A 53,812-nucleotide genomic window follows, 5' to 3' on the forward strand; every position below is an offset into this window, starting at 1 on the left:
CTTCCAGCCCTCGGGAAGACGGTCGTTTTCGTAGGCTTTCTTAACCTTGTAGAAGTGGCGAAGTGTTTCCTTGAACAGGGATTTGTCGTAGGGCACCTCAAAAACCCTGAAGTTGGGGCCCTTTATCACGGGGAAAGACGAGATGTCCAGCTTGTTGATGATTTTCATCGGTTCTTCGTGTAGCTTTATGTAATAGAGGTAGCCGTATTCAGCCTCCGCCCATCGAAGATAGACGTTGAGCTGGGCAAGGTGGTAGTCGTAGGGCACCTTTGGCAGGCTGGTCTTTCCCTTAATCTCGATTGGAAAGTCTTTAAATGCATCTATCCGCCCGTGTATCTCGAATCCGAGCTTGCTGGAGCGCAGGACAAGGTGCTTTTCGAGTTCAACGCCAAAGCGCTCCTGAAGTATCTGTCCGAGTATCTGGTGGGTGTTGATGCCCTGGTTGAGCCTGACCCTCACGAACTCCGGCCACTTTTGAGGATATCCCTTGAGCCTGAAGTAAATCCTCCTCGGGCAGGTTAGGGCCTCGCTGGCGTAGAACTCGATGAGGCCGTCGCCCTCTTCGTTGCCGTTCATCGCTTCACCTCCATAAGCGGGGCGGATCATCGGCCCGCAAACCTCCCCGCCCCTGCGTCAGCTAATACCGACGTCATCACAGTTCAGACTGGGCAAGGGTCGTCATCCGCGAAGAAAAGTTGAGGGAGGGAAGAATTTAAAGGTTCTGGTTTGAATCAGAGGACAACTCGTCTTTTCCGCTTTATCGAATAGCTCAGCCCGTAGGCCGGCCAGAGGCTCGGGGGGCTTTCATAGTGGTGCAAATTCCTTAAAACCTTCTCGGCGTTCTTCTTATTTCTGGCCTTGACCCTCAGTCTGCCCTCGTCAAGCTCAATATCCGCGTCGGGAAGGTGTACCACGAGCTTCGAGCCCATAACTTCGGGTCTGGCCCTCATCAAAAGCCGGCGGTAGTTTTCGTAGGCCTCCCTGCTGAGGGTCTGCTCCAAAACAGCCTCTTCTTTCTTCTTACCCAAAAGGCCGAAAAACCGACTATTCGGGGGTTCGTCCTCCATACCCTTCATCGACCTCCGGTTCAAACGTTGTCTATTTTTATCTCTCGCCGTTTCATCTTTTAAGCCTTTCTCATCGTTTTTTGACGAAACGACGGAACCCTTTTAAAGCTCATCCCCGTGTTTACTCCGATGCGGACGCAGGTAATCAAGCCTCGAATACGGGAAATACTCTCAAAGGAGCTTCCTCCTGAGCTTGTATCTCTCCTCCCCAAGCACTGGGTTCAGATAGGGGACGTTTTAATTCTCCCGCTAAGACCCGAGCTTGAGCCTTACAAAAGGAGGATAGCCGAAGTTTATGCTCAAGTTATCGGCGCAAAGGCAGTATTGAGAAAAGGCCACATCCACGGCGAAACAAGGAAGCCCGACTACGAGCTCTTGTATGGGAACGACACTATTACGGTTCACGTTGAAAACGGCGTTAAGTACAAGCTGGACGTTGCTAGGATAATGTTTTCACCCGCCAACGTAAAGGAGCGCGTTAGGATGGCAGAGGTAGCCAAGCCTGGCGAGCTTGTAGTTGATATGTTCGCCGGAATCGGTCATCTCAGTCTTCCGATGACCGTCCACAAGGGTGCTAGGGTCATTGCAATCGAAAAAGACCCCTACACCTTCCGCTTTTTGGTTGAGAACATCTGGCTCAACGGCGTTCAGGATTTGATGACGCCGTACAACATGGACAACCGCGACTTTCCCGCAGAAAACATCGCCGACAGGATTCTCATGGGGTATGTTGTCACTACCCATGAGTTCATCCCAAAAGCCCTGAGCATAGCGAAAGATGAGGCAATAATCCACTATCACAACACCGTTCCAGAGAGGCTAAGGCCTGAGGAACCCTTCGCAACCTTCAAGAGAATCGCAAGGGAGCACGGCTACGAGGCTGAGAAGCTGAAGGAGCTGGTGATAAAGCGCTACGCCCCAGGAGTCTGGCACGTTGTTGTCGATATCGGGGTTTACAAGAGGTAGCTACTCCCTTTCTCCCCAGAGAGGCTCCCAGTCGTCGCAGACGAAGTTCATGTGAACGGTTTTCATGTGCTTCCTGCATATCCCGTGGTTCGGCAGGCAGGAATCTATCGGGCCGAACCAGCGGCAGTTCTTGCAGGCTTTTAGGTTCTGATTCATTGGGATCACTGGGGAAGAAGGGGAAATAAAAAGAGGGCTCAAATTCCAGCCCCGATGTCCTCCGCGATGTCCGGGAGGTCGAGGGCGATGAGCTTGGCCTTGGTCGGGATTCCGTCCCTGCTCCAGCCACGGGCCTGGTAGTACTCGTCGAGCATCCTGTCGAGCTCCCACGGCGGGACGTGCAGGCCCTTGCTGACTCCCTCCGGGATCGGCTCCCACATGATCCTGTACGGGAGCGTGTCGTCCTTCCTGCTGAAGCCTTCCCTGACGTTGAAGGCCCTGGCTATGTTCATTATCCTCTCGCCGATGACCATCAGCTCTGCCTCGCCGATGTTCATGCCGGTAACGGCCTCGATGAGCTCAGGGAAGCCCTCGAGGAAGTACATGTGCCTTGAGAACTTGCACGTTCCGGTGGCGTCGTAGATCGCCATGAGGTTCTCGTGGAAGGCTATCTCGAATCCCTTGTTCTCGCCCTTCGTCCTGTCAACGCCGTCGAACTTCCACCACCTGCCGACGAGCTCGGTTCCGTAGGCTCCGGCTGTGAGGTGGTCGGCACCGCGGACGCTGACCGCAAAGGCAAGCGCCATTCCCTTTATGCCGCGGACATCGTAAGCTGGCGGCTCCATGCCCTTGACGTGCATGGCGAACTTCCAGCTCTCCTTTCCAAGCCTCTCGCTGGCCCTCTTGACACCGTCAGCAAGGAGCTTTCCGAGGTTGCCCTCGCGGTAGGCCATCTTTCTGAGGGCCTCAACTGCCGCCTCGCCGTTGCCAAAGGTGAGCTCTATGCCATCGGTGTCCTCTTTGGTGAGGAGACCGCGCTCGTAGGCTTCCATGGCCCATGCGATTGTGACACCCGCGGAGATTGTATCGAGACCGTACTGGTCGGCGAGGTAGTTGAGATAAGCTACTGTCTCAAAGTCGTCTATTTCCAGCACACCGCCAAAGGAGTAGAGGGTCTCGTACTCTGGGCCGTCGACCATGAAGGTGCCCCACTTCTTGCTCTCGACCTTCACGTACTGGCTGCACGGCTTGTTACAGAGCGGGCACGGCCTCCTTCCAGCGCGGTACTTCGGCGCCCAGAAGTAGGGGTCTATGCCGATGTGCTCCCTTCCCTCCTCCTTGGCTTTCTCGTAGGCCTTCTTGAAGAAGCCCATCTGCCAGTTCCTGACCGGGAAGGTTCCCCTCTCGCGGTTCATCCAGTCGAGGAACTCGCCGCTTCCATACTCCATGTCGGCCTTTGTAGCAGGGTGGTCCTTGAAGATGAGCGCCCACTTCTTTATCAGCTCGCGGAGCTTCTCTGGGTCGGCTATCGGGACCTTCTTGCTACCCTTGACGAGGATTCCCTTGAGCTTCTTGCTTCCAAGGACCGCACCGGGGCCGCCCCTGGCCGCCTGCCTCTCGTCGGTCTCAATTATTGAGATGAGGCTGAGCCTCTCACCGGCCGGGCCGATGAAAGCGGTTGCGTAGCCTGGGTACTCCTCCTTGGCCTTGCTCCTCGCCTCACCGGTGGTGAGGCCCCAGTAGGCATCGGCGGGAACTATCTTAACCTCGTCATCGTTGATAACCAGAAGGACGGGCTCTTCGCTCTGGCCCTCGATTATGAGCATGTCGTAGCCGGCCCTCTTGAGCTGGACGCCGAGCTCGGCACCGGCCATTGCCCTACCGTAGCCGCCTGTGAGTGGACTCTTGAAGTTAAAAGCGGTCTTTGAGCCGGTTCCTATACCTGTGTCAACGAAGAGACCGGGTGTTATTATCATCTTGTTCTCGGGCCCGAGCGGGTCGGCTCCTTTTGGAACCTCCTCGTAGAGAACCCTCGTTCCAAAACCGACGCCGCCGAGGTACTTCCTCGGGAACTCCTCGGGAAGGGGCTCGACTTTGACTTCCTTGGTGGTTAGGTTAACTCTCAGAATCTTTCCCCAGTATCCGCCCTTGGCTTCCATACCAGAATCACCTCGAAGGATTTTCGAATCAAAGATTATAAGCTCATCGAAAGAAGTTCTGTTTTATAAAAACCGAAACATTAAGCTGTTGTGTTATCCTCCAGTGTATCTCGTACTCTCTACGGGGCTCAATATTGGATATCGAGGAGAAACAACATACTTCATGGAAATATCAGCGACTAGGGTTCCGCGAATCTAACACTTTATAAGGAAGACCTCTCTAGATTAGGCTTTTCACCAAGTTTTTCCAAAAGCTATACTAAAAGTGTGCCATTCTTCTCGAACTTGCTCTTCGATGAGTGTATGCTCCTATATAAGGCAAGCTCGCATGGGTTTAATATTGAAATTCCCCACTAATTGTGATTTTAACTTTCTTTTTAGTGCCCCTTGGGCACTATACGGTGAGAAAATCCTTTTGAATCAGGCCAATTGAAAGTAAAACCCCTCAAAAGTTAGCTCGTTAGAAACGCATACTCCTCTTCCGCCATCCGTTAAGGACGCTTGAACGACAGTGAAAGCGGCGCTGAAACTTTGCAAGCAAAGTTTCATCAAAGTTTGTGGTTCTTGTTTGACAGGTCTTTCGAGAGGATTTTCTTTTTGAATGCTGTCTTAGGTTGTGAATTCCACTTTTATCCGCTTGTTCTCTGTGAGTTTGCTTTTTAATTGACGCCCGTAGGGCGTCAAGGTGTTAGAAACTCCTTTTCAGCGGGCTGAAACTTAGAGGAATTCACTGATGTTTGGCTTGAGTATTTTGAAAATCCTTATAGTGGAGCAATTCTAAGAAGAACCACGAACTTTGATCAAACTTCGCGAGGAAGCTTTTGTGAAAAGCTTACCAAAAGCTCGAATGTCTTCTTGAAGTTGGCTTGATGTAGCTAGATTCTCTGTGATAGATGAGTAGGGAAGTGCGGGTTTTCTTCTTTTTTAACGCCCTTCGGGCGTTATATTGTGAGTAAACCCTTGAGGATTGCCCAATTTATGGTGAGAATCACTGAAAAGCAGGACACTCAAAAAGGACATTCACTCTTTGATGAAACTTTGCTCTGCAAAGTTTCTATGGTGGGCCCGCGGGGATTCGAACCCCGGACCTCCGCCGTGTGAGGGCAGTCTAAACGACTGTTGGGACACCTACAAAGGCCAGTTTGCCGAATGGCTCTCCCACAGAATAGCCAGAACCACAATGAAAGACTACATCAGCGCGCTCGAACGCTTTTTTGGTCGGCACACAATCAGAGACATCAAGGGGCTGAAAGTCTCGCTCCAGCAAGAGAACTACAACGAGAAGATCGTCAAGGGGCTGAGAAACTTCGTGAACTTCCTCCTCGACGAGGGCCTCATCAACGAGGGCACTGCGGCGCTCTTCAAGAAGCCGCTGACATTCAAGAGGGGAACACCAAGGCAGGTTTTCATCAGCAACGAGGAGCTACGTGAAGCCTACATCGAGCTGACAAAGCACTACGGCAAAGAGGCTGAGGTTCTCTTCAAGCTTCTGGCCTTCACTGGCCTGAGGCTCAAGCACATCGTGAAGATGCTGAATACCTATGACCCTCAAAAGCTCGTCATCGTGAACGAGAAGGTCGCCAGGTACCCGATGGCTGAGCATGGCAAAGGAACGAAGAGGGCATTTTGGGCCTACATGCCGGCGGACTTTGCCAGGAGCCTTGAGCGGATGAGCATAACCTACTTCCAGGCGCAACCGAGGACGACTTACAAGAGGGTATCGGCATCTACAGTGAGGAAGTGGTTCTCAACCTTCCTTGCGCAGAGAAAAGTCTCGATGGAAGTCATCGACTTCATCCAGGGCCGCGCTCCTCGCTCAGTTCTAGAGCGGCACTACCTCAACCTGACGGTTCTCGCCGACGAGGCCTACGCGAAGGTGGTTGATGATCTTAGAAAGGTGTTGGAGGGGCAGACTCATGATTGATCTCATGCCTGCCCTCGACAAAGCTCTCCGCCAAGTCAGTTGGTATACGATCTGCATCACTCTAACTTCCCTTTTCATTCTTGTACTCGCCATGACACTTCTTCTTTTCACGGCCGTCTATTTGAAGAAATGTGGGAGGTGATATATTTTGGATCGGATTCGGATTGTCTCGATAAGGGGAATTGCGAGGAAATACGGCCTTAATCATATGCGCGTGTGGCGCCTGTTCAACCTCTATCACTCCATCTATGGCGATGATCCCCGCTATGTCATCATAGACGCCGATGGCAGGCGAAAACCGACGCAGAAATTCGAGGACTTCGTGAAAAAGCTTCTCTTGTGATTTCTTTTGTTACAATGTATTTTAGCTTTCTTTTTTGTGAGTAACACGTTGAGAAGTCTCTTTCGCTCAAATCACTTCTCTCAAATTCATAGCAAGGCCGAGCCGGCAGGGCGGCCACGCCCGCGGCGATGAGGCCGCCGAGCAACCCTCCGGAGGGATGTGGATGTGAGGTTTCGGAAAGCACTTGGGGTATTGGTAGTGGCTCTCTTTCTCGCGGCCCTGGCGGGCACGGCAAGCGCCGCAGAAACACATGTTCCTAAAATCGACTTGCCAAAGTGGGTCATCGTTCCAGAGGACTCAAGCTTCAGCGACGTGACGCTGTTCTGCGGGCTGGACGCGTACGATGCGAGCACGAACACGACACCTTGCTACTACAGCGGGACGCTGACGAATGCGACGATAGTGTTCAACACGACGACAGGATATCCGAAACTGGTGACGGGCAAAATCGGGAATGCGTTTGAGTTCAAAACAGGAGCAGGAGTTTCCGGTTCAGCAACTCTTTCGTCGCAACAAATCACGATTGCATTGTGGTTCAAAGTCATAGACGACAGTGATCGCAACTACATCAGACTTTTTGATATAGGAGATTTGGCGATTGTATGGAGAAGTTCAGATAACAAAATATACGCACAATGGATTTCTGAGAGTGGTGAAGGTAAGGCGTTTATTTCGCAGAGCTCGCTTGAACTTGGCAAGTGGTACTTTGCAACGTTTGTTTTGAGTTTTGATACAGGAGAGTCATATATCTACATAGATGCAGATGTAGATGCTAGTACATCAATCACAGGGGGTTACACGCTGACGTCATCGACTTTCAAAATACATCCTGATACGAATGGAGGGGATGTCATCGTTGACGAAGTGCGGGTTTACGACGGGAAAGCACTTTCACAGGACGAAGTCAACCTCCTCTACCTCGCCGGCCGCAAGAAGCTCTCCGAGCCCGCTTCATTCAGACAGATCTTCAGCCCGCTCATCGACCTCACTCGCGACCGTGCGACCTTCTACGCGGGGCTTGAGGTCAGCACGACCGACCCGAGCGGCTACGTGCCCGTTCCTGAGAGCGCGGTCAACATGAGCATCACGAGCGCCGAGAAGCTCAAGAGCGACTACACCAACGCCGACTTTTACTATCAGGGTCACTACTGGTACCGCGCCGACAAGATCCAGTTCAACTTGCCAATTCAGTTCGAGACCATCCGCACAAATGGCGACTTTGATGACGTCATAATCCTTGACGAGGATCAAAAGACATACGTCTATGAGCGCGAGTTCAAAGTCACAAACCCAACCGGTGCAAAGCTGAACATCGTGTACTCCCTCGATCCAACTGCGCTCGGTTTCTCCGTGCTCCAGTACCCACAGTTTGAACTTGACGGCGTCCGCATGGTTTCCTGGAGGCCTGATGAGAACTCAAGTCAGCTCTACCTCATCCGCACCGACACGCTTGAGCCCGGTGAGATCAGTACTCACTGGATCAGAAGTATCTGGACGCTCTCGAAAGAAGAGCTGAACTTCCCGGCGAAGCTCGAAGACTTTAGAAACATCCTCGACTGGCAGACTGCGCAGAAGATGGCCGAGAACGCCGTGAAAGGAAAAGCCGACACGTGGGTCAAGGTCATCAAGGTCTCAAGCAACGCTGACGTGAGCAACGTCACTATTTACGTGCCGCTCAAGGATGTCGAAGACACTAACGACGTCATTGAGGCCGTCGCCTTGACAGGCTCAAGAGAGACCCTGCAGGTCGAAGAGCTTGAGGACGGCACCATTGCGGTCAAGGTTCCAGCCGATGCATTTGTTTCTGGAGAAGCGGAAATCAAAGTCTTCTACAACAAGGAAACCTCGTGGTGGAAGAGCATTCTGGACAGGATTATGGGCATGGTCAAGATGATCAAGAGCTTTTTCGGCTTTGGAGGTGGCTGACTTGGTTGTTTGCGCCACCCGGAAAACTCACACGAATGGAGGTTGATAGAAAATGGTTGGGTGGAAAAAGCCCCTCGGGCTGTTTGTAGCCCTTGTAGTTGTGTTTTCCGTCTTTGCCGTAGTGAGGGCAGCGACCATCACCGAGACGGAGTGGGGGAACGCAATAACCGATCCTGGCATTGAGCTGATCCCTGGCTATCCGGCGACTATGAACGTCACAATACTAACCAGCTCTGGCGAACCCTTCGCGCTGAGCAGCTACACGAACGCCGACACGCTTGAGGTTACCGCAAAGTTCGTCGATGAATATGGAAATGCTCTCGACATGAACGGAGACAGCGTTGCTGACGTCTACACCTTCACGAACACCTCAACGCCTGGCCTTTGGACCGCTACAATAAACGTCTCGAACGTCACTCCGGGTGCGTACACTCTCAAGATCGAGGCCCTTGCAAAGAACAGCACAAGTGGCGAAATAGTTGACAACGCAACCCTTGAGCTCTCCGTTTGGATCGCCGGTGGCCCGTATTGGGTTGCCGTTGCTGACATCAAGGACGGCGATACTGTCGAAATCGGAAGTCTTGAGTTTACCATCCGCGGGCTTTCCGACCTTGGAGCGATTCTAGACCTCGGAAACCTGAGCACCACCACGATCACGGACGATGACCGTGATGGCATCTTTACCTGGAAGAACGACGTCACGAGCGATGGAGTTGACGACTGGATTGTCTTCGCAAAGAGCGACGACGACAGCGACAGATACGTCATGATGGTCTACTCCAGCGATGCAAACCTCCTCGACGACTTCAACCTTGAGGACAAGTTCGAGGTTAGGAGTGACGATGGAAGGGTCAAGTTCACGAACAAGGTTTTCAAAGAGTACAACAACTACAAGGCATACGTGGTTTGGGATGAGAGTCTTCTTGCAAAGCTCGGCATCAAGGCTGTTGATTACTACATCATACCCCTAAAGGGTAGAGAGCACTGGAAAGAGGGCTTCGGAAATGTTGACAGAACCGACGTCAAAGTCATAAAGAGAACAACATACCTTTGGGGCTTGTTTGGTAACGAAGAGGAGGTTTACAGCGGCAACATATTCAATAAGAACGTGAACATCGACGACATAATAACAGTTTTCGGAAAGTGGGTCGGCAATTGGGCGAGATTTGCGTGGGGACAATGGGAGATCACAAAGGGGCTTGGTGACATCACAATTCCAAACAGCTACAGCTTAAGAGAAAGGTCACTAAATGAGCTTAGCGTTTCAAGCGAGGACTTTAGAGGATTCAATCCCATACTACAGCCAAGTGGGCGCGGCCTCTTCAAGCCTTCACTCGACTGGAAGTCCATCCTCGGCCTTGACGAGGACGAGGACTCTACAAGCTCTTGAAAGGGGGCCTGATTAAATGAGGGCCCTTCCAGTGATTTCCATTATTTTCATTATGCTTCTTTCAACCCTCAGCGTTGCAGTAGCTGACAGCAGCTCCAACGAGACCATCAGCACGCCTGCTCTCGAAATGCCATCACTCACAATCTCAGACTATGTGAACAAGGCCCTTATCGCCTTCAAAGCCTGGCGCTTCGACTCAAAAGGCCTTATCAAGACAAACACAGGCATCTATGTCGACGAGAGGTTTTGGGACTGGCTTTCGGGTTCAATTCAGGAGAGTGCTAACCTCACCGATGCTGCCCTAAAGTGGGCTCAGGTCTTCCACCAGAAAGTCCAGAACGATGAGCCGATTCAGTGGATTTTCATCACCTGGACGAAGCCAAATGACCGGCTCAAGGAGGCACTTGAAGCCCTCGGTGCTGAGGTACTTTATGTTGATGACGACATCAATGCAATCTCACTCAAGGCAAGACCATCACTCATCAAAAACCTCGTTTACAGCCAGGCTTTTGACTTCGACTATAGGTTCTACATCCGCGAAGTTTGGCCCGACCTTTACGTCGAGACCGGCCCGACTATACTTGAGAACGAGACTACGTTCACGCCTGCCAACGTCACGATAACTCCTGAACAGGTTTCCGGCGCAATCTGGAACATCAAGCTCGTTAAGGCTGACCTCGCCTGGAGTAAGGAAGGAATCACCGGCAAGGGCGTCACGGTTGCGGTTCTTGATACCGGTGTGGACTGTGACCACGTGATGCTCCAGGGGGCTTGTGTGGGCTTTGAGAACTTTGTAACTGACGAGCCGGCAAAAGATCTGAACGGTCATGGAACCCATGTAGCTGGCATTATCGCAGGAAGGCCTACTAAGGTTACTTGGGAAGGGAAAGAAGTTTATGTAAGCGGTGTTGCTCCCGAGGCCAACATTCTCGCGGTAAAGGTTCTCGGCCAGGACGGCGGCGGCACGATGACGCAGATCATCCAAGGCCTCGACTATGTTGTTGAGTGGAAAAAGAAGCACCCTGGCGAGCCGATAGTCATCTCAATGAGCTTGGGTTCCCCATTTGGAAGCCCAAGAGACCCAATGGTTCAGAAGGTCGAGCAGATCATCAGAGAGGAGCACATCCCGGTTGTCATCGCGGCCGGAAACGAGTTCGCGGTCATTGACAGTCCAGGCATAGCTACTGGAGCCATCACTGTGGCCGCGGTTGACAGGAACATGAAGGTGGCATCTTTCTCAGGAAAGGGGCCGGGCCTGAACATCTACGACATCAAGCCCGACATCGCGGCTCCAGGAGTCAAGATACTAAGCGCCAAGGCCGGGACGAGAAACGAGTTCATAGCCATGAGTGGAACATCCATGGCAACTCCTCACGTGAGTGGCGTCGTGGCGCTGATTTTACAGAAGCACGGAGACCTCACACCTGAGACGATCAAACTCATTCTCGAGAAGACGGCCTATCCGCTCGATGGCATTGACGCCCTGCCAACGTGGTCAGGAGCCGGAGTCGTTGATGCCTACGCCGCGGTCAAAGCCGAGCCAAGCGAAAGTGGAGGGCTCATCGACTTCCTCAGGAGGTTGCTCGGATGAAGAAGTTTATCATCTTTCTCCTGGTCATCCTCCTCTTTACAGCGTTCCTCGTAGGCTTCAACGAGTTCATCAAGAACGTCAGTCTTGCGATAGCGATCGCCCTTGTACTCCGCATCGTTGACGAGGTTGTGGAGGACTGAACTATGTGGGGTTTGGAGGACAAACCGCTCCCAATTCGTTTAGGGATTGCGATCATCGCGGACGTCATTGACGCTCTCAACATAATACCAGGAGTGGGCGACCTCATCGAAACTCCATTCAACGCTTTCATCGCCTACGCCCTCACCGACAACCCAAAAGCCGCAGTGGTGGGTGGAGTTGACGGTATCCTTCCAGCGCCAATAGACTGGTTCCCGAGCGCCACGGTGATGGTGATAGCCGACGAGCTCGGCTGGATCTGAGTTTTCGTTTTTCCTTCTTGCGAGAGAGGTGAGAAAAATGGGACTGCTTGCGATCATATTCCTCGTATTCATCATCACGTTTGCACTTGCGACGATGTGGTATTCCAGCGGTGAGGCAGCGTTCTTCATCACGTTGGGAATAGTGGGCCTTGTCTTCTTTTGGGATCTCTCGTCCAATGGAGGCCAGTTCCTGGCAACACCACTCATTATGATCGGCGACTGGCTCGGCATCAGGCTCTGGACGGCACTCTTCCTCTTCCTGACGACCTTAGGTGGCTATGTCTTCGGAAATTGGGGAAAAGCCATCGTCTTCCTCGTGCTGGCATTGATCATCCTCTATGCCCTCGGCCTCCTCGGGCCGATAGCGAGTGGCGACCTGAGCGCGATCAAGGATGCCGTCCAGGTCGGAGGTGGTAAGTGATGTACAACCCTTCCCTCGCCGCCGCGACCTCACAGGCAGTCATGCTGAGCGTCTTCGTTGTAGTTGCAGCGTTCTTTGCATACTTCATCGCCTCAAGAAGGGCTGACATCTTTGGGGCCATCCTCCTCATGCTCCTCTCCATATTCCTCGCAAAGAACTACTATTATCTCGTCTACGCCGCCGGCGCGATGCTTGTCCTCGCTACTGTCGCGTACATCACCAGCTATGATGAAGGGACAGTATCCGGGGCGCTGTTTTGGGCCGGAATAGGCCTCTTCACCTCACTCATGATATTCTACGTTATGCCCGAGACAATCAAGATGGGCCAGGATCAGGCGTTTGTCTACATCGTGCTGATTCCAAGCTTCCTCATCGTGCTCATCAGCGACTGGAAGGGAAAGTTCAACTTCGAGTGGGAGAATGCGCTCGCCATCCTCATTCCAGTGGCCTTTGCCCTAGCATTCGTCAGCATGGTTGGGGTGTCACACATCATTTGGGGAGCGGCGATCATGCTTTTCGGTGTCATCCTCGAGTATCTTAACGCAGGCTTCGCCTCAACGGTTGCTTTTGTCTCCGGATTCATTATTTGGCTTGATGACGTCATTGGGTACTCTCTGTATCCAAACTATGGCAATACTGCGGCCCTCCACCTCCTCGGTCCTGTAGGAGCTAGCCTCGTGCTCATCTACATTTATCTGCTCGTGTGGGGTGATTGAAGTGAGGAAAAAAGTCGTTGCAGTTGCAGTTTTGTTTCTGGTTGTAATGGCCGGGCCGGTTGGAGCCTGGTCACTGAAAGACCTCCTCAAGAGTACTGCCGACAAGGCCCTCGGTCTCTTCAAGAGGGAAGTCATGCCGGTGGACGGCTATAAAGGGCTCAAGCCTGGCGAAGGCTTCTGGATCGAAGGCGAGCACTTCTGGAACCCGGACTACTACGTCCAGCTTAACGAGAGCAAAGTCTACTGGAGCTATTTAATCCCTACCGACGTGGATGTCAAGGTGAGGGTTTGGAAGGTCTATTTTGGGATATTTGCTTTTCCAGTCGAAAACGACCAGTATGCCGACATCTGGTGGAAGAAAGCACCAGTCGGCGACGGTTGGATCGGAGCGTTCTTCGTGCGGGGCTTCAGCTGGAGGCCAGGACGCGGCTGGAGAGATGCTGAGAAAGCCTATATTGCCTACAACCTGCCGAGCGCACAGGACATGAGCGTGGAAAATACCACAGCGCTCCAGAACACCACGATACAGCTCCCGATCAAAGTCGAGAACGTGACTTTTCGCCACCTGATTGGTGGCCTTTACTTGGTGAAAAGGGGGTGATCTGATGTTTGGACTAACTTTCCTGAACCTGAGCCCTGAGGCAGCTTTTGCACTCGGCATGATTGTTGGGCTGCTCCTGATGTGGGCAATTGAAGAAGACCTTGGAAACCACCGCAAGGAGGTAAGCGCATGAGCCTGAAGAGTGGCGTCCTCCTTGCACTCGCTTACATTGTACCCTTCGCCCTACTCCTACCGCCGGACTCGACAAACTCACCAGGAGCGATCTTTCTGTGGTTCCTCTACCCTATAACCTCAATGATGATCATGGTCGCCGTTGCCATCACTGCCTGGAAAGTCTTCAATGTTGACTTTGTGCCTTGGGGTCTGCTCCTCCTCTTTGGCTCGCCGATCCTGACGCTCCTCTTCAGCCCGATCTTCAGCCTGATGTGGGGCTTCTACATCGTGCCCACCGCTTTGGTATTCCTGGTCGGCCTGATGGAGGGTGATTGAGATGGTCAGCAGGAAGGTGTACCTCAAGAGGAAGCGCGAGATCCTTCACCGAGTCCTCACGAATCTCCAGAAAGAGCTCGCGCGCGTGAACAGAGAACTGAAACAGCTTGAGAAGGGTGATAGTCATGGAAGCCGCGCCTGAAGTCCGCGAGGACATCCGCGCCGAGCTCGCGGCAAAGGTCGAAGGAAAAGACAGTCAGAAAAGCAGGATACTCAAGTTCACACTGCTCGGAATCGGAGCCGGAATAGCCGTCGGGCTGATCATGCTCGCCTTCCCGGGCTTTTACGACACGCTCGTCAAGATTCACCAAGCCCTGGCCAAGCCTCGTTATAGCTTCTATGTCCTCATTGGCTCGATACTCTTCGTCGAGTTCATGAGGGCCACGTGGGTCGAGAGTGCGAAGGCCCGCTCAAAGAGGCTCATACCGCTCACATCACCAGAAACGGAAATTTGGGTCAAGGAAAAGCCGCTTCTTGGAATAAAGCTACCGTTCACATCAAAAGAAGTCAAAAGCCGCAGGATAAAGCCCCACATTGTCGAGACAGAGCTCGGGTGGAGAGTCTATCCGAACAAGTCACTTCTCTCACAGCAGTGGGATGGAACAGTCCACTTCATTCCGGGCGACGCAATATTCGGCTATGGGAACACGAGAATAATCGCAGCAAAGAAGCCGAGCAGGCCAACCTACTACGAGGTTGACAAAACCACTGGAGAGCAGATTCCAGTTTACGTTTGGGAACCGGTGAACATTGGAGACGAACTATACCTCCGCGCCCTCAAGGAGATAGAATACCTCAAGGCAGAGAACACCGCACTGAGGGCCTACGCCGAGAAAGGCTACGAATTAGCCAGGACGATCGCGGCCCTGCCAAGGGAATTCTTCGACAGCCTACGCGAGAAGGGCTACGAGGACGCGCTGAGAATCATGAAGGAAGTCCTCGGAAAGGGCTTCTTCGCAGAGATGGGCAAGATGAGGAAAGAAGAGCTGACCGCCATCATAGACGCACTCAAAAAGGAGGGAGAGCTTTGACCTCTCCCATTTTTGCCATCCAGAAAGGGGCATCGGGCCAAGTAGGGATTCCGAACGGTCCGGCCCCCTGGATGGCCCTATTCGGGCCAGAACACCGCGGAGGTGAGTTGGCGTATACCCCACGCCAAGTTGACGCATCCTGACTGAGGAAAAGAAAGGGGGTCCATACGGTGGTAGTGGGAAACTCATCAAAAGGGTTAGTGGAGAGTATAGATGTCATTATAGAGCGCTCTAAGAACGCCAAACTTACGCCAGAGAAGAAGTACATTGACATAGCTAAGACAGTCGCCAAGAAGGCCGAGGCAACAGAAAAGGAAGCCAGGGGACTGCCGAACATCTACGTCACCAGGAAGCTCGAGCTCGCCTTCGAAACCATCGAGCGCCTGAAAGAAGCCCTCGAGTATGCATTTAAAGGCATCTATTCTGGCGAGGACGTTGAAGAGAAAATCAACTCGATGAGGCGCGTTTTTGGAAGGAAAGCCCACCTGAGGACGAAGATCCTCATGACACTACTAATCCATGGAGAGATGAAGTCCCAAGATATTGCAAAGATACTCAGAAAGGACGAATCAACAATCAGCAAGGCGATGAAGTTCCTTCTCCTCGAGGGCTACGTGGTGAGGGGTGAGAATGGACTAAAGCTCCGGCCAGGGATTGAAGACGCCTTGTGGGAGCTTTTCGACGACATCTTCGGCCAGCTCGAGGAGATACTTCTTGAGCAGACCCTGGAGGGAGCGGATGAATGAGAGCGAACCTCGAGGAGATCTGGCCCCGGGACGTGCTGGAGGAAGACTTGCAGAGATATGAAGAAAAAACTTCATATTCAGAGAACCCGCTCCTGACCTTTGGCCTCACCAAAAGGGGCAAACTCGCCTATCCTCTGAGCGGCCCAAGCCACAGGCTCATAATGGGGCAGACTGGAGCCGGAAAGACGACCCTCGCCCAAACACTGATGGAAATCGACTTCCTGAGGGGCCGCAAGGTCTTCGAAATAGAACCCGCGCTTGAGGCCAAATCAGAGCGAGCTTTCATGAACCTCCCCAACAACGACAGCAGGATGCGCCGAGTCCTGCTCGAAAAGTTCGGGATTGATATTGAGGACCTCAATGAGTGGCCATTCAGGGCCGTTGTGTACAGCCCTGCGACGCCGAGATTCATCAACTTCCTCCAGAAGTACGAGAACCATCCAGGAATAGAGTTCTTCAAGCCGCTAACCTTCACCGAGGCCGACCTGATTGACATCATCGCGAGGACGCTCCCAACAGGCTCGATTGAGGGCCTGATCGTTGCCGATGCATATGACCAGTACGTCAACACAGTCAAGAAGCGGAAGAAGAGGAACATCGAGGAGTTCAAGAACTACGTCAAGGAGATCGGAGAAGGGACAAACGTCAACATAGACAACACACTCATGAAGATCAACCGCTTCTACCATGTCCTGAAAGGGCTGGAAGTCGAGAACGGGGTTACTCTCAACGAGATGATGAAGAACCCAAAGGAGATCAGCGTCTTCACAACACACTTCATCGAGAGGCCTGAAGACCGATACATATGGACCTTTGCAATACTCGTCACGGTGTACTCAAACTGGATCGGCAACCTCAAGCGCGACTACCTCATGAGCTTCTTCGTCGCCGATGCAAACCTCCTCGCTCCAAGTTCACCAAGAGATATCATCGAGAAACTTTCCTACTTCCAGACTCTCATGAGGCAGGAACTTCAGATCTACGTGAAGATCTCCCGTGGAAAGAATATGGCCTGGACGCTTGACACACAGAGACATGACGATCTAAGCCCGAGCATCGTCAGCGAGTGCAAGGAGTGGTTCGTCAAGAGGATGTATGCTCGGGAATTCGCCCAAAAACTTGGGGTTGAGCCGAGGCTTCTGAGGACGCTCTCAATAGAGAAGGCAATCTACGTCGGGCCGCTGACAAAGTACAAAGTGCTCCTACGGCCCCCAATTTCCCGCAAAGCCGCGGCTGGAGAGTACGCACCAATCCACTTCTTAGATGCTTATGAGGGGTGGGAGAATGAGGAAGCTAACTTTTAGCCTGATATTCATATTATATATAATGGGAACTCTTGGATATGTAGCGGCGTATAGCCAAGCCATCAAACTCCATGTCGGCGATGAGGTATATATTGATGATATGCACATATTTATAGACAAGAGCAGAGTGGACAACCGCACCGCTGCGGTGATCGAGTACCAAAACTCGACGTTCCTCGTATTTGAAGGCCAGAACAAAACAATCGGAAACTACACCATCGAGGTCATCCCATTCAAGGACTACGTTTACCTCATGATCTCCGCGCCCTTCAACTTCACGGCGAGGTTTCCAGAAGAAGAGAACCTGACTGCCAGCAACGTGACCGTAGCGAACCAAACCAACACCACCGCGCCGGCCCCGGCGAACCTGACGAACTCCACAACTTCTGAGCCGGCCAACATCACGGCCAATTACACCTGCTCAAGCGTCGAGGAGTGCCAGGCAATAATAGCTAAACTCGAGAACGAGCTTGAGAAGGAGAAGCAAGAGAGAGCTGAGCTTGAGAAACAGATAGAATATCTCCGACAACAAGCCACATTTTGCAACATGACACAAGTAGAGAACGAGCAGCTGAAGAAGCAGCTCAGAATACTCGAGCAGGCCCTCGAAGAGAAGAACCAGCGCATACGTGAATTAGAGAGACAGATCGAGGAACTGCAGGCGCAGCAGTGGAGTTGGGAAACCTTCCGCGAGAAGAGCGAGGAACAGTACCTCCTCTGGACGCCCTATCTCTTCCCTGTCGTTCTCGGTGGGCTGGTCGTCTATTACAGGCGCTACAAGACAACGAAGAAGTACGCCGAGGTGATGATCGACCAGAAGGCCAGGGAGCTCAAAGAGGAGCTCCTGAGCGAGTACCTGAAGAAGGATCTCCTGAGGGCCAAGATCGAGACCATCGTGGACGACCCGAACCTGCTCGTGATTCTGCGCACGATAATCCCGCAGATCACAGGCTCCACAGAAATCACCAAGGGCGACATCCTGAACATTGACATCGACCAGGTCGCCGAGCTCGCCAGGAAGAAGTTCCTCCTCAAGGAGAACCGTGTTGAATACCTCAAGAAGAAGCTCGCCGAGCTGAAGGAAGCTATAAAGGAGGAGGTTGGGGAGAATGTTTGAATGGCTCCTATACATCTCCCTCGCCCTTGGTTTTTGGCTCATCTATGAGATAGCAAAGGACAAAGTCCGCGGGCCCGGACGCTACTGGATCACCCTCAACGTCGAGGGAGACGCCGAGCGCGTTGAGTACCTCATCAAGCAACTCGCAAAGGACCAGAAGATCAAGATCCGCAGTTTCAAAATCAGCGCCGAAAAGCCTTCCACATCAAAGAGGAAAAAGTTTTTTGGACAAACCACTAAAAAAGAAGAGGTGGATTCAAAATGAAGCGGCTAGCCGCCTTTCTCCTTTTCCTCCTCGCTGGTACCATGGTGCCGGCCGGGATAGTGGGAGCTGAACAGCAACTCGTCACAACCTTTCAAGTAACAGCTGGCAAGACCTGGACAAAGGAAATCCCTGGCGCCATCGTGAACTGGACTGGCACATTTGACTACTCAAAAAGAGACGGGTGGGAAGCAGCTTTCTCGGTTTACTTTACAGAGACGGGCAACACTCATGGGGTCGCGGCAACCGAAAACGGCTTCGTTGACGCAGACGGGAAATACATTTGGTTCCTTAAGAACGTCCAGACTGAAGACAATCCTGAAACCAGGGAGCTTGGCGTTCTTGAGAGTTGGCATGAGCTCGTCGTGAAGTTCATTGATCCCCTGAGTGGAAAAGTTGTCATAGACAACGACTACAATGGCGAAACATACACCCTCTATGTTGGAGATGAAATAGACATCTCGGGAGAGCTTGCCGATGCCTGGCGTGAGAAAACTATTCTTGAGCTGAGGAGCATAGAAACCAGCCTCTTCGGCTCCAAGGCCGTCCTCATACTCCAACACATCACAGCCGTTAGCGGAACGGTGGAGATCTATCCATACCAAGAGCAGACTTCGGAGCCAAACTCACCAAACGAGAACCAGACCAACGAGACTACACCTCAAAAACCCCTCATCGACCCGGCGAAAGTTCCGGCGGTGATGATCGTCGTCGGTGAACACGCGGCGGGGGCCGACGTGGCGGCGGGTGCCAAGGTCGGCATAGCAGTCCAGAAGTGGATTGACATCATCAAGGAGAAAGGTGCCGAGTTTGCCATTCCAGGACTCGGCCACCTTGGAGGCCTCATCGCCAAGGCAGTAACTGCGCCAGTCCAGAACCTCAACGCCGATGCTATGCTCGACAGTGAGGTCAAAGATCCTGACAGAATAGCACCCATCGTTTACACTGTCGGCGGGCCGGTTGCCAACGAGTACACCAAACTGATCCTCGAGAAGAACGCCGACAGACTACCAGTCAAATTCATCAAAGAGAACGGCAAATGGTACATCAAGGACAGAAAAGGTAACAAATGGGACAATGGCTACGGCATCATCCTCATAATCCCCGCCTCCGAGAATCCAGCTGAGCTTCAGATAAGGCTCATGAACGGAAAAATCAAGATGGCCGACGTCGTCGTGGCGGGAACCGACAGAGTCGGCACATACGCCGCCTGCGAACTCCTCCAAGGCGAGTTCTTGAAGCCGCTCCTCGGAGAAAAACCAAAACCAGAACTCGAGTATTTCCTCCAGCTTCAGGGGAGAATGCTCCTTCTCTTCGGCCAGAACCCGCTCGAGGCCTTCGACGTGAACCTCGACCCAACCAACCCATTCAAGTTCCAGGTTACCGCCGTGATAGTGGACAAAGATGGAAGAATAGTCAAGGTCATAGTAGGCTGACTTTTCTTTTACATTTTCCTTTAGAGCTTTTCAAATCTAAAAACAAGACAATAGAAGTCCCCTTTTGAAACGTTGTAATTAACTTATCATTTGCATATTTCAGCCACAAGGGTTGTATGGCGATGAGGTTCCTACCCAAAATGTTCGCATTTGCTTATAACTCCCAACTAAGAGATTTTCTCGAATTTGCTTATTAACTTCTTTGCTTTTTTGATATAGGGAAAATCCCCCGGGGGAATCCCCATGAGAAAACTGGAGGTCGGTCTAAAAAAGACGGTGGGTCTATTTTTGCTTTTTGTGTTAGTAGTGATGCCAGCAACAGCTAGCCACGTCCAGAGCGCAACAATAACAATCCAGGACACACCAGAAGGTGAAGGGCTGGTTTTAGTGCCCAACACAACCACAGAGGTAACGTTTTCTATAGTTAGCAGTTCGGGAGATCCCTTCACATCTGCAACCTTTCCAACTGCCGACGTGATAAGCGTTACAGCCGAGTTCGTGGATGACTACGGGAATGCCCTTGACATTGATAACGACGGAACCGCTGACATATGGAACTGCACAGAAGACCCAAACGTACCAGGCCTTTGGAAGGCAAACATAACTCTCGGAGCTAATGCTGAACCCGGTGTTTATTCTCTGAAAATCAAAGCCATCGCAAAGAACAGCACTACCAATGAGATTATTGACCAAGGGGAGTTGTCCATCGAGACCCTGATACTCGGAGGCCAATACGCCATCCAGTTCTTCAACGTAAAAGACGACGATCACTTTGAGCTAGATCCCCTCGATATCAGGATTGGAGCCTTAAGCGACCTCGGAAGCATCGTCAGCATTGGAAACTTAACCAATACACTCGCACTGAGAGACAACAATACTGATGGAGTTTGGGGTCAAAGGATCGACCTGAACAACGACGGAAACCTCGACGGGTGGCTAACCTTCATCAAAAACGAAGACAGCTATGATATGATAATATTCACGAACAACCAGAGCCTGATTGACTCTCTAATGCCAGAAGAATCCTTCAGAATCCGTGGAGATGAGATAACTTTCACAAACAGACTCCTCCGCGATACTCGGGATTATCACCACTTCAACTATTATACTCAAATCCTATGGGATAACAGCTTTTTGGCCAACTTAGGCCTGAAAGCAACTGATTACTACATTATCCCCTACAAAGGAGCGGAAAACTGGAAGATTACACAGTTCTCCAATGGCCGAATACTTTCAGCAGTTATGAGGGTGAAGATCGTCAAGAGAACCACGTTTCTAGGAATCTTCACAAGTGAAGAGGTTCCTCTTGATGGCAACATTTGGACAGTGAGCACAAAGAACGTAGACAGGCTAAGCCTGTCGCCAAAGGTGGTGAGATGGAGCTGGTACCCATCAAGAGGATATGGTATCATCTGGACTGCTGCAGTTGACATAACTGCGCCAAAGGGGTACAGCATAAAACAGAGGCAGGACTACAACGTCGAGTTCAGAGGGGACAACCCGCTCGACGGCCTGAACCCAATTAGTAGCTTCTTCAGTAAGGATTCAGTTGACTGGTACGGACTTCTCGGAGGGGATGAAGAATGACGCCGGAGGCTGCAGAGTTAGTGGACAAATCACTAAGTCTAAGCCCGTTTAGCAACTTTACAGTATTTACCCAAGACGCTTCGGCCCTTTTGCTTCTTATTAGCCTAGCAGTACTGATAGGCACAGTAATATATCTCTGGAAGAACGGACTGCTCTACGAGTACATCATATACTACCTACTCCCCGGACAGTATTCTTGTTAGGGTTAACCGCGGCAGTTCTGCCTTTCGTGATACTTTGTGCTCTCCTCGGAGCTGTGGGGTTCATAATAGGGATTCCAGTAGGGCTTGCACTAGACCTGATCCCACCACTCTGGTACAAGGCAAGGCTCACAAGCTTGCCAATGGCTCTACTCTGGATCATTGCAGTAGCCCTTACGAGCCTGATCTCTCTCGGCATATTTGTTGACGCTTGGTTCTTCACAAACGTTGCAGGGGGAGATCTTTGGTGAGTGACGTCTCGATGGGGGGCCGAGGCTCATCTCTTCCTTCGTTTTCCATTTTTTGATAGGACTTGTTTTGAAATAGGGGGGAATAGTAAAAGTCGTGGCGGGTTGAAAACCCCTTCCTTTTTGATTTATAAACTCGTTGAGAATATGACCGCAAGTGCGCCCGGGAAGGTGCAAAATTTCGCAACCTTTTTTAGATGAACACCTCTAGCAGGATACCAGAGTATATACATAATATATGAGTAGGAGTTGAGGCCAATGCCAGACCAGGACACCAGCAAAGCCAGAGTCGCCGAGCCGCTAGCGAAATTTCATGCCAGGTTGGACAGGGACGGGAGGGTCACTATTCCACGTCACGTTAGGACAGTATTTCACATCAACAAAGATGATTATATCAAAGCAACCATCCGGCGCGTTTATGTTGATCTCGGGTTAAAAACTATCTTCATCCTCGGGGAAGATACAGGGGTCATTATGAGGGTGGGGCGTGGAGGGATGGTAACGATCCCTCAGAAAGTCCGTGAGGAGCTCCAACTTGATCCTGGTGATTTAGTTGAAGTCATTATTGAAAATGTATTCAAACTGAAAACTGGATATGAACGAGAGTTCAGGTACGTGAGAGAAACCAAAAAGTGATCACTTCTTCACAATGATGTATAAGTAAGCGCTGTTCTGTACCCAAAAACCTTATATATTGTTGGTGCTTACAAATTAACGGTAAAAATTACCGTTTCGGTAAAATATACCGCAAGGTGGTCGGAATGGGGCGTGAAGATTGGGAATACCTGCCGGTGAAAAAAGCCACGAGAACAACTGTCGAGAAACTTAGAGCCCTACTGATTCTCCAGAGGGGTGAGAAACTCACCTATGACGACACAATCCGCTACCTGCTCCAGTTTCTGCCTTCTGAGATCAAGGCGCAAATAGAGGGATGAAGCATGAGTGAGGACATCAATTTTGACTTCGCGTGGAAGTTCCTCATTGGACTAATCCAAAACGGCAAGACAGAGATGAAAGTATCGACCCTACCCAACTCGCTTCAGAAAGTAGCCAAGTCCATCGGGTATGAGGATGATGACACAGTCCCACTTCTCACACTCAAGGAGTACCTTGAAAAGACTTGGGGACATATATCCCCAAATCCTCAAGTCCCCAAGAGTCCCCAAGAAGGTTGGGGACAATTAGAACCAGAGTCCCCAAGTCCCCAAGAAGATTCACCAGTTGATGAAAGTCTTGGGGACTCTGACGAGAGTATAATTTCAGAAATAACTCCATATCTTGAAGCAATACAAAGAGTTGTCACTGATGCTGATAGAACAGAGAAACGTCTGGCAATCTATCTCCTCTTGAAGAACGGGGAGATGTATGATCCTGATCTCCGCAAGGAACTTGCTCCATTGGGTCAGTATTTCTCCAAGAACAAGGAACCGTACAAGGTCAAAACGATCAAGAATGTAATCTCCTTCGTCCGTAACTCTCCGCACGTCTGGTCGAGCAAGGACCCGACGACGGGTATGTTTGTTTACCGCCTGAAGGACGAGACTGTTAAAGCCATCCTTCAAGAGCTTCAGATGGTTCTCCAGGAGCGTGAGGTTCTCCAGAAACAGGAGGAACTTAAGCAGGCGGATGAGGAGAAGCTGGTCAGGGCTTTCTTTGACTTCTTCATGAACTACGTGGAGGACGGCAAGCACGTGTTCCTCGACCAGCTCAGGAATCTCCTGGTCCTCGGAGAGGACAGGGGTCTGAGGGTGGACTGGCATGTCCTCGACGCGGTGAACCCGAGCCTCGCTGAGCGGCTCATCAACGAGCCCGATGTTGTCATCTCGGCCGCAGAGAAGGCCGTCCTGGAGGTCCTGAATGAGCCTGAGTTCATGCTCTATGAGGAGCGCCCGAGGATCCACGTCCGCTTTGTGAACCTGCCGAAGACGATCAGTCCTCGTGCCGTGAGGAGTGAGCACATCGGCAGGCTTGTCCAGGCCAGGGGCGTCGTCTCAGCAATCGCTGAGGGGGAGAAGAGCAATGGCGTGAAGGGCTTCATCGAGAAGGCTGTTTTTGTGTGTCCTAAGTGTGGGTATGAGGTTTCTCTCCTCCAAAAGCCGTATGAGAATTTTGTTGTCCCAAAGGAGTGCCCGGCGTGTGGGGCGAGGCTGAGTGCTGACAACTTGAGCGTTGAGAAGAGTACTGTTATAGACATGAGAGAGATTTTTGTCCAAGACCCCTCTGATGCCCTCCACGCGGCAGGGACTGCCTCTTATGTGAGAGTGATTCTCCTCGACGACAACGCGAGGATGGACGTGAACCCTGGCGACGAGGTCCTCATCACTGGTGTGGTCAGGGGCATCATGAGGAAGAAGAACGGGAAGCCTGCTCTTGGGTGGGTGCTTGAGGCCAACTCTCTCACGAAGTTGACGAAGGACATCGAGGACCTTGAGATAACCCCTGAGGACGTTCAGAAGTTTCAGGATATGGTGAAGGATCCGGAGTTTGACTCGAAACTCATCCGCTCCCTCGCGCCGGCTATCACTGGCAGGGAGGTTGAGAAAAAGGCCGTCCTGCTGGCGCTCTTTAGCGGGGAGGACTATGACATCACCGGAACTCATGTGAGGAAGCGCTCTCACGTTCTCCTCTTTGGAGATGCAAGTACTGGAAAGTCGGAGATCATCAGGCACGCGGCTCAGATCGCTCCTGGTGGGGTCCACTCCACAGGAACCCATAGCTCTGGAGTTGGCCTAACCGCTGCTATTGATTCGATGGATGGAGTGAGGGTTCTCAGGGCTGGCGTCCTCGTACTGGCCGACCGCGGCGTTGCGGCCCTGGATGAGCTGGACAAGATGAGGGAGGAGGACTATGATAAGATGCTCGATGCTCTTGAGCAGGGCTGGTTCCCGTACAATAAGGCCGGCTTCAATACGAGGCTTATGGCGAGGGCTGTTGTGATAGCGGCGGCCAACCCGCCGGGGGGAGAGTTTGACAGGCACAATTATAAGCCGTTTGATGAGCTTAAGCGCCTGTTTGACCAGCCGTTTTACAGCCGTTTCGATTTAATCATCCCGACGTTTAGGAATACTGAGGATTCTGTTTTGGAGGAGATTGCTGATGCAGTTTTGGATAAGCATGAGGGGAAGATTGAACCGCCTTATGATTCTGAGCTTCTCACCAAATTCATTGCTTATGCTCGCCGTGAGATCCCGCGTGTAGTCCTTCCTCAGGCCTTGAGAGGAGTCATGAAGAAGTATATGGTTGACCTTGCAAAGGCGATAGGTTCTGCCGCGCCGAGGGCTATGGAGGCCATTATCAGGCTCACCGAGGCCCACGCGAGGATGCACCTTAGAAAGGAGGCCACTCTTGCTGATTTTCTCGCGGCTAAGGAGCTGTTTGATGAGATGATTACGCGCCTCGCCGGTTCATCTGACGAGGAAGAAAAGGAGGAGGTGATGAAGGGGCTGGCGGGTGTCATCTGGACCGAGGAGAAGAAGAGGAAGGTGGACAAGCTCTGGAGCATTCTGAAGTACTATGAGGCCCTGGACGAGCGCGGTGAGGGTGTCCACATCAACGACATAATCGAGGAGGCGGAGCAGCAGGGGATTGAGCGGAGCGAGGTTTTGGTTCTTCTGGAGGATATGGAGCGGGCGAATATGGTTGAGCAGTCTAAGCCCGGCTTTTACCGCTTGAGAAGGAGGTGATCGGAGATGGTGAGGGTGTTGGTGTATCCGGGCGACACCTTGGCGGCCATGGTCGCCGAGGCCCGGTGGAGGAAGGAGCAGGTCGAGGAAGTGCCGACCCTGCTGGAGTACATCGAGCGCGAGCTCCAGGTAGCTCGCGACACGGCGTTCTCACTCTCCGCTCGCGGTGAGAAGGAGAATGCGGCGTACTGGACAGGGTACGCCGATGCCTTGGAAGACCTGCTGAAGAAGATCGAGCGCAGGGAGGTGAGGGCATGACGAAGATTCTCGTCTTCACTCGTTACCCGCACGAAAAGGTGTGGGTGTACTCTGGCGACTGCTTCGACGCTTCAGAGGTCGACAAAGTCTGCGAGATTCTCAGGAATGTCGTCAAGGAGGGCAAGCTCCACGTCAAGATTGAGACTTGGCCTGACAAGGAGGTTCGGGATCTCTGCAGGAGGGGTCGCTCATGACCTCTGACCGCCTCATGGACATCATCTTGGCAACCCTCGCCGGCGGCGTGGCGGGCGAGCTGGCCCTGGTGTTCATTGCACTCCTGATGAAGGTGGTGGGAGCATGAGGTGGAAGGTGTATTTCAAGTACGATGCAGGGGACTACATCGCAAAGGGCTGGTTTGCCCCTCGTGCAGATACGGCAGAAGAAGCTGTTGAGAGGGTCAAGAGGAAGCTGAGAGAAGAGTTCGGGATTGAGAAGCCGCAGATAACAAAAGTACGCCCGGTGGGGGACCGCTCATGAACTCCCGCGAGGTTTGGGTCAAGCTCGGCGAGGGGGGCCTGCACGCCCACAAGACGAACGTCTACGCGGTCGTGAGAAAGCTGAAGCGCGGCGGGTACTCGTTCAGGATTGTCGAGCGTGGCTTCAACGGCTACACGGTGTCAACGAAGACGGAGCGCTATGAGAGCTTGGAGGCCCTCTTCGCGGAGGTCTCGCCTCGCGACCTCTACCGCGCCCTCCAGAACCACCCTGAGCCAGACGCCAAGGAGGTTTGGGCCGAGGAGCTCGAACTGCTGAAGAAGCTCCTCGAAAAGCCGGCTGAGAAGAAAACCATCACGCCAACACGCCAGGCGACCCTCGCGGAGGTGCTGTCATGAGCACTTCCTTCCAGACTGCCCTTGAACTATACTCTGAAAGGGAGCAGCAGGAGAGGCGGCGGATCCTTGCGGCGGCGCAGGGGCTGAAGAAGCGCGCTGAGGCGTTCAAGCGGACGTACAGGAAGGACATCATGCAGGAGATCATGGAGGTCCTCCTCGGGGGTGGCGAGTGATGGTCGCGGCTCGGGCTCAGATGATCCGCCAGGCGGCGAAATACGGCCGTCACGTCTACAGACCCTTCTTTGACTACATGCAGCGGGAAATCCGGAGCGCAGAGAACAGGTACATATTCAGCACTCTCGTTGAAGACGCCTTCCCTGGCAAGTTCTCCCTCTACGACCTGGATGAGCTTGTCTTCAGGAAAAACTCGAATGAGCCGCTCGCGGCCTTCGAGCTGAAGTTCATCAGCTGGAGGGTCATCAAGGACGCGTGGGCGCAGGGTGAGTTGGAGATCAACGGCTGGCAGTTCCAGCGGCTCAGGCGGCTTTCAGAACTCCTCGCGGTCCCGCTGTACTATTTCATTCAGATCGGCAACGAGGAGCAGTTTGTGATGTTCAACGTGCAGCAGGTCGAGCCTTCTTTCGAGTACCGGCGCGGCGGCTCGGCGCGGGATTACTACGCTGTCATCAGCCTCGATGATGTGATCGTCAGCAGGAGCTTTGAGGAGTTTGTGGATGACCTCGGCCTTCTCCTTGGTGTGAACTTGGCAAAGCCGGCTCAGATTCCAGCCTATGCCGTCGGAGGGAGGTGACGGGGCGATGAGCGTGGATTTGTCGTTTGTCAATGGATTCATAGTTGGTGCGGGCGCAACGTTCTTTGTCCTCTTAGTACTAGCCCATATATATGGTGGTAAGATCGACATAAAGCGAACAGGGGTCGCGAACCTGTACTTTGGTCTCGCCGCAAGGAAGGCAGTCAGAATTGAAGTGGATCAGGACAAGGCGAAGATCCTCGTCATTAATGAGGATGTAGCATGCTCTATTGATTTTGACCCCTCGGAGTTCAAGGCCTTCAAAAAGGCCCTTCTCAAGCTAGGGCCTGAGGTTGAGGAGCGTGATGTCAGTGAGTCTTAACTTTCATACGAAAGTTAAGCCATTTATCGCACTTATTTTTAACATTCAAGGCGAAATAAAGACGAAAGTTAAGAAATGAGGTGAGAAACGTGGTGAAACCCTTCGCATGGGACAAAGGCCTCGACTATGAGAAAACCTATCGACAGATCCTCAACCACTATCGCCAAGCCACCCGTGACACATCCAAAGCCTACGACATCATACTCCTGACTCAACTCCGCAACGGCTCCAGGCTCACCGAGGCCATCAACTTCCTCAAAAAGCTCATTGAAGAAAAGCCCTTCAAGCGCCAGAAGTACATCAAAGTCGAAAAGCGGAAAGACGGCTATGAAAGGCTCATGGTTCTTCCAGAGGAAATTGATAAGAAAGAGCTGATGAGGGTCTCCTACGTCATCAAAGAGGCCAACAAGTGGAAGGTCTCAACCTATTGTAAAAGGACCTACGGGTTCAACACCCACGCCTTGAGGTATGCACTAATATCATATCTATCTCAGAAAGGCGTTGCTCCACAGCTTATAGCAAAGATTACCGGCCACAAGACGCTCGACTACATTCTATACTACACCCAACAGCAGAAGGCAGAAGAGCTTCTCAAGGACCTGAGGTGATGCCGCATGCATATATATCATAATACTCTATATGACCTCGGTGATAAAGAGTGGGACAAATGGGCAAAGTGGCCACTCCTGAACGCGGCTCTCACACAGCCCAAAAGCCAGAAAAGAAGCGAAAGACAAGGCTCCACATCACGCTTGATGAAGATGTCGGCGAAGTTCTTGACAGGCTGTACATCAGAAAGTCTCAGTTCATCAACGACCTGCTCAGAATCATTCTTTTTGGGGAGGGGGACGTTATGAGCTTTTTAGAATCGTTGTGGTGGGCCCGCGGGGATTCGAACCCCGGACCTCCGCCGTGTGAGGGCGGCGTCATAACCAGTCTAGACCACGGGCCCGCCCGAAGTAGTGAAAGGGTGGGAAAATATAAAGCTTTCGCTAAACTTCTTCGAGTATCTTCTCGGGTGCTCCAGCGAACTCCACCAGGTATTCTGCCTCAACTATGTGAAGCCTGCCTGGGACGATAAGGACGTGGGGCTGTCTTCCGAAGTCCTCGTTTATGAGCTCCCTGACGTAGCCGGCCCTCAGAGTCGGCTCAAGCGAACCAGCCCTCGCTAAGACGACAACGAGAGTCTCAGGGGTGAACACTCCTTCACCTTTCATTTCCTCGACTTTGAGAAGTATCTCCATCGCTTCATTGGCCGTCATGTAGCGGTTCTGGTCTGCCTTGATGTCGAGGAACAGAAGCGTGTGGAGACCCCTTTCTTTGTTATCCCTTATCACGTCGTAGTGGCTCGTCGGGAACCAGTTCTTCTCGGGATAGGCAACGGTAGCGCTCTTCCCGAACTTGTATATCTGAAGACCGGTGATTGCCACCGCGGAGTAAATGCTTGGAGCGTGGATAACGTAGCTCTTAACTCCAGCTTTCTTTGCCCTTATCCTGAGGTCTGAGTGAGTAGTTGCCACCATCGGGTCTCCGGCGGTTAAAAACGCAACGTCTTTGTCCTTAGCCTCGGGAAGAACTATTCTCTCGAAGTTCAGCTCAACATCCTCCCTGCTGAGTCGAACTATCGGCTTGCCGATGAGCTCCTCAATTTTCTCAAGGGTGGTACCTGCTAAAAGGGAAGTGTAGAACTCAGCGAAGACTTTATCACACCTTCTCGCCGTTTCCAGTCCCTTGAGTGTGATGTCCTTTTCATCGTAAAGCCCAAGCCCAATGAAGTACAGCACCATTTCTATCACCACATCAAAGGTGTTCCTAAAACTTTTAAGTTTTGGGAAAACTACTTAAAGGTTTTTGGTGAACCTAAAACCAGGTGGTTGACGTGGAAGTAACGAAGAGGGAGGAAGAGTACCTTGAAACTATGTATATTCTCCACAAGAACAAAGGAGTCATCCGCGTCAAGGACATAGCGAAGGCCCTGAACGTCAGGCCCCCGAGCGTTGTTGATGCCCTTAAAAAACTCGCTGAAAAGGGTCTCATTGAATACGAAAAGTACGACAGAATACTCCTGACCGAAAAGGGAAGGGAAATTGCCGAAAACACGTATTCCAAGCACGTATTCCTTACGAAGTTCTTCACGGACATACTCGGCATACCACCGGAGATCGCAGAGCAGGACGCGTGCCAGTTCGAGCACTACGTAAGCGAAATAACCGTTAAACGGATGAGGGAATTTGCGGAATTCATCCAGGAGCAGTGTCCCTACGTCCTGAAGCAGTTCCTGAAGGAGAAACTCGAAGAAGCCGAGCCTGAAGAAGGGGCTTAGTGGTTCAACTGATTTTGGTTTTCTCATCCACTATTCTTTTAACCCCTTTATTCCAATCCCGATACGCGATGATGAGTGAATCCAATGCTGATGAGATGATGAGCCCCAAACCTGAGCAAGAGGTGATTGAACTGGAGAAGCTGTCCCAAAAGATAGACGGCATCAGCAGGCAACTTCAGGCCATTAAAGAGGCCGAGGAAAAGAAAAACGAACCGGACACCCTCGGGTGGGACGACATCACTCAGGAAATCATCGGGGCTGTGACCTTTGCACTCCCATTCCTTTTCACAGGCGAGCTCTGGGACGTTGCCAAGGCGATTTCCCTTGAAAGAGCCGTTGTGATATTTCTGCTCACCCTGGGCATCGCGTACCTGTTCCTCGTGAAGTCCCGGCTCGGGAATATGAAGAGGGAGGAGCTGTTCCACCTGCCAAAGAGGCTCATAAGCGTGTCCGTTATCTCGTACACTATTTCGGCGCTTCTCATCTACCTTTACGACATAAACGGTGTCGCTCACTTCACACCCGTCCAGTACCTGAACGCGACGGTCATAGTGAGCGCGTTCGCGGTTATCGGTGCAATAGCTGTTGACATGGTGAAGTGAATGAGGGTTGTTACTGGAAACAAATGGGAGCAGTTTGGAGATGCGGTTCTATTTCCCGAGTATGGAAAGAACAGGGAAGACCTCTTGAAGTTCGTTGATTCCCTTTCGGGCGAAGAGACGCTGGTAACATCGAGCCTTGAGGTTATCGACCTTCTCGCTGAACGCTTCAGGAAAAGCGAGGAGAACATCCTCGTTTACTCGGACACTATGAAAAGCCTGACTCTCAAGGAGGTCTATGAACTCAGGAAGTACCTTGACTTTGATGTCCGCGGTGGTTTTTCTGGAGAAGATGCTCCGGTCTCGGTTCTCTTTGTTGAAGGGAAGACGGACTCCAAGTTCTTCAAGGCAGTCATGAAGAAGCTCTTCGACTTCAGAGAATCCAGAACCGCGCCAAGGAACCTGAAGTTCATTGAGAAGGTCTTTGAGCGCGACAACTTTGACCTCCTCCATAAGGACGGAAAGTACGTTGCCGTAATCCCGAGCGAGGGAAACTCCGGTGTCATAAGGAACCTGGGCAACTTCCTCAAAGCCATGGACGTCTTTGGCTTCGGCGTTGAGAGAATAGGGGTTGCCATTGACGTCGATGAGGACAGGGAAGCGGCCATGGCGTCAATAACTGGCAAACTGGCATCCTTTAGTCCAAGGAAAGCCGGGGATTTTTACTTGGTCTGGAACACGTTCATCGTGCCGCTCATTATAGGTCTCCCCTTTGAGGACGAGCTTATTGACTGGAAGAAGCCGACGGTTGAGGATTTGATGCTCCACCTCATAAGCGCGGAGGGCCTTCTTGAGAAGCTCCGGCCTGCCCTTGGGGCTTTCGAGGAGAGCCTTGGGAGGAAACTCAAGCCAAAGGAGGTCATGTATCTGGCTCTCTCCGCCTACGGGCACTGGGGCAACCTCGAGGGGTTCTACGAGCTCTTCGTGATGCGCTCCCGCCACAGGCACATCAAGGACGTGCTCAGGAAGGCAGGTCTCATGGAGGGCCTGCGCTTCCTCGCCTTTGCCGAGCGCTGAGTTTTTAACTCCCTTTCCCATCTCCAGGTGGTGATGTCCATGAAGCTGGTCTCATTTGACGTCTGGAACACACTTCTCGATATGAACGGGATGCTCGACGCTTTCTCAGCAGAGCTCTCAAACATCATGGGCACCTGCATCGTCGACGTTGTGGAGGCCATAATGCTGACGAGGGCGAGGATAAAGGGAATGAGGGCCAGGGGCGAAGGCGATCCGAAAAGGGCGCTTGAGGAGAGCCAGGAAATGCTCGCGGAAATCCTTGGCGTGGACATCGAGGTTATAAGGAGGGCCGCGGCGAGGGCCACCCTAAATGTCGGTGACCTCGTCCTACCCGGGGCGGAGGATGCCCTCAAGGACGCCAAGAGGCGCGGTCTGAAGGTTACTGTAACTGGCAACGTCATGTTCTGGCCGGGTTCCTATACGAGACTGCTCCTCGAGAGGGTTGGCCTTATGAGGTACATAGACCGGACGTTCTTCGCGGATGAGGTTGGGGCCTTCAAGCCGCTTCCGGAGATGTTTAGAAAGCCTCTGGAGGTCTTCGGTGTTGAGCCGGAGGAGGCCCTTCACGTCGGCGACACCTATGCGGAGGACTTTGAAGGAGCCCTGAGGGTTGGCATGTGGGGGGCGTGGATAAACCCCGAGGCTGAAGGCGTCAGGAGAATCTCCGAGAGGGGCTTTGAGATACCCTCAATCGGTGAGCTGCCCGAAGTCCTTGATATGCTAACTGGGGATATGGGAAAAGCTTATAAATCGACTGGGCAACGCTCACCAGAGGTTTAAAAACCCACCTTTCTTGGAGGTGTTCGCAGTGGAGATGAAGTTCGAGGTACCCGTATGCACCTCATGCGGAAAGGAGATAACCCCAAGGGAGCACGCCACTCACTTCGTTTGCCCGAACTGCGGTGAGGCGATCATATGGCGCTGCGAAAGCTGCAGGGTGCTCAGCGTGCCCTACAAGTGCCCCAAGTGCGGATGGGAGGGGCCGTGAGTTAGGAGGTGAATGATATGAGCGACTACAACCTTGTTGGCGTTATAAAGGTCATGCCGACCGACCCGGATGTCAACCTCGACGAGCTCGAGGAGAAGCTTAAGGCAGTCATCCCCGAGAAGTACGGCCTTGCAAAGGTCGAGAGGGAGCCGATAGCCTTCGGTCTCGTTGCTCTCAAGTTCTACGTCCTCGGAAGGGACGAGGAAGGCTACTCCTTCGACGAGGTTGCAGATATCTTCAGACAGGTCGAGAACGTCGAGAGCGCTGAGGTCGAGACCGTTTCGAGGATCTGAGGGCTCCGCCCTCTTTTACTGATTATCTGCACGGAAAGCCCCTGCACTTTCTCTCGCCAGTTAATTCGTAGCTCTTCCCGTCGAGGCTGTCCATTATCAGCTTTTTTCCGTCTTCCTCGTACACCCAGAAGACCTTGTAGGCGAGCTCTTCCCTTATTACCTCAATCCTTGGCAGCCACCACGAGACCACCCTTGAGTTTCCCCAAGTTATTGCGCTCTCGAAGGCCTTCATCCTCGCTTCTTCTTCCGTAACGAGGGGCTCCATAACGTTTTTCTCGTCAACTTCCCATTCCTCGAGGTCTATAAAGTCGTCTCCCCTCTCCGCACCGAGGCGGTAGAGGTCTATGTAAGCATAGTAGTCAAAGACCCTGTCCTTCATGCCCAGCCTCTTGTAGAAGAGCCTGAGGTGGTATATCCTGTAGGGATATAGAACAAAGCTTTCAGCGACCTCTGGTTTAAAGATTGGCCTCATGACCTTAACCTTGATCCCGCCCATATTCTAACACCTTTCTGCAATTCTTGATATTCTCTTACACCAAACGTTTCAAACGATAGGTTTATAATTTTTTAGCCATATATGTACAATGCTGGCTTCCAACCAGCATATACATTCAGGGGTGATAAATATGGGACTTGGCGCCGAAGGCTGGGCATTGCTTCTGGTTCCAACGATTTTGGGTTTTTTGGTAATGGTTCTGTACGGCTACTGGGACAAGATAACGGGGAAGGAGTACTACGTAGATGCCGACATTCTGGCCTACGACGAGGATCTCATTGAAGAGCTAAAGAAGGAGGGTAAGGCATGAACGCGGGTGTGCTCTTTGGATTTCTGATATACCTTGCCCTCCTAGCTTACATAGGCTGGTGGGCCAACAGGTACACCAAGACCGAAGACCAGTACTTCGTCGGCGGCAGGAAGGTTCACGTTTTAGCAGCTACACTCTCGGACAAGGCCAGTGACTTCTCCGGCTGGTTGATGCTGGGTTATCCTGGAAGCGCATTCAAGGCTGGCCTTGGAGCATTCTGGGCTGGGATAGGCTGTCTCTTCGGTACGCTGGCTGATTACGTCCTCATTGGTCCGAGGCTCAGGATCTACGCAGGTAAATTTAGGGCAATAACCGTCCCGGACTATCTGGAGGCCAGGCTTAAGGACGACACCAAGCTCATCAGGATCCTCAGCGCTTTGATCATTATCATCTTCATGACCGCCTACGTAGCTGCGCAGTTCGCGGCCGGCGGAAAGACCTTTGCGGAGGGCTTTGACGTAAGCGTGAACACTGGAATCATAATAACCGTTATCATCCTGACTGCATACGTTATCACAGGTGGCTTCTTTGCCGTGGTATGGACTGACGTTGTCCAGGCCCTCTTCATGCTGCTGACCCTCGTTATCGTTCCGTTCCTGGCCCTGGCCAAGATAGGAGGCCTCGACAAGGCGACGGAGATAATAGCCTCCGCAGACCCCAACAAGCTCCACCCCTTCGGCGGCGCAACCGGCTGGGCGGCAATAATCTTTGCCATAGGCTACGCCTCCTGGATAGTCGGCTACCTCGGCCAGCCTCACATAGTCACCCGCTACATGAGCGTTGAGGACCCGAGAAAGCTCAGGAGGCCGGGTATCTTCATCAGCGGCATCTGGACTACAATAGTCCTCTGGGGAGCGTTCTTCGCGGGATTCCTCGGCTTCGCCCTCTACCAGGCGGGCATGCTTAACGTCAGCGATCCCGAGCGTGTAGTTCCCGCCATGGCAGTTGAGCTTATGCCGAGCTGGATAGCTGGCTTCGTCATAGCGGGCATAATTTCCGCCGTTATGAGCACCGCCGATTCTCAGCTCCTCGTCGCTTCCTCGGCAATAGCGAGGGACTTCTACCACAAGGTTCTCGGCAAGGAACTCGGCAAGAAGCAGATGGTCAACATCTCCAGGGTTGTAGTTGCCGTCGTTGCACTGGTCGGCCTCTGGTTCGCTATTACAGGACCAAAGGTTATCTACCAGATGGTTGCAACGGCATGGGGTGGCCTTGCCGTCGGCTTTGGCCCGATACTCACACTGAGCCTCTGGTGGAAGCGCGTCACCAAGGAGGGCGGAATCGTTGGAATGGCCTACGGTCTGGTCAGCGAGGTCATATTCGAGGCCAAGATATACGGCTGGGCCTTCAACCCTGACGCTCCGGGCTTCTTTGGCACTCTCGGAAGCTGGTTCAACGGCGTTCCAGTGTTCTTCATCAACTTCTTCATAACGCTGTTCGTTATCATAATCGTCAGCCTCCTCACAAAGCCGCCAGGAGACATCGTTAAGCTTCACGAAGAGCTCTTCAGGAAAGTTCCCGTTGAGGGCGGCAAGAGGACAGTTATGGAAACAAGGGCCAAGAGCCAGGTCGAGAATGTCGCCGACTTCCTGATCGAGAAGGGTCTCGCCTGATCTCTCTTCTTTTTAACCTTCAGTTTAGAACCTTAGGGTTTATAAGCATCGGTGTTCATCTTTATTCGCATGTACAAAAGCGGGGTGGAAGCATGAGACCGCTTGACCTAACAGAGAAAGACCCTTCTAAGAAGATCACGATCTACCTCGACGGGGAGCCCTACGAGGCCTACGAGGGCGAGAAGTTCCCGGTGGCGATGTTAGCGAACGGCGTTTACTGGCTCACGACGAGCAACGAAGGGAGACACCGCGGAGCCTTCACCTTCGGCCCCGTCCCCGTTACGGTAAACGGAGTCAAGAACATCAACGGAAGGAAGCTCAAGCTCAAGGACGGCATGAAGATTGAGAGGCAGAGATACGATGAGTTCCAGGAGCAGGTTGAGATAGACGAAGGGAAGCCCGTTCTCCGCTACGTTGTGGACGTCGCGGTCATCGGTGCTGGTCCTGCAGGCCTCGGTGTCGTGGAGGAAATCGGCGGAAAGCTTACCGTTGCCCTCATCGAGGAGAAGGGCTGGCTCGGCGGAGATATGTGGCTCAAGGGCGTTGAGCAGGAGGGCTTTGGAAACCCGAGGGAAGCGATAGAAAGGCTCACCAACTTCCCTGAGAACGTTAGGGTCTTCCTCAAGACGGCCGCGCTCGGTGTCTATGACAAGGGCGAGTACTTCCTCGTTCCAGCCGTTAGAAACGACCAGCTCATAGAGTTCATGGCGAAGAAAGTGGTTTTAGCTACTGGGGCTGTTGATAATATAATGCTCTTCGAGAACAACGACTGGCCCGGCGTCTTTAGGAGGGCCGATGCACTTGAAGTCATGAACGTCTGGGGCGTCGCTCCCGGAAGGAAGGTCGCCGTCACAGGGGCATTCCCGGAGGAGATTACCGCCGAATTAGAGCGCTGGGGCATTGAATACATAATTGTCCCGAACGTCAAGCGCGTTGAGGGTGAGGACAGAATAGAGCGCGTCATAGACGAGAACGGCAACGTCTATGAAGTTGATGCACTGATAATGGCCGATGGGAGGATTCCGGATATAAACCCGATAACCCAGGCGGGAGGAAAGCTCCGCTTCAAGCGCGGCTACTACATGCCGATTCTCGACGACGAGCACAGGATAAGGGACGGAATCTATGTCGCGGGAAGCGCGGTCAGCATAAAGCCGCACTACGCGAACTACCTCGAAGGAAAGCTCGTTGGGGCCTACATCCTGAGGGAGTTCGGCTACGAGAGCGAGCCGTGCATTTACGAGGAGAGGCTTAAGGAGTACGAGCCGGTGGCAAGGCCGGTTCCGAAGCTCCCGCTCGATAACTTCAACGGCGAGGACGTCCAGATATGCGGCTGTGGCGTCACACTGAAGAAGGTGGACGACGTCGTCAGGAGCGGCATAACAGACCTGCAGATCATCAAGAGGCTCACCCACCTGGCCATGGGCTTCTGCCAGGGCAGGTTCTGCCTATTCAACGGCGCCCTTCTCGTTTCCCAGCGGAGCGGAATGGGCATGGACAGGCTTGACATACCCGTTGCGAGGCCGCCTATAAAGAACGTCAAAATGAAGGTCGTCGCGGGGAGGGATTGAAATGCCGACGAGAGAGCTTCCCGAAAAGAGTGAGATAACGATAATCGGCGGCGGAATCGTTGGCGTCACCATCGCCCACGAGCTTGCCAAGAGGGGCGAGGAAGTCACCGTCATAGAGAAGCGCTTCATAGGTTCAGGCTCTACATTCCGCTGTGGAACCGGGATAAGGCAGCAGTTCAACGATGAGGCAAACGTCCAGGTCATGAAGCGCTCCGTCGAGCTCTGGAAGAAGTACAGCGAGGAATACGGCTTCCCGTTCCAGCAGACGGGCTACCTCTTCCTGCTCTACGATGACGAAGAAGTCGAGACCTTCAAGAGGAACATAGCGATACAGAACAAATTCGGCGTTCCGACGAGGCTCATAACACCCGAAGAGGCCAAGGAGATAGTCCCCCTCCTCGACATAAGCGAGGTCGTTGCCGCTTCCTGGAACCCCACCGACGGAAAGGCCAGCCCGTTCCACTCAACTGCGAAGTTCGCCCTCCATGCTGAAGAGTTCGGCGCGAAGCTCGTCGAGTACACCGAGGTCAAGGACTTCATAATCGAGAACGGTGAGATAAAGGGCCTGAAGACCAGCAGGGGCACGATAAAGACCGGAATAGTGGTCAACGCCACCAACGCCTGGGCCAAGCTCATCAACGCGATGGCAGGTATAAGGACGAAGATACCGATAGAGCCCTACAAGCACCAGGCTGTCATAACCCAGCCCATAAAGAAGGGCTCCGTTAAGCCGATGGTCATCTCGTTCAGGTACGGCCACGCTTACCTCACCCAGACCAGCCACGGCGGAATCATCGGCGGCGTCGGCTACGAAGAAGGCCCGACCTACGACCTCAACCCGACCTACGAGTTCCTCCGCGAGGTGAGCTACTACTTCACCAAGATAATCCCGGCCCTGAGGGAGCTCCTCATCCTGAGGACATGGGCGGGCTACTACGCCAAGACACCCGACAGCAACCCCGCGATAGGCAAAATCGAGGAGCTGAGCGACTACTACATAGCTGCAGGCTTCAGCGGGCACGGATTCATGATGGCCCCTGCTGTGGCGGAGATGGTGGCAGACCTGATCACGAAGGGCAAGACCGACCTGCCTGCCTGGTGGTACGACCCGTACCGCTTCGAGAGGGGCGAGCTTAGAGGTAAGGCCCTGCAGATGGGGTGAAGTTTTATTTTCTCTCTTCTTCACCCTTGAAGAAAGTACACGAACGCTGAAGCTTCTTTTTATTCTTCTTTGAGGACTTCGATGAAGGGTATTCCTTCAGAAAAGCACGCTACTGTCCAGAAAAGTCCCTGTACTCCTGTAGATACTCACGAAGCTCCCCCCATGATGCCCTCTCAGGTCTCACCTTCCCCTTGCTGGAAGCGAGCATCCTTAAGGCCTGAGCGCGTGCAAATATCTCGGCCATTTCTCCAACGAGCTTTTCGTCAATCCCCTCGGGAACCCTCACCCTCAAAGTCACGTCCATCCACATCCCCACAAGACGTTGAACGTTGGGTTTGATAACGTTTTCGTCATATTCATAGCCAAGTAAAGAGAATCCGGCGCCATTTTCCTTTCTCAACCAAAGGTGGAAAACCTTTTTATGAAAAAATCCTCATAAAGGGCTTTTCTTAACCCACATTGGTGAAAGTTCATGCGCATCACTGAACATCCTGTTCTGCGGTTTGAGCGAGGCAGAAAGGTCACCATCTACTTTGAAGGCCGGCCGATAGAGGCCTACGAGGGGGAGACCATTGCAATGGCACTCCACGCCGCTGGAATTAGAGTCCTCAGCCACAGCGGTGAGAAACACAGACCGAGGGGCCTCTTCTGTGCCATAGGCAAGTGCTCTTCCTGCCTCGTTAAGGTAAACGGCATCCCGAACGTCCGCTCGTGCATAACCCTCGTCGAGGACGGCATGAGGATTGAGATGCAGAAAGGAAAAGAGATACTCCCAAGGACTGCGAAGCCGCCGGAGTGGAAGGATGCAACCAGATACGAGGCGGACGTCGTTGTCATCGGCGGCGGTCCCGCCGGCCTGATGGCGGCGATACACGCGGCTGACGCCGGCGCGAGTGTCATCCTCATTGACGAACAGCCAAAGCTGGGCGGCCAGCTCGTCAAGCAGACCCACAAGTTCTTCGGGAAGAGGGAGCAGTTCGCAGGAGTAAGGGGAGTGGAGATAGCCAGGATCCTCACGGAGGAAGTGAGAAAGAGGGAGAAAATACGGGTCTTCACAGAAACCTCCGCCGTTGGAATCTTCCAGGATGGCGACGAGAAGCTCGTGATCGGTGTCAGGAAGAACCGCGAGCTCGTGGAGTTTTCGGGAAAGGCCCTCGTCGTCGCGACCGGCGCGATGGAGAAGATGATTCCCTTCGAGAACAACGATCTGCCAGGAATCTACGGAGCTGGAGCAATCCAGACCCTCATGAACACCTACGGAGTGAAGCCTGGCGACAGAGTCCTCATCGTCGGAGCTGGCAACGTGGGGCTGATTCTGGCATACCAGCTCATCCAGGCCGGCGTCGAGGTGAAGGCGATAGTCGAGGCCATGCCCAAGGTCGGCGGCTACTTCGTCCACGCTGCCAAGGTGAGGAGGCTCGGCGTTCCAATTCTCACGAGGCACACGATCCTGAGGGCAGAAGGTACGGACAGGGTCGAGAGGGCGGTAGTTGCTCAGCTCGACGAGAACTGGAGGCCGATTCCCGGGACTGAAAAGGTCTTTGAGGTGGACACGATAGCCCTCGCCGTAGGATTGAGGCCGAGCATAGAGCTCCTCCACCAGGCGGGGTGCCAGATAAAGTTCGTCCGAGAGCTGGGAGGCCACGTAGCGGTGAGGGACGAGAGAATGGAGACCACCGTCCAGGGAATCTTCGTCGCTGGCGATTCTGCTGGAATAGAGGAGGCAACTACGGCGATGCTCGAAGGGAAGATAGCAGGAATTGCCGCGGCGCTCAAGGCTGGAGTCGCTACTCCAGAGTGGCTGGGAGAGATAGAGAAGGCCCAGCGCGACCTCGAGGAGTTCCGTTCAGGCCCCTTCGGAAAGCACATCGTTGAGGGAATAAAGAAGGCTCTTCTGCCCGCTGGGGGTGGTTCCAATGTCTGAGATCCCAGAATACCTGAAGAAGGGCTACATAACGCCCGAAGAGCTCTTCAAGATAATCCCAAAGCCGAGCGATGAGAGGCTCAGGGCGAGGCCTGTTGCCGTTCCCGAGTGCCCGCAGGAGATACCATGCGCCCCGTGCAGGGAGGTCTGCCCTACGGGAGCGATAAGCATGCCGACGCCGAACGACCTTCCAATCGTTGACTACGAGAAGTGCGTCGGCTGCTCCCTCTGCGTCCAGATATGCCCCGGTTTGGCGTTTTTCATGGTTCACTATGTTGGGGACAAAGCGAGAATAACGATGCCCTACGAGCTTCTTCCGGTTCCAGAGCGCGGCGATGAGGTGGTTCTCCTCAACCGCGTGGGAGAACCCGTTGGAAAGGGGAAGGTCACGCTCGTAATACCGCGCGAGAAGAGCATGGGGGACACCGCCGTAGTCACGGTGGAGGTTCCAATCGAGCTCGCCTGGGAAGTGAGGACCATCCACGTGCTCGGAGGTGAAGAAGATGACTGAAGAGCCGAGGGAGAAAATAATCATCTGCCGCTGCAACGACGTCACGAAGGAGGAGATAGAGGCCCTCATTGATCGGGGGATAACCGACATCGAGGAAATCAAGAGGCTCCTGAGGATAGGCATGGGGCCCTGCCAGGGAAGGACTTGCCTTCCGCTCGTGATGGGAATTCTCGCGAGGAAGACCGGAAAGAAACAGGAGGGTATTCCACTTCCCGCAACGCGCGTTCCCGTTAGGCCGGTGATGATGGGAGTTTTAGCGGGCGAGATGGGTGATGACGATGAAGAGTGAGGCAAAGACGGTCATCATCGGCGGCGGCATAATAGGTCTCAGCATAGCCTACAACCTCGCCAAGCTCGGCGAGAGCGACATCGTGGTTCTCGAAAAAGGCTACCTCGGAAACGGCTCGACATTCCGCTGTGGAACCGGAATAAGGCAGCAGTTCGGCGATGAAGCAAACATTAGGATGATGAAGCGCTCCGTCGAGTTGTGGAAAGGGCTGAAAGAAGAGCTTGGATACGACGTCGAGTTTACCCAGAGCGGCTACCTCTTCCTGATCTACAGCGAAGAGGAGCTTGAGGCCTTTAATAACAACGTCCGGCTCCAGAACCGCTTTGGAGTTCCTTCGAGGATAATAACACCCGAGGAGGCTAAGGAAATAGTCCCCCCGCTCAACACCGACGGGGTCATAGCGGCCGCGTGGAACCACACGGACGGAAAGGCGAACCCGTTTAAGGCGGTATTTGCCTATGCAAACGCGGCCAAGAGGCTGGGCGTTGAGATATACGAGTACACCGAGGCGAAGGACATCAAGGTCGAAGACGGGAAGATAAAGGCCGTCGTGACCAACAGGGGGGAGATAAGGACGGGCAGGGTCATCAACGCGGCCAACGCCTGGGCGCCGCTCATAAACAAAATGGCAGGAGTGCCGATAAAAATCCCAATAGAACCATATAAGCACCAGAGCGTGAAGACTGAACCCATAAAGCCCGGCCAGATAGAGCCGATGGTCATCTCCTTCAAGCACGGTGGCGTTTACATGACGCAGGAGGCCAATCAGGGCGGCGTCATAGGCGGCTACGGCCTCAAGTACGGGCCGACTTACGACATAACACCGACCTATGACTTCCTTCGCGGTGTAAGCTACCGCTTCGCCCAGATAATCCCTGCGCTCAAGTACGTGAACATCATAAGGGTGTGGGGTGGCTTTTATGCAGAAACCCCCGATCACAACGCGGCCATCGGGAGGATAAACGAGATAGACGAGTTCTACATCGCGGCAGGTTTCAGCGGGCACGGCTTCATGCTTGCCCCGGTTGTTGGAGAGGCCCTGGCCGAGCTCATCGTGGACGGGAAGACCGACAAGCCGCTCGACTTCTACGACCCTTACCGCTTCGAGAGGGGTGAACTGAGGGGTCAGGCACTTCAGATGGGGTGATTTCAATTCTTTTCTTAACATTTCGACGGAAATTTTTATAAATCCTCTCAGCGTAGCCCGAGACATGCCTTTAAGGAAGAGAGAGCGAGTGATAACGCAGGGGAAGCGAGAGAGAACCCTCAAGCTCAAAAAGCTCAGGGTTAAGCGGAGGAACATCGTTATCCTAGCCGTCTCCATGTTCATTGCCAACGTGGCCTTCGGAATGGCCTTCCCGTATCTGAGCGTCTACATGCAGTACCTAGGTGCGACGATGTTCATGGTCGGCCTTCTGAGCGTGGCCTTCAATCTAACCTCTACCGTCTTTCAGTATCCCTTCGGCTGGCTCTCCGACGCCACCAGGAACAGAAAGGGCTTCATCGCGTTCGGTGCTGCTTCCATTGGACTGTTTTATATGATAATGGCATTTGCAACATCTCCTGTCCATGTCCTCCTGCTCCGGACGTTTCAGGGGGCGTTCGGCTCGGCCATGACTCCGGCCCATTCTGCCCTCATCTCTGAGCTTTCAACGAGGGCTGGATCAATCTTCGGCCTGTTCAACTCCATAGAGAACGCCGGCTACATGGTGGGCAACTTCATAGGCTCCGCGGTGGTTGAATACTTCGGCATAAAGGTTCTCTTCATCATCGCTGGCTTTCTCCTCTTCCTTTCGGCCGGGATAGTTCTCCTCATCAGGGAGAGGCCCGCTGGAAGGAGGAGCCTCGTTGGCATGATTCTTGTGCAGGAGGGCAGGGAAAGCTGGAGGGCAACTGTAAAAAGCTCGGCCTTCAAGAAGCTCATGAGAGGCCACCTTGGGCTGTTCTACTTTACAGTCTTCCTAGTGATGGTCGCCAGCGGACAGTTCTACAGTGTCTCCTCGGTCTACTTCAAGGAGGCCTTCGGAGAGTGGAGTGTTGGCGTTCTTTTTGGAATAGAGAGCCTCGCTGCTGCCCTGACCGGATACTTCCTCGGCAGGCTGATAGACAGGTACGGGGCGAAGAGGTTCTACCTCGTATCAATTGCCGGCTACGCTATGGCATTCGTCCTCTACGCAGTTGTTAGAAACGTTTGGCTGGCCTTCGGTGTGGCGTTCCTCTCGGGAATCAAGTGGATACTCACGATAAACTCGACTTCAACATACGTGGCAAGGAAGGTCAGTGTTTCGGAGAGGGCACAGGGCATGGCTCTCCTAAACGGGATGATGAGCCTCGGATGGGTGGTTGGACCGCTTATAGGCGGCTACCTCTCGGAGATAAGCTTCCCGCTCAACTTCTTCAGCACGGTTGTGCCTCTCTCAATAGCGTTCGTCCTGGCTCTAAGACTTCCAGAATGAGATGTGGGCTAAAAAGAAAACGTCAGGCCCTCTCTATCTTCATCTTCTCCCCGCTCTCGAACTCAAGCTCGAGCTTTCCTTTCTGCATCCTCACCTTGACGCCGTCAACGACGGTATCTATCTTTCCGTCTTTGGCCTCGACTCCTAGCATTTCTGCTACCTCTTCCACGCTCTTGAGCGAGCCGTTCATCGTTGTTTCAAGGGTCTCCTCACCCTCGATGGTCACCTTAAGCTTCCCCTTTCCTTCACGGATAAAACTCTCTTCCTTCATGTCTTTCACCTTCTCTGGAGTTGGGGGATGTATGCACGGCATAAACCACCACCAATAAAACTACTTCTCTTCCCGCTTTATCTCCTTTTTGGTGTCCTTCACCATTCGAACCCATATCCCGTGCTGGCCGACTTTTTTGAAGCCGTACTTCTCGTAGAATTTCATCGCGCCATAGTTCTTCTCTCCGACCCATAGCTCTATCCTGCCCGTATCCTTCAGGTATTCGAGGCACTTATCCATCAGCTTGTGGCCGATACCGTGGCCCTGATAGGCTTTATCAACGGCGAACTCGTGGATCGCTCCAACGGTCTTCCCCTCGTACTTGCTGTACCAGTCCTTGTCGCAGACGATAAAGCCGACTATCCTATCTCCAATCTTGGCGACGAAAAAGCCGTCCTTGGCCTTGCCCCAGCACCAGCGGAGGTAGCGCTTCGCGTAGCTCTCCCCCTCGCCACCGTACTCCCTCATGCCCTCGTAGGCGCTCATGTATATCTCAATGAGCCTCTCAAGAGTTTCCTGGTCGAGCTTCTGGAGCTTCTCTATCTTCACTTCTTCGTTCTTCGCTGTCATCAAAGTTGATTGAATCGTCGGGTTTAAAAAGCCTGTCCAGTACTCTCTATGTCAGAGAGAAGGTGGTTGAGATGGGAAAGGCCAAGCCGAAGTACTGTGAAATATGCGGTGCCCCCATCAGGGGACCGGGCCACAGGATAAGGATAGAGAGGGCGGAGGTTCTTGTCTGCGATAAGTGCTACGAAAAGTACGGCGGTAAGAAGCCGGGAACCTTCAGCATAATGCCCACCGGAAGGCAGCCGAGGAGGACTGCAAAACCGGCATCCCGTCCAAAACCCCAGCCGAGACCATACCAGCCGAAGCCGCTCGTTACTGAGGAGATCGTTGAGGACTTTGCGGAGAGGGTTTACAGGGCAATCCAGCGCTCGGGTAAGAGCTACGAGGAGCTTTCACACGAGATCGGGCTTTCCGTGAACGACCTCAGGGCAATAGCACACGGCTACCGCGAGCCTACGATAAAAGAGGCAAGAAAGCTTGAGAGGTACTTCAAGATAAAGCTCATCGAAAGTGCCGGCGAAGAGTCCTTCGAGGAGAAAAAGACAATTCCAAGGGACTACGAACCAACGCTCGGCGACATAGCCAACATAAGGATCAAGAAGAGGAAGAAGAAGTGAAAGTTTAAATTTTTCTTCTTCAAAAAACTTTATTGGTGAGGGGCAATGGGTGAGATAGTCATTGTGGTTCCGAAGGGTCTTGAGAAGATCATCCAGAGAAAAATATCCCTACTGTTGAGGAAGGAAGAGAAAAAGGGCCTAAAAAAAGACATCCTTAAAAAGTATCTCGGCAAGTTCTCTGGTTCGATAAACGAGGAGGAGTGGTACTTTCAATGATCGAAGTCTTCATTGATTCCTCCGTTCTTATTGAAGGACTAAAAGGGAATCCAGAGGCTGTCAAGATTCTGAATTACCTCGCTGATGGTGGTGCAGTTGCAATAATAAATGACATAGTGGTAAGCGAGTTTCTGTTTCATTACATCCGTCTGAAATCTGGAGTATCACCGCTTACAGTCAAAAGCTCTGGAAAGATATCAGAGTTTATAAAGGAGGATGAACCGCTCGACTTCATAACTCAGTTTCATATTCTCCCAACGGATGAAGAAACTTTACTTCAGGCCTACAATTTCATGAGGAGGTACAATCTGCTTCCAAATGACGCTATAATCTTGGCGGCGTGCAAAGTTAACAACATTGAGCGGCTCGCTACTTTGGACGGAGATTTAATAAAAGTGGCTAGGGAAGAGGGGTTAGAACTCCTATAAGTCCAAATCTTCATATTCCCGCTTTTTCCTCTTCCTCTCGATCTCCTCGGCCTTCGTTCTCTTCGGAGGGTGGAAGCCCCTGAGCTTCTCGAAAGTTCCCCAGAGCCTCATCAGCTCCGTCCATGCCTCGCTGTCGGGAGGGACTACGAGGACGTGGGCTGGGGGATGAATGTCCATCAGCCTGCCTATGGCTTTCCTCGGAGGAAGGTCTATCTGGGCAATGACGTGGGCTTTAAACTTCCTCCTCGGCTTCTCGCCGCTAACCTTCTCAAAGACCCACTCTGAGAGGGCCGGCGGTATTATCCTGGGATCCCCCCTTATCTTCATCCCGCCGTAGCGGACGAGGTCAGCTAAAGCCACACTAGCCTTCTGGAAGTTGTCGGCCCTCACGAGCACTATCGTGTTTCTCATGTTCTCACCGGGCCTAAGTTTCTGGCACATCTTTATAAAGGATTGGTACGAAAATAACTGGAGGTGAAAGGTTGTGGACCCATTGAGCGGATTTTTAGGGTCTCTGCTGTGGTGGCTCTTCTTCCTCTACCTGCTGATGTGGCCCCAGCTCCAGTTCAGGGCCCTTCAGGCGGCCAGGGCAAGGCTCATGGCCCAGCTCGCGAGGAAGAGGAACTCCACTGTAATAGCAATGATCCACAGGCAGGAGAGCATAGGACTCTTTGGGATACCAGTCTACAAGTTCATAAGCATCGAGGACAGCGAGGAAGTGCTCAGAGCAATCAGGAGCGCACCAAAGGACAAGCCGATAGACCTGATCATCCACACGCCTGGTGGACTAGTTCTAGCGGCAACCCAGATAGCGAGGGCGCTCAAGGAGCACCCGGCTGAGACGCGCGTCATAGTCCCACACTACGCCATGAGCGGCGGCACACTCATAGCACTCGCCGCTGACAAGATTATCATGGATCCAAACGCAGTCCTCGGCCCAGTTGACCCACAGCTTGGTCAGTACCCAGCTCCGAGCATACTAAGGGCTGTCGAGAAGAAAGGCCCGGAGAAGGTTGACGACCAGACCTTAATCCTGGCCGATGTTGCTGAAAAGGCCATAAAACAGGTTCAGGACTTCGTGTTTAGCCTTCTCAAGGACAAGTACGGCGAGGAAAAGGCCAGGGAGCTGGCCCAGATACTCACGGAGGGCAGATGGACGCACGACTACCCGATAACCGTTGACCACGCCAGGGAGCTTGGACTCAATGTCGAGACCGACGTTCCCGAGGAAGTCTACGCCCTCATGGAGCTCTACAAACAGCCTGTCAAGCAGAGGGGAACCGTCGAGTTCATGCCCTACCCCGTGAAGCAGGAGAGCAAGAAGTGACCTTTCATTTTTTCTTACCAAAACTTTTAAAAACCTGTTGTTAATAAAAGCGTGCGGAAAAATTCTGGAGGGATGTGGAATGTACCTGAAGAAGAGGCACATCGAGATACTCAGGGAAATGAAGAACACCGAGAGCCAGGCAGAAATAGAGGCGAAGCTCCCGGAGGACTTTCAGATAAGGGCGATAGAGCTCTACATACTCGGCTTTGCCGAGCTTGAGGGGGGCAAGATAAAGCTGACCGATGCAGGCAGGAAGCTTCTTGAGATAACCGATAAACTCAGCCTTGAGGAGCTCCCGGATGTAATTGCTGACACCGAGATAATCAAGATGATGGAGCTCCTCGAGGAGACGGGCAAAATCCCCGAGAGCTGGATGGAGAAGCTCAGGGAGAGAAAGCTCGCCGATGAGAACGGCCTTACCCCCTTCGGGAAGGCCCTTCTGGAGGTCTATCGCGAGACCCATCCAGTTGTTTACCTCACGCCCGAGATTGCCTCATTCCTCAGAGGAATGCCCAAGATTGGAACCCTCGATGAGCTTGTAACGTACAAGAACTCAAAGCTCTACGGCGACAACATAGTCAACGCACTCCAGGCCATGAGGCTCCTCCTTATCTCGCCGCCGACCGAGAAGGGCAGGGCCTTCGCCACGACTCCAGCTGCCAAGCTGGCGCTTAAAGCCCTCAATATGATCCCAGTGTTTGCGAGGGCCATCGTGCTCAGGAAAGAGGACTTTGAGATGCTCAAGGCTGGCAAGAGGAACGCAGAACTTGAGAGCATGGGCCTCGCCGACGAGAAGGGCACCACCGAGTTCGGAAAGGCCATAATGGACACCTACGAGGCGATGGGCAGAGTCGAGGAGAAAGTCCTTCCGATGTACCTGCTTGAAGACGAGCTCTCAGTCCTCAAGGCCATTCAGGAGATCGAGAAGAAGTACGAGACCAACCCAGATATACTCCCGACCGAAAAGGAGATAGAGAGGCGCGTTGATGTCAAAGACCTTGGTGCGATCCTGCACCTCCTTGAGAGCAAGGAGCTTATCGAGAGGAGGCTCGTCAAGGAGAAGGACACCTACTGGCTAACCGAGTGGGGCAAAGAGGCGATCAACTTCGGAACGGTCAGTCCGGATGCCATGAAGGCAGTTACCTACGCCGAGAGCGGTGACGTGCCTATAGCCGAGTGGGTGCTCAAGGCCCAGGAGGAGAACGTTGTAAAGGCCGGCGTCACCGACAAGGGCAGGTTCTACCTCAGGCTCAGCAGGGAGATAAAGAGGAAGCCCTTCATAACCCGCTATGATGCCGCAATACTTGCAAAGACCCCGAGGAAGAAGTACATCCACAGGGACGAGCTGGTGGCGCTCGTTCAGGACTACGTTGGCGGAGACGAAAAGGAGATAATCAGGGCCATTGGCGAGGCAGAGGCCAAGGGCTTCGTGGTGGAGCTTCAGAACGGTATGGTCAAGCTCACCGAGCTTGGAGACAAGGTCAAGACAGCCATTGAGAACGCCAAGCTCCAGGAGATAGTCAAGGTCAAGTTCAGCGTCACGCCGACCCTTTACAACGTGCTCAAGGTAATATACGACAACATCGAGACCTTCAACAGGATATGGAAGGAGAAGGGCGAGGCTAGGGACTACAAGATGGAAGAGGTTGACGCCATCAGGAAGCACCTCAGCCTCAGCGACGACGAGATAAAGAAGGCCCTGACAATGCTCAGGGAACTCGGCTTCCTTGGAACCAAGAGCCTCACCGAGGCCGGAAAAGTTCTCGTTGAGGCCTACCTCTGAGGCCTTTTTCCTTACTTTCATTATTGCATTCTGACCTAAACCTTTAAAAAGCAACGACCCTCATTTATAAAGGGTTTTTAAACCCACCATTCGGAGGTGTAAACCTTGGTGGACATGAGCAATGTAAAGCTCAGGATTGAAAATATAGTCGCTTCTGTGGATCTCTTTACAGACCTCAACCTTGAGAAGGTCATAGAGATCTGCCCGAGCTCCAAGTACAATCCGGAGGAGTTCCCGGGTATAATCTGCCGCTTTGACGACCCGAAAGTGGCCCTTCTGATATTCAGCTCGGGAAAGCTCGTTGTAACTGGCGCAAAGAGTGTTGACGACATCAAGAGAGCCGTGTATAAGCTCATAGAGATGCTGAAGAAAATCGGTGCCAAATTCACCAGGGAGCCCCAGATAGACATCCAGAACATGGTATTCAGCGGTGACATCGGTATGGAGTTCAACCTCGATGCCGTTGCTCTGATCCTGCCGAACTGTGAATACGAGCCCGAGCAGTTCCCGGGCGTCATATACCGCGTCAAGGAGCCTAGGGCTGTTATACTGCTCTTCTCCTCTGGAAAGATCGTCTGTTCTGGCGCCAAGAGCGAGCAGGACGCCTGGGAGGCCGTCAAGAAGCTCCTCCGCGAGCTGGAGAAGTACGGCCTCATCGAGGAAGAGGAAGAATGGTGATTCATTCCCTGCCCTTTTTATAACCTCCAATATTGTTTTAAGGACATACGCCTTATGTTTCCAAGGTGGTATTTGATGAACACTCAAGTTCTTGAATGGCTTAGGGCAGGTAACGATGATGCCGAGGACATAGTTGACCTCCCCTGGAACGTCAGGCAGGTGGGAGAGAACCACTACGTTGCCGAGCACCCGAAGATACCGTTTCTCCTGAACGTCATCTTCATGGACGGATTTGTCCGGCTGGCAGTTCCGAGCGGCATCGAGACCATAGCTATGAGGCTTGAGGAAAAGGTGAAGGTCTACCACACGCTCCTCATCCTGAACGAGCGCATGAACCTTCTCAAATTCACGCTCAGCGGCATGAACGATGAGGTGACCCTCAGGGTTGACCTGGACGAGAAGAGCCTCGGAAAGGATGAGTTCAACGACGCCTTAACAGCTCTCCTCGTGGGCATGAACGTTCTAATGGACTCCCTTGGCCTAACCCAGGAGTTCCAGGAGATAGTATTCGAAAGGCTCGCCCTCATGGTGTTTGAGAGGATGCAGAACGGTGCCAGCGAGAGGGAGATAATTGAGTTCCTTACGAAAAAGGTCGGTATGAGCAAGGAAGATGCCGAAGCACTTCTGGCTGAACTTAAAAAAGCTGTCAGAGAGGACGAGAGGGGGTACATTTGAAGTTCGGGATTCTCTATACTCCGATTTTCCTCGAACACAGGCCCGATGGATATCACCCGGAGAACCCTGCTAGGCTAAAAAGAGCCGTTGAAGGGCTGAAAAAAGCCGGTCTGTGGAAAAACGTTATCGAACCTGAAGCAGTTCAGGAAAAGGAGCTCCTCAAGGTTCACGATGAAGAGTACGTGGAGCTGGTAAAAGAGCTGGGAAGGTCTTTTAACTACCTTGATCCAGACACTTACGTTTCTCCAGGCACGTTTAATGCCGCGCTCCACGCCTTTGGGGCTGTTAAGAAGGCTGTTGAACTTGCCTTTGAGGATAAAGGGCTTTACCTTGCCCTCGTCAGACCACCAGGCCACCATGCCGGCAGGAAGGGGAGGGCCTTTAACGCACCGACTCTCGGCTTCTGCATCTTCAACAACGCGGCCTACGCTTCAAAGCTCCTCGAAGGGCTCACCGGAAAGGCCTTGGTTATTGACTTCGACGCCCACCACGGCAACGGAACGCAGGAGATACTCTGGAACGATCCAAATGCAGTCCACATAGACCTCCACGAGAGGGACATCTATCCCGTGAGCGGCTACGAATACGAGGTTGGGGGTAAGGGCGCGGAGGGAACTAAGGTCAACATTCCAATGCCCCACTATTCGGGCGACGATGACTACATCTACGCCTGGAATGAGGTCGTTCTGCCGATAGTTGCCCAGTTCAAGCCGAAGGTCATAGTTATTTCGGCTGGCTTTGACGGCTTCCATGGAGACGGTCTTACGACGCTCCGCCTAAGTGAGGCCTTCTATGCCTACGCAGGGACGACCCTATCAAAATACCCCCTAGTGGTTGTTCTCGAGGGTGGCTACAGTGTTGGACTCGAAAAGGGTCTGCCTGTTTTTATGGCAGGATACCTGAGCGGAGAGCGTTTCGAAGTCTCAGTCCGTCCGTCATTTGAGACTCTGAGCATTATGGAACGGGTGAAGGAAATACTGGGGGAGTGGTGGGAGTTCTGATAAAGAAAAGAGAAAAGCGGCGAGTCTCAAAGCCCCAGCATTTCCTTAGCGGCTTTAACGCCAAGCTCGAAGGCCCTCATGTTTACATCTATCGTCTTCGGCGGGACGCTGATCCTGATGACCTCCTTTATCTGCTCCTCCGAGAGCGGGAAGCCAGGAGTCTGGCTGAGTGCTCCTATGAGGACTACGTTTGTGGTGACGATGTTGCCAGCCTCCATAGCCAACTTCTCGGCGTCGAAGGCCATGAACTTGCCGCCGAAGTCCTCCTCCACGATCTTCTTCATCTCGTCAAGCGTTGGATAGGTCGCGAGCCCCATCGAGACCTGGACGGGCGGGATAGGCCTCGCGTTGGTGAAGACGAGGCCACCCTTCTTGAGGTAGTTGATGTAGCGGAGTGCTTCAACAGGCTCGAAGGAGAGTATGACGTCGGCCTTTCCCTCAGGAACCATTGCTCCGTAAACGTCCTCGCCGAAGCGGACGTAAGCTATGACGCTTCCAAAGCGCTGACTCATTCCATGGACCTCGCCGACACGAACCTTGTAACCTGCCCTTAAAGCCGCCCATCCGAGAAGGTTGGCGGCGGTGAGTATTCCCTGCCCGCCAACTCCGGTGATAACGATGTTGTACTCCTTCATCTCACTCACCCTCCTTCATGGGCTCGAACGCATCGAACGGACATACCTGGGCACATCCACCGCAGCCCCAGCACATCGTTGGGTCGACCTTTGCCTTCTTGGTCTCTGGATCCCAGTAGATCGCAGGACAGCCGTAGGCGTTGATACAAATCTTACAGCCGGTACACTTGTCCTCGACAACGTGGTAGATGGGCCACTTCATTCCCCTTCTGCGCATCTGGCCGATCTTGTAGAGGGCACAGACCTGCCTTGAGACGACGACGCTCACACCCTCAACTTCGAGGGCCTTCTTTATGGTCTCGTAGGTAGCCTTTATGTCGTAGGGATCAACGACCGCAACGAAGTCCGCACCCATGGCCTTGGCAACGTCCTCAATGGGTATCCTCTTACCCATGCCGTGCGGCGTCTGTCCCGTTCCTGGATTTGGCTGGTCGCCGGTCATTGCCGTAACAAGGTTGTCGAGAACCACGATGAGAACGTTGGAGCGGTTGTAGATGGCGTTGGCAAGGGCCGGCAGGCCTGTGTGGTAGAAGGTTGAATCACCGATGGTAGCGACGATAATCTGCTTCTCCTTGCCCTCCTTGTGCTCTTCCTCGGCGAGTGAGCCGTTCATCGCTATGCTGAGTCCGTGACCGATGCCGATGGAAGCACCCATGGCGACCGTTGTATCAACCGTTCTGAGCGGCGGGAGGACACCGAGGGTGTAACAGCCTATGTCGCTCGGGTATATCGCCTTGGGGCCAGCTGCCTTCCTTATGGCGAAGAAGCTGTTTCTGTGCGGGCACGCTGGACAGAGGCTCGGCGGCCTCGGCGGGACTATCTGAGAGACCTTCTCGTATTTCTCGTCGATCTCGGCGAAGTTTATCGGCGTTTCAAGGCCGAGGAACTTGGCTATCGCTTCAACCGCCCTCCTCGTGGTCATCTCATAAACTCTCGGCACGAGGTCCTTTCCGTGGATCGGGATTCTCAGGCCCTTGTCGTAGGCCCAGGTTTTGACCTGCTCCTCGACAACCGGCTCGAGCTCCTCAACTATGAGAACCTTCTCAAGGCCGTCGAAGAACTTCCCAAGCAGGCCGTAGGGGACGGGGAACGGCGTTCCGAGCTTGAGGATCTTGACATCCTCGACTCCGAGCCAGGCAAGGGCCTCCTTGACGTAGGCGTAGCTTAAACCGGGAGCGATGATACCGACCTTCGCATCTTCCTTGCCCTCGATCCAGTTGAACGGGCAGTTGTTGAGTTCCTCGCGTATCTTCTCGATCTTCTCGAGGATCAGCGGGTGGAACTTCCTCGCGTGGGCGGGGACGTCAACGAACCTCGTCGGGTCCTTCTTGAACTTTCCGAACTTCCTCTTACCGGTCTTTATCTCCTCGGGCAGTTCGCCGAGAACAACGTCGCCCCTCGCGTGGGAGCTCCTGGTGGTTGTCCTCAGGATGACGAAGTGTTTGAACTTCTCGCTCAGCTCGAAGGCGTACTTCGTCATCTCCTTTGCCTCGTGGGGCGAACTCGGCTCAAGAACTGGGACGTTTGCGAACTTTGCGTAAACGCGCGTGTCCTGCTCGTTTTGTGAAGACCACATGCTCGGGTCGTCTGCAACCATTATGACGAAGCCTCCCTCAACGCCCATGCCGACCGAGCTGAGGAAGCTGTCGGCCGCGACGTTAAGGCCAACGTGCTTCATTGCCGTCATGGCCCTGAGGCCACTCCAGGCTGCGGCTAAAGCCGTCTCAAAGGCGACCTTCTCGTTGGTCGAGTACTCCATGTAGACTCCTGCCTTCTTTGCGACGGCTGCCATCGTATCGGTAAGCTCTGAACTCGGCGTTCCGGGATAGGCGGCGAAAACCGCTATGTTCGCCTCAAGCGCTCCCCTCGCTATCGCGTGGTTGCCCAGGAGGAGAACCCTCTCCCCGGGCTTGTCCCACAACACTATGTCGGTAACTTTCGCCATCTAAACTGCACCTCCAGATACCTCTTTCAAGAAATCCTCAAGTTCAGCTTCGTCCAAAATGTAAAACGCCTTAACGCCCATTTTTCGGGCCCTGCTAACCATATCTCTGTCTGAGGAGATTAAAATTGCATCAAATTTCTTGGCAGTGGAGATAAAGTATGCATCAGCAGCCCGAGGATGGATTTTTCTTGCGATATCTTTTGCGTCTTCGAATATCCAATCCTCTGAAACCTGGAGAACCCTGCTCGATAGGTACTCTTCAATGAGAGCGACTGCCTCATCCTTCCCAGTAAGCCGTTTGACAAGACTTATGGTCTCAACTACCCCCAGTCGTGGCATAGCTAAGGGAATTTCAGCGCTCTCAGCACTGGATATCGCTCGTCTTGCCAGCTCATTTCTGTGCTCTTTTCCCTTCACTGGTATTACGGCGTCCACCAGAGCGGAAGT

Annotated in this window: 70 protein-coding genes and 2 tRNA genes (2 of these 72 only partly in view); 57 read left to right on the forward strand and 15 right to left on the reverse strand. The window is 53.0% G+C overall.

Translation table 11 applies throughout. The features are described 5' to 3' along the window. Positions 1-576, reverse strand: the 5' portion of a protein-coding gene (gene cas4, locus TK_RS00350) for a CRISPR-associated protein Cas4 (RefSeq protein WP_011249024.1). Its footprint begins 72 nt before the window's first position; 576 of the gene's 648 nt are visible here — the first part of the coding sequence; it begins with the start codon at positions 574-576; the stop codon falls past the left edge of the window. A gap of 155 nt (positions 577-731) precedes the next feature. Then, a complete protein-coding gene (locus TK_RS00355; RefSeq protein ID WP_011249025.1) occupies positions 732-1,067 on the reverse strand; it encodes a hypothetical protein in 336 nt (111 codons plus the stop codon). A gap of 129 nt (positions 1,068-1,196) precedes the next feature. Between TK_RS00355 and TK_RS00360 the strand changes: the two genes are divergently transcribed. Continuing rightward, positions 1,197-2,033, forward strand: coding sequence for a tRNA(Phe) (4-demethylwyosine(37)-C(7)) aminocarboxypropyltransferase Taw2 (locus TK_RS00360; RefSeq protein ID WP_011249026.1), 837 nt, complete (start codon positions 1,197-1,199; stop codon positions 2,031-2,033). On the opposite strand, the gene TK_RS12075 is transcribed toward TK_RS00360, so the two are convergent. From TK_RS12075 to TK_RS00370, 3 genes are all read right to left on the reverse strand, one after another. Then, complete coding sequence (locus TK_RS12075; RefSeq protein ID WP_173254053.1) at positions 2,034-2,189, reverse strand: hypothetical protein; 156 nt, start codon at positions 2,187-2,189, stop codon at positions 2,034-2,036. 38 nt (positions 2,190-2,227) lie between these two features. Beyond that, the gene (locus tag TK_RS00365) at positions 2,228-4,129 is read right to left on the reverse strand and encodes an aldehyde ferredoxin oxidoreductase family protein (protein ID WP_011249027.1); all 1,902 of its coding nucleotides are present in this window, start codon (positions 4,127-4,129) and stop codon (positions 2,228-2,230) included. 1,057 nt (positions 4,130-5,186) lie between these two features. Beyond that, positions 5,187-5,258, reverse strand: a tRNA-Val gene (locus TK_RS00370). Positions 5,259-5,309: 51 nt separating this feature from the next. Between TK_RS00370 and TK_RS11715 the strand changes: the two genes are divergently transcribed. The 33 genes from TK_RS11715 to TK_RS00510 all read left to right on the forward strand — a co-directional run bounded on the left by TK_RS11715 (position 5,310) and on the right by TK_RS00510 (position 28,278). Further along, on the forward strand, positions 5,310-6,053 hold the full coding sequence (locus tag TK_RS11715) for an integrase (RefSeq protein ID WP_070105199.1): 744 nt from the start codon (positions 5,310-5,312) through the stop codon (positions 6,051-6,053). A gap of 148 nt (positions 6,054-6,201) precedes the next feature. Then, positions 6,202-6,396, forward strand: a complete 195-nt coding sequence (locus tag TK_RS00380; protein ID WP_048053624.1) for a hypothetical protein — start codon at positions 6,202-6,204, stop codon at positions 6,394-6,396. A gap of 165 nt (positions 6,397-6,561) precedes the next feature. Continuing rightward, positions 6,562-8,322, forward strand: a complete 1,761-nt coding sequence (locus tag TK_RS11780; protein WP_158298041.1) for a LamG domain-containing protein — start codon at positions 6,562-6,564, stop codon at positions 8,320-8,322. A gap of 52 nt (positions 8,323-8,374) precedes the next feature. Continuing rightward, complete coding sequence (locus TK_RS00390; RefSeq protein WP_011249030.1) at positions 8,375-9,712, forward strand: hypothetical protein; 1,338 nt, start codon at positions 8,375-8,377, stop codon at positions 9,710-9,712. A gap of 16 nt (positions 9,713-9,728) precedes the next feature. Further along, on the forward strand, positions 9,729-11,303 hold the full coding sequence (locus TK_RS00395) for a S8 family peptidase (RefSeq protein ID WP_011249031.1): 1,575 nt from the start codon (positions 9,729-9,731) through the stop codon (positions 11,301-11,303). After that, positions 11,300-11,443 (forward strand): hypothetical protein, encoded by a 144-nt coding sequence (locus TK_RS11950; protein ID WP_011249032.1) that lies wholly within the window; start codon positions 11,300-11,302, stop codon positions 11,441-11,443. Before TK_RS00395 ends, TK_RS11950 begins: the two co-directional genes overlap by 4 nt. 3 nt (positions 11,444-11,446) lie before the next feature. After that, entirely contained in the window at positions 11,447-11,704 is a 258-nt protein-coding gene (locus TK_RS00400; RefSeq protein ID WP_011249033.1) for a hypothetical protein, read from the forward strand. A 37-nt stretch (positions 11,705-11,741) separates the two neighbouring features. Next, on the forward strand, positions 11,742-12,125 hold the full coding sequence (locus TK_RS00405; RefSeq protein ID WP_048053626.1) for a hypothetical protein: 384 nt from the start codon (positions 11,742-11,744) through the stop codon (positions 12,123-12,125). Then, the gene (locus TK_RS00410; protein ID WP_011249035.1) at positions 12,125-12,841 is read left to right on the forward strand and encodes a hypothetical protein; all 717 of its coding nucleotides are present in this window, start codon (positions 12,125-12,127) and stop codon (positions 12,839-12,841) included. The genes TK_RS00405 and TK_RS00410 overlap by 1 nt, the downstream gene beginning before the upstream one ends. Before the next feature lies 1 nt (position 12,842). Further along, positions 12,843-13,442, forward strand: a complete 600-nt coding sequence (locus tag TK_RS00415) for a hypothetical protein (RefSeq protein WP_011249036.1) — start codon at positions 12,843-12,845, stop codon at positions 13,440-13,442. A 4-nt stretch (positions 13,443-13,446) separates the two neighbouring features. Next, positions 13,447-13,575, forward strand: a complete 129-nt coding sequence (locus tag TK_RS12270) for a hypothetical protein (RefSeq protein ID WP_011249037.1) — start codon at positions 13,447-13,449, stop codon at positions 13,573-13,575. Then, positions 13,572-13,892 (forward strand): hypothetical protein, encoded by a 321-nt coding sequence (locus tag TK_RS00420; RefSeq protein WP_011249038.1) that lies wholly within the window; start codon positions 13,572-13,574, stop codon positions 13,890-13,892. The genes TK_RS12270 and TK_RS00420 overlap by 4 nt, the downstream gene beginning before the upstream one ends. Before the next feature lies 1 nt (position 13,893). Further along, positions 13,894-14,034, forward strand: coding sequence for a hypothetical protein (locus tag TK_RS11955; protein ID WP_011249039.1), 141 nt, complete (start codon positions 13,894-13,896; stop codon positions 14,032-14,034). Further along, entirely contained in the window at positions 14,018-14,923 is a 906-nt protein-coding gene (locus TK_RS00425; protein ID WP_011249040.1) for a hypothetical protein, read from the forward strand. Before TK_RS11955 ends, TK_RS00425 begins: the two co-directional genes overlap by 17 nt. A gap of 170 nt (positions 14,924-15,093) precedes the next feature. Further along, a complete protein-coding gene (locus TK_RS00430; protein ID WP_011249041.1) occupies positions 15,094-15,669 on the forward strand; it encodes an ArsR family transcriptional regulator in 576 nt (191 codons plus the stop codon). Then, complete coding sequence (locus TK_RS00435) at positions 15,666-16,973, forward strand: ATP-binding protein (RefSeq protein ID WP_011249042.1); 1,308 nt, start codon at positions 15,666-15,668, stop codon at positions 16,971-16,973. Before TK_RS00430 ends, TK_RS00435 begins: the two co-directional genes overlap by 4 nt. Continuing rightward, entirely contained in the window at positions 16,954-18,090 is a 1,137-nt protein-coding gene (locus TK_RS11620; RefSeq protein ID WP_011249043.1) for a hypothetical protein, read from the forward strand. The genes TK_RS00435 and TK_RS11620 overlap by 20 nt, the downstream gene beginning before the upstream one ends. Continuing rightward, the gene (locus TK_RS00445) at positions 18,083-18,355 is read left to right on the forward strand and encodes a hypothetical protein (RefSeq protein WP_011249044.1); all 273 of its coding nucleotides are present in this window, start codon (positions 18,083-18,085) and stop codon (positions 18,353-18,355) included. The genes TK_RS11620 and TK_RS00445 overlap by 8 nt, the downstream gene beginning before the upstream one ends. Further along, positions 18,352-19,788, forward strand: a complete 1,437-nt coding sequence (locus tag TK_RS00450) for a hypothetical protein (RefSeq protein ID WP_011249045.1) — start codon at positions 18,352-18,354, stop codon at positions 19,786-19,788. Before TK_RS00445 ends, TK_RS00450 begins: the two co-directional genes overlap by 4 nt. A gap of 243 nt (positions 19,789-20,031) precedes the next feature. After that, positions 20,032-21,375 (forward strand): hypothetical protein, encoded by a 1,344-nt coding sequence (locus tag TK_RS00455; RefSeq protein ID WP_011249046.1) that lies wholly within the window; start codon positions 20,032-20,034, stop codon positions 21,373-21,375. Further along, positions 21,372-21,578 carry a hypothetical protein gene (locus TK_RS00460; RefSeq protein ID WP_011249047.1) on the forward strand — a complete coding sequence of 69 codons (207 nt, stop codon included), beginning with the start codon at positions 21,372-21,374 and terminating at the stop codon, positions 21,576-21,578. Before TK_RS00455 ends, TK_RS00460 begins: the two co-directional genes overlap by 4 nt. Before the next feature lie 53 nt (positions 21,579-21,631). After that, a complete protein-coding gene (locus TK_RS11960) occupies positions 21,632-21,826 on the forward strand; it encodes a hypothetical protein (protein WP_158298042.1) in 195 nt (64 codons plus the stop codon). Between the two features lie 255 nt (positions 21,827-22,081). Then, positions 22,082-22,459, forward strand: a complete 378-nt coding sequence (locus TK_RS00470; RefSeq protein WP_011249049.1) for an AbrB/MazE/SpoVT family DNA-binding domain-containing protein — start codon at positions 22,082-22,084, stop codon at positions 22,457-22,459. Between the two features lie 125 nt (positions 22,460-22,584). Continuing rightward, positions 22,585-22,758, forward strand: a complete 174-nt coding sequence (locus tag TK_RS11965) for a hypothetical protein (RefSeq protein ID WP_011249050.1) — start codon at positions 22,585-22,587, stop codon at positions 22,756-22,758. Between the two features lie 3 nt (positions 22,759-22,761). Further along, the gene (locus TK_RS00475; protein WP_011249051.1) at positions 22,762-25,506 is read left to right on the forward strand and encodes an ATP-binding protein; all 2,745 of its coding nucleotides are present in this window, start codon (positions 22,762-22,764) and stop codon (positions 25,504-25,506) included. Positions 25,507-25,512: 6 nt separating this feature from the next. Continuing rightward, complete coding sequence (locus TK_RS00480) at positions 25,513-25,764, forward strand: hypothetical protein (protein ID WP_011249052.1); 252 nt, start codon at positions 25,513-25,515, stop codon at positions 25,762-25,764. Beyond that, positions 25,761-25,958 (forward strand): hypothetical protein, encoded by a 198-nt coding sequence (locus tag TK_RS00485; protein WP_011249053.1) that lies wholly within the window; start codon positions 25,761-25,763, stop codon positions 25,956-25,958. Before TK_RS00480 ends, TK_RS00485 begins: the two co-directional genes overlap by 4 nt. Positions 25,959-26,061: 103 nt before the next feature. Beyond that, a complete protein-coding gene (locus TK_RS00490; protein ID WP_011249054.1) occupies positions 26,062-26,241 on the forward strand; it encodes a hypothetical protein in 180 nt (59 codons plus the stop codon). Beyond that, a complete protein-coding gene (locus tag TK_RS00495) occupies positions 26,238-26,597 on the forward strand; it encodes a hypothetical protein (RefSeq protein ID WP_011249055.1) in 360 nt (119 codons plus the stop codon). Before TK_RS00490 ends, TK_RS00495 begins: the two co-directional genes overlap by 4 nt. Beyond that, positions 26,594-26,770, forward strand: coding sequence for a hypothetical protein (locus TK_RS11970; protein WP_011249056.1), 177 nt, complete (start codon positions 26,594-26,596; stop codon positions 26,768-26,770). The genes TK_RS00495 and TK_RS11970 overlap by 4 nt, the downstream gene beginning before the upstream one ends. Then, positions 26,770-27,348 (forward strand): hypothetical protein, encoded by a 579-nt coding sequence (locus TK_RS00500; RefSeq protein ID WP_011249057.1) that lies wholly within the window; start codon positions 26,770-26,772, stop codon positions 27,346-27,348. Before TK_RS11970 ends, TK_RS00500 begins: the two co-directional genes overlap by 1 nt. A 7-nt stretch (positions 27,349-27,355) precedes the next feature. Beyond that, entirely contained in the window at positions 27,356-27,670 is a 315-nt protein-coding gene (locus TK_RS00505) for a hypothetical protein (RefSeq protein ID WP_011249058.1), read from the forward strand. 89 nt (positions 27,671-27,759) lie between these two features. Beyond that, positions 27,760-28,278 carry an integrase gene (locus TK_RS00510; protein WP_011249059.1) on the forward strand — a complete coding sequence of 173 codons (519 nt, stop codon included), beginning with the start codon at positions 27,760-27,762 and terminating at the stop codon, positions 28,276-28,278. Positions 28,279-28,544: 266 nt separating this feature from the next. On the opposite strand, the gene TK_RS00520 is transcribed toward TK_RS00510, so the two are convergent. Then, positions 28,545-28,622 (reverse strand) — tRNA-Val (locus tag TK_RS00520). A gap of 40 nt (positions 28,623-28,662) precedes the next feature. Continuing rightward, entirely contained in the window at positions 28,663-29,457 is a 795-nt protein-coding gene (gene dph5, locus TK_RS00525) for a diphthine synthase (RefSeq protein ID WP_011249061.1), read from the reverse strand. Between the two features lie 92 nt (positions 29,458-29,549). On the opposite strand from dph5, the gene TK_RS00530 reads away from it, so the two are divergent. The 6 genes from TK_RS00530 (at position 29,550) to TK_RS00555 (ending at position 32,890) form a co-directional block, all read left to right on the forward strand. Beyond that, positions 29,550-29,993: a metal-dependent transcriptional regulator gene (locus TK_RS00530; protein ID WP_011249062.1), complete on the forward strand. Its 444-nt coding sequence runs from the start codon at positions 29,550-29,552 to the stop codon at positions 29,991-29,993. Between the two features lie 68 nt (positions 29,994-30,061). After that, positions 30,062-30,595, forward strand: coding sequence for a DUF2391 family protein (locus TK_RS00535; RefSeq protein WP_232500585.1), 534 nt, complete (start codon positions 30,062-30,064; stop codon positions 30,593-30,595). Beyond that, on the forward strand, positions 30,596-31,609 hold the full coding sequence (locus tag TK_RS00540) for a DUF3226 domain-containing protein (RefSeq protein ID WP_011249064.1): 1,014 nt from the start codon (positions 30,596-30,598) through the stop codon (positions 31,607-31,609). Between the two features lie 39 nt (positions 31,610-31,648). Further along, the gene (locus tag TK_RS00545) at positions 31,649-32,389 is read left to right on the forward strand and encodes an HAD family hydrolase (RefSeq protein WP_011249065.1); all 741 of its coding nucleotides are present in this window, start codon (positions 31,649-31,651) and stop codon (positions 32,387-32,389) included. Between the two features lie 34 nt (positions 32,390-32,423). Beyond that, complete coding sequence (locus TK_RS00550; RefSeq protein WP_173254068.1) at positions 32,424-32,597, forward strand: zinc finger domain-containing protein; 174 nt, start codon at positions 32,424-32,426, stop codon at positions 32,595-32,597. A gap of 17 nt (positions 32,598-32,614) precedes the next feature. After that, the gene (locus TK_RS00555) at positions 32,615-32,890 is read left to right on the forward strand and encodes an elongation factor 1-beta (protein WP_011249067.1); all 276 of its coding nucleotides are present in this window, start codon (positions 32,615-32,617) and stop codon (positions 32,888-32,890) included. 22 nt (positions 32,891-32,912) lie between these two features. Here TK_RS00555 and TK_RS00560 read toward each other — a convergent pair whose 3' ends face one another. Next, positions 32,913-33,386 carry a hypothetical protein gene (locus TK_RS00560; protein WP_011249068.1) on the reverse strand — a complete coding sequence of 158 codons (474 nt, stop codon included), beginning with the start codon at positions 33,384-33,386 and terminating at the stop codon, positions 32,913-32,915. Positions 33,387-33,516: 130 nt separating this feature from the next. Here TK_RS00560 and TK_RS00565 point away from each other — a divergent pair, with 130 nt between their 5' ends. The 4 genes from TK_RS00565 (at position 33,517) to TK_RS00580 (ending at position 38,042) form a co-directional block, all read left to right on the forward strand. Further along, on the forward strand, positions 33,517-33,696 hold the full coding sequence (locus TK_RS00565) for a hypothetical protein (protein ID WP_011249069.1): 180 nt from the start codon (positions 33,517-33,519) through the stop codon (positions 33,694-33,696). After that, the gene (locus TK_RS00570; protein ID WP_011249070.1) at positions 33,693-35,309 is read left to right on the forward strand and encodes a sodium/proline symporter; all 1,617 of its coding nucleotides are present in this window, start codon (positions 33,693-33,695) and stop codon (positions 35,307-35,309) included. Before TK_RS00565 ends, TK_RS00570 begins: the two co-directional genes overlap by 4 nt. 92 nt (positions 35,310-35,401) lie before the next feature. After that, positions 35,402-36,880 (forward strand): FAD-dependent oxidoreductase, encoded by a 1,479-nt coding sequence (locus tag TK_RS00575; protein ID WP_011249071.1) that lies wholly within the window; start codon positions 35,402-35,404, stop codon positions 36,878-36,880. 1 nt (position 36,881) lies between these two features. Continuing rightward, complete coding sequence (locus TK_RS00580) at positions 36,882-38,042, forward strand: NAD(P)/FAD-dependent oxidoreductase (protein ID WP_011249072.1); 1,161 nt, start codon at positions 36,882-36,884, stop codon at positions 38,040-38,042. Between the two features lie 109 nt (positions 38,043-38,151). Here TK_RS00580 and TK_RS00585 read toward each other — a convergent pair whose 3' ends face one another. Continuing rightward, positions 38,152-38,352, reverse strand: coding sequence for a hypothetical protein (locus tag TK_RS00585; RefSeq protein ID WP_232500586.1), 201 nt, complete (start codon positions 38,350-38,352; stop codon positions 38,152-38,154). 162 nt (positions 38,353-38,514) lie between these two features. Here TK_RS00585 and TK_RS00590 point away from each other — a divergent pair, with 162 nt between their 5' ends. The 5 genes from TK_RS00590 (at position 38,515) to TK_RS00610 (ending at position 43,222) form a co-directional block, all read left to right on the forward strand. Next, entirely contained in the window at positions 38,515-39,966 is a 1,452-nt protein-coding gene (locus TK_RS00590) for an FAD-dependent oxidoreductase (RefSeq protein WP_011249074.1), read from the forward strand. Next, on the forward strand, positions 39,959-40,477 hold the full coding sequence (locus TK_RS00595) for a 4Fe-4S dicluster domain-containing protein (protein WP_011249075.1): 519 nt from the start codon (positions 39,959-39,961) through the stop codon (positions 40,475-40,477). Before TK_RS00590 ends, TK_RS00595 begins: the two co-directional genes overlap by 8 nt. Beyond that, a complete protein-coding gene (locus TK_RS00600) occupies positions 40,470-40,766 on the forward strand; it encodes a (2Fe-2S)-binding protein (RefSeq protein ID WP_011249076.1) in 297 nt (98 codons plus the stop codon). Before TK_RS00595 ends, TK_RS00600 begins: the two co-directional genes overlap by 8 nt. Next, positions 40,756-41,913: an NAD(P)/FAD-dependent oxidoreductase gene (locus tag TK_RS00605; protein WP_011249077.1), complete on the forward strand. Its 1,158-nt coding sequence runs from the start codon at positions 40,756-40,758 to the stop codon at positions 41,911-41,913. The genes TK_RS00600 and TK_RS00605 overlap by 11 nt, the downstream gene beginning before the upstream one ends. Positions 41,914-41,977: 64 nt before the next feature. Beyond that, the gene (locus TK_RS00610) at positions 41,978-43,222 is read left to right on the forward strand and encodes an MFS transporter (protein WP_011249078.1); all 1,245 of its coding nucleotides are present in this window, start codon (positions 41,978-41,980) and stop codon (positions 43,220-43,222) included. Positions 43,223-43,244: 22 nt separating this feature from the next. Here the strand turns inward: TK_RS00610 and TK_RS00615 are convergent, their stop codons facing one another. Then, on the reverse strand, positions 43,245-43,535 hold the full coding sequence (locus TK_RS00615) for a hypothetical protein (protein WP_011249079.1): 291 nt from the start codon (positions 43,533-43,535) through the stop codon (positions 43,245-43,247). Between the two features lie 18 nt (positions 43,536-43,553). Continuing rightward, positions 43,554-44,063 carry a GNAT family N-acetyltransferase gene (locus TK_RS00620; protein WP_011249080.1) on the reverse strand — a complete coding sequence of 170 codons (510 nt, stop codon included), beginning with the start codon at positions 44,061-44,063 and terminating at the stop codon, positions 43,554-43,556. A 71-nt stretch (positions 44,064-44,134) separates the two neighbouring features. Between TK_RS00620 and TK_RS00625 the strand changes: the two genes are divergently transcribed. Genes TK_RS00625 through TK_RS00630 form a run of 3 tightly spaced genes read left to right on the forward strand, consistent with a single transcriptional unit; the run spans position 44,135 to position 45,321 of the window. Continuing rightward, positions 44,135-44,677 carry a multiprotein bridging factor aMBF1 gene (locus TK_RS00625; protein ID WP_011249081.1) on the forward strand — a complete coding sequence of 181 codons (543 nt, stop codon included), beginning with the start codon at positions 44,135-44,137 and terminating at the stop codon, positions 44,675-44,677. A gap of 45 nt (positions 44,678-44,722) precedes the next feature. Next, positions 44,723-44,893, forward strand: a complete 171-nt coding sequence (locus TK_RS12080) for a hypothetical protein (RefSeq protein ID WP_011249082.1) — start codon at positions 44,723-44,725, stop codon at positions 44,891-44,893. Continuing rightward, positions 44,890-45,321 carry a type II toxin-antitoxin system VapC family toxin gene (locus TK_RS00630; protein ID WP_011249083.1) on the forward strand — a complete coding sequence of 144 codons (432 nt, stop codon included), beginning with the start codon at positions 44,890-44,892 and terminating at the stop codon, positions 45,319-45,321. Before TK_RS12080 ends, TK_RS00630 begins: the two co-directional genes overlap by 4 nt. Here the strand turns inward: TK_RS00630 and TK_RS00635 are convergent. Further along, positions 45,316-45,732, reverse strand: coding sequence for a DUF356 domain-containing protein (locus TK_RS00635; protein ID WP_011249084.1), 417 nt, complete (start codon positions 45,730-45,732; stop codon positions 45,316-45,318). The genes TK_RS00630 and TK_RS00635 overlap by 6 nt on opposite strands. A 73-nt stretch (positions 45,733-45,805) precedes the next feature. Between TK_RS00635 and TK_RS00640 the strand changes: the two genes are divergently transcribed. From TK_RS00640 to TK_RS00660, 5 genes are all read left to right on the forward strand, one after another. Further along, positions 45,806-46,648: an SDH family Clp fold serine proteinase gene (locus tag TK_RS00640; protein ID WP_011249085.1), complete on the forward strand. Its 843-nt coding sequence runs from the start codon at positions 45,806-45,808 to the stop codon at positions 46,646-46,648. Positions 46,649-46,685: 37 nt separating this feature from the next. Then, positions 46,686-48,431, forward strand: coding sequence for a DUF505 domain-containing protein (locus tag TK_RS00645; protein ID WP_232500588.1), 1,746 nt, complete (start codon positions 46,686-46,688; stop codon positions 48,429-48,431). Between the two features lie 105 nt (positions 48,432-48,536). Then, a complete protein-coding gene (locus tag TK_RS00650; protein ID WP_011249087.1) occupies positions 48,537-49,109 on the forward strand; it encodes a TATA-box-binding protein in 573 nt (190 codons plus the stop codon). Positions 49,110-49,184: 75 nt separating this feature from the next. Then, the gene (locus tag TK_RS00655; protein WP_011249088.1) at positions 49,185-49,784 is read left to right on the forward strand and encodes a hypothetical protein; all 600 of its coding nucleotides are present in this window, start codon (positions 49,185-49,187) and stop codon (positions 49,782-49,784) included. Next, complete coding sequence (locus tag TK_RS00660) at positions 49,781-50,785, forward strand: histone deacetylase family protein (RefSeq protein ID WP_011249089.1); 1,005 nt, start codon at positions 49,781-49,783, stop codon at positions 50,783-50,785. The genes TK_RS00655 and TK_RS00660 overlap by 4 nt, the downstream gene beginning before the upstream one ends. Positions 50,786-50,811: 26 nt before the next feature. On the opposite strand, the gene TK_RS00665 is transcribed toward TK_RS00660, so the two are convergent. The 3 genes in view from TK_RS00665 to TK_RS00675 are tightly spaced (at most 1 nt apart) and all read right to left on the reverse strand, a layout consistent with a single transcriptional unit that may run on beyond the window. Beyond that, positions 50,812-51,420 carry an indolepyruvate oxidoreductase subunit beta gene (locus TK_RS00665; protein WP_011249090.1) on the reverse strand — a complete coding sequence of 203 codons (609 nt, stop codon included), beginning with the start codon at positions 51,418-51,420 and terminating at the stop codon, positions 50,812-50,814. A 1-nt stretch (position 51,421) separates the two neighbouring features. After that, entirely contained in the window at positions 51,422-53,365 is a 1,944-nt protein-coding gene (gene iorA / locus TK_RS00670) for an indolepyruvate ferredoxin oxidoreductase subunit alpha (RefSeq protein WP_011249091.1), read from the reverse strand. Then, positions 53,366-53,812, reverse strand: partial view of a type II toxin-antitoxin system VapC family toxin gene (locus TK_RS00675; RefSeq protein WP_011249092.1) — the 3' portion only. 15 nt of this gene lie beyond the right edge of the window; only the last 447 of its 462 coding nucleotides appear in the window; its start codon lies off the right edge, out of view; its stop codon occupies positions 53,366-53,368. It abuts the gene before it with no gap.

The sequence above is a fragment of the Thermococcus kodakarensis KOD1 genome, from assembly GCF_000009965.1.
In the GTDB taxonomy this organism is placed as follows: Archaea; Methanobacteriota_B; Thermococci; order Thermococcales; family Thermococcaceae; genus Thermococcus; species Thermococcus kodakarensis.

Excerpts from the sequence above, each read along its gene's own strand:
- TK_RS00355 (WP_011249025.1), bottom strand. The coding sequence starts at position 1,067 with ATGGAGGACGAACCCCCGAATAGTCGGTTTTTCGGCCTTTTGGGTAAG.
- TK_RS00360 (WP_011249026.1), top strand. The coding sequence starts at position 1,197 with ATGCGGACGCAGGTAATCAAGCCTCGAATACGGGAAATACTCTCAAAG.
- TK_RS12075 (WP_173254053.1), bottom strand. The coding sequence starts at position 2,189 with ATGAATCAGAACCTAAAAGCCTGCAAGAACTGCCGCTGGTTCGGCCCG.
- TK_RS00365 (WP_011249027.1), bottom strand. The coding sequence starts at position 4,129 with ATGGAAGCCAAGGGCGGATACTGGGGAAAGATTCTGAGAGTTAACCTA.
- TK_RS11715 (WP_070105199.1), top strand. The coding sequence starts at position 5,310 with ATGAAAGACTACATCAGCGCGCTCGAACGCTTTTTTGGTCGGCACACA.
- TK_RS00390 (WP_011249030.1), top strand. The coding sequence starts at position 8,375 with ATGGTTGGGTGGAAAAAGCCCCTCGGGCTGTTTGTAGCCCTTGTAGTT.
- TK_RS00395 (WP_011249031.1), top strand. The coding sequence starts at position 9,729 with ATGAGGGCCCTTCCAGTGATTTCCATTATTTTCATTATGCTTCTTTCA.
- TK_RS11950 (WP_011249032.1), top strand. The coding sequence starts at position 11,300 with ATGAAGAAGTTTATCATCTTTCTCCTGGTCATCCTCCTCTTTACAGCG.
- TK_RS00400 (WP_011249033.1), top strand. The coding sequence starts at position 11,447 with ATGTGGGGTTTGGAGGACAAACCGCTCCCAATTCGTTTAGGGATTGCG.
- TK_RS00405 (WP_048053626.1), top strand. The coding sequence starts at position 11,742 with ATGGGACTGCTTGCGATCATATTCCTCGTATTCATCATCACGTTTGCA.
- TK_RS00410 (WP_011249035.1), top strand. The coding sequence starts at position 12,125 with ATGTACAACCCTTCCCTCGCCGCCGCGACCTCACAGGCAGTCATGCTG.
- TK_RS12270 (WP_011249037.1), top strand. The coding sequence starts at position 13,447 with ATGTTTGGACTAACTTTCCTGAACCTGAGCCCTGAGGCAGCTTTTGCA.
- TK_RS00420 (WP_011249038.1), top strand. The coding sequence starts at position 13,572 with ATGAGCCTGAAGAGTGGCGTCCTCCTTGCACTCGCTTACATTGTACCC.
- TK_RS11955 (WP_011249039.1), top strand. The coding sequence starts at position 13,894 with ATGGTCAGCAGGAAGGTGTACCTCAAGAGGAAGCGCGAGATCCTTCAC.
- TK_RS00425 (WP_011249040.1), top strand. The coding sequence starts at position 14,018 with ATGGAAGCCGCGCCTGAAGTCCGCGAGGACATCCGCGCCGAGCTCGCG.
- TK_RS00435 (WP_011249042.1), top strand. The coding sequence starts at position 15,666 with ATGAGAGCGAACCTCGAGGAGATCTGGCCCCGGGACGTGCTGGAGGAA.
- TK_RS11620 (WP_011249043.1), top strand. The coding sequence starts at position 16,954 with ATGAGGAAGCTAACTTTTAGCCTGATATTCATATTATATATAATGGGA.
- TK_RS00445 (WP_011249044.1), top strand. The coding sequence starts at position 18,083 with ATGTTTGAATGGCTCCTATACATCTCCCTCGCCCTTGGTTTTTGGCTC.
- TK_RS00450 (WP_011249045.1), top strand. The coding sequence starts at position 18,352 with ATGAAGCGGCTAGCCGCCTTTCTCCTTTTCCTCCTCGCTGGTACCATG.
- TK_RS00455 (WP_011249046.1), top strand. The coding sequence starts at position 20,032 with ATGAGAAAACTGGAGGTCGGTCTAAAAAAGACGGTGGGTCTATTTTTG.
- TK_RS00460 (WP_011249047.1), top strand. The coding sequence starts at position 21,372 with ATGACGCCGGAGGCTGCAGAGTTAGTGGACAAATCACTAAGTCTAAGC.
- TK_RS00470 (WP_011249049.1), top strand. The coding sequence starts at position 22,082 with ATGCCAGACCAGGACACCAGCAAAGCCAGAGTCGCCGAGCCGCTAGCG.
- TK_RS11965 (WP_011249050.1), top strand. The coding sequence starts at position 22,585 with ATGGGGCGTGAAGATTGGGAATACCTGCCGGTGAAAAAAGCCACGAGA.
- TK_RS00475 (WP_011249051.1), top strand. The coding sequence starts at position 22,762 with ATGAGTGAGGACATCAATTTTGACTTCGCGTGGAAGTTCCTCATTGGA.
- TK_RS00480 (WP_011249052.1), top strand. The coding sequence starts at position 25,513 with ATGGTGAGGGTGTTGGTGTATCCGGGCGACACCTTGGCGGCCATGGTC.
- TK_RS00485 (WP_011249053.1), top strand. The coding sequence starts at position 25,761 with ATGACGAAGATTCTCGTCTTCACTCGTTACCCGCACGAAAAGGTGTGG.
- TK_RS00490 (WP_011249054.1), top strand. The coding sequence starts at position 26,062 with ATGAGGTGGAAGGTGTATTTCAAGTACGATGCAGGGGACTACATCGCA.
- TK_RS00495 (WP_011249055.1), top strand. The coding sequence starts at position 26,238 with ATGAACTCCCGCGAGGTTTGGGTCAAGCTCGGCGAGGGGGGCCTGCAC.
- TK_RS11970 (WP_011249056.1), top strand. The coding sequence starts at position 26,594 with ATGAGCACTTCCTTCCAGACTGCCCTTGAACTATACTCTGAAAGGGAG.
- TK_RS00500 (WP_011249057.1), top strand. The coding sequence starts at position 26,770 with ATGGTCGCGGCTCGGGCTCAGATGATCCGCCAGGCGGCGAAATACGGC.
- TK_RS00505 (WP_011249058.1), top strand. The coding sequence starts at position 27,356 with ATGAGCGTGGATTTGTCGTTTGTCAATGGATTCATAGTTGGTGCGGGC.
- dph5 (WP_011249061.1), bottom strand. The coding sequence starts at position 29,457 with ATGGTGCTGTACTTCATTGGGCTTGGGCTTTACGATGAAAAGGACATC.
- TK_RS00535 (WP_232500585.1), top strand. The coding sequence starts at position 30,062 with ATGATGAGTGAATCCAATGCTGATGAGATGATGAGCCCCAAACCTGAG.
- TK_RS00540 (WP_011249064.1), top strand. The coding sequence starts at position 30,596 with ATGAGGGTTGTTACTGGAAACAAATGGGAGCAGTTTGGAGATGCGGTT.
- TK_RS00545 (WP_011249065.1), top strand. The coding sequence starts at position 31,649 with ATGAAGCTGGTCTCATTTGACGTCTGGAACACACTTCTCGATATGAAC.
- TK_RS00550 (WP_173254068.1), top strand. The coding sequence starts at position 32,424 with ATGAAGTTCGAGGTACCCGTATGCACCTCATGCGGAAAGGAGATAACC.
- TK_RS00555 (WP_011249067.1), top strand. The coding sequence starts at position 32,615 with ATGAGCGACTACAACCTTGTTGGCGTTATAAAGGTCATGCCGACCGAC.
- TK_RS00560 (WP_011249068.1), bottom strand. The coding sequence starts at position 33,386 with ATGGGCGGGATCAAGGTTAAGGTCATGAGGCCAATCTTTAAACCAGAG.
- TK_RS00565 (WP_011249069.1), top strand. The coding sequence starts at position 33,517 with ATGGGACTTGGCGCCGAAGGCTGGGCATTGCTTCTGGTTCCAACGATT.
- TK_RS00570 (WP_011249070.1), top strand. The coding sequence starts at position 33,693 with ATGAACGCGGGTGTGCTCTTTGGATTTCTGATATACCTTGCCCTCCTA.
- TK_RS00575 (WP_011249071.1), top strand. The coding sequence starts at position 35,402 with ATGAGACCGCTTGACCTAACAGAGAAAGACCCTTCTAAGAAGATCACG.
- TK_RS00580 (WP_011249072.1), top strand. The coding sequence starts at position 36,882 with ATGCCGACGAGAGAGCTTCCCGAAAAGAGTGAGATAACGATAATCGGC.
- TK_RS00585 (WP_232500586.1), bottom strand. The coding sequence starts at position 38,352 with ATGTGGATGGACGTGACTTTGAGGGTGAGGGTTCCCGAGGGGATTGAC.
- TK_RS00590 (WP_011249074.1), top strand. The coding sequence starts at position 38,515 with ATGCGCATCACTGAACATCCTGTTCTGCGGTTTGAGCGAGGCAGAAAG.
- TK_RS00595 (WP_011249075.1), top strand. The coding sequence starts at position 39,959 with ATGTCTGAGATCCCAGAATACCTGAAGAAGGGCTACATAACGCCCGAA.
- TK_RS00600 (WP_011249076.1), top strand. The coding sequence starts at position 40,470 with ATGACTGAAGAGCCGAGGGAGAAAATAATCATCTGCCGCTGCAACGAC.
- TK_RS00605 (WP_011249077.1), top strand. The coding sequence starts at position 40,756 with ATGAAGAGTGAGGCAAAGACGGTCATCATCGGCGGCGGCATAATAGGT.
- TK_RS00610 (WP_011249078.1), top strand. The coding sequence starts at position 41,978 with ATGCCTTTAAGGAAGAGAGAGCGAGTGATAACGCAGGGGAAGCGAGAG.
- TK_RS00615 (WP_011249079.1), bottom strand. The coding sequence starts at position 43,535 with ATGCCGTGCATACATCCCCCAACTCCAGAGAAGGTGAAAGACATGAAG.
- TK_RS00620 (WP_011249080.1), bottom strand. The coding sequence starts at position 44,063 with ATGACAGCGAAGAACGAAGAAGTGAAGATAGAGAAGCTCCAGAAGCTC.
- TK_RS00625 (WP_011249081.1), top strand. The coding sequence starts at position 44,135 with ATGGGAAAGGCCAAGCCGAAGTACTGTGAAATATGCGGTGCCCCCATC.
- TK_RS12080 (WP_011249082.1), top strand. The coding sequence starts at position 44,723 with ATGGGTGAGATAGTCATTGTGGTTCCGAAGGGTCTTGAGAAGATCATC.
- TK_RS00630 (WP_011249083.1), top strand. The coding sequence starts at position 44,890 with ATGATCGAAGTCTTCATTGATTCCTCCGTTCTTATTGAAGGACTAAAA.
- TK_RS00635 (WP_011249084.1), bottom strand. The coding sequence starts at position 45,732 with ATGAGAAACACGATAGTGCTCGTGAGGGCCGACAACTTCCAGAAGGCT.
- TK_RS00655 (WP_011249088.1), top strand. The coding sequence starts at position 49,185 with ATGAACACTCAAGTTCTTGAATGGCTTAGGGCAGGTAACGATGATGCC.
- TK_RS00665 (WP_011249090.1), bottom strand. The coding sequence starts at position 51,420 with ATGAAGGAGTACAACATCGTTATCACCGGAGTTGGCGGGCAGGGAATA.
- iorA (WP_011249091.1), bottom strand. The coding sequence starts at position 53,365 with ATGGCGAAAGTTACCGACATAGTGTTGTGGGACAAGCCCGGGGAGAGG.